The organism is Streptomyces sp. NPDC001351, from assembly GCF_042896045.1.
Lineage (GTDB): Bacteria > Actinomycetota > Actinomycetes > Streptomycetales > Streptomycetaceae > Streptomyces.
The window spans coordinates 736772-792720 of record NZ_JBIAWS010000003.1; the positions used below are offsets into that span (position 1 = coordinate 736772).

Sequence of the window (55949 nt, forward strand, 5' to 3'; positions counted from 1 at the left end):
TCGCCGCGCAGCGAGCCGCGCTGCATGCCATCGAGGCGGGCGACGTGGCCGAGGAGCACTTCGAGACGGTCGGCGACGACTGGGACGTGGAGGAACGCGCGCTCGCCACGCTCGGCGAACTCGGTCTCGGGCACATCGAGTTGGACCGCACCATCGGCGAGGTGTCGGGCGGCGAGTCGGTGCTGCTGCGGCTGGCCGCACTGCTGCTGCGCCGCCCGGACGTCCTGCTCCTGGACGAGCCGACCAACAACCTCGACCTGTACGCGCGCAAGCGGCTGTACGCGGCCGTCGAGTCCTGGCCCGGAGTGATGGTCGTGGTCAGCCACGACCGCGAACTCCTGGAATTGGTCGACCAGATCGCCGATCTGCGCTCCGGGGAGGTCACCTGGTTCGGCGGCAACTACTCCGCGTACGAGGAGGCTCTCGCCGCCGAGCAGGAGGCGGCCGAGCGGATGGTGCGCGTCGCGGAGGCCGACTTCAGGAAGCAGAAGCGCGAACTGGTCGACGCCCAGGTCAAGTTGGCCCGCCGCAAGCGGTACGGGCAGAAGATGTGGGACCAGAAGCGCGAGCCGAAGATCGTCATGGGGGCACGCAAGCGCGCGGCGCAGGAGTCCGCGGGCAAGCACCGCATCATGCACGAGGAGCGGCTCAGTGAGGCGAAGGAGCGGCTCGACGAGGCGGTGGACGCCGTACGGGACGACGACGAGATCCGCGTCGACCTGCCGTACACGGCCGTACCGCCGGGCCGTACCGTCCTGACCCTCATGGACCTGCGGCTCGCCTACGGCGCACGCGTGGCCGGCGGGCTGGATCTGCGCGGCCCGGAGCGGGTGGCGCTGATCGGACGCAACGGCGCGGGCAAGACGACGCTGCTGCGTACGATCGCCGGTGAGCTGGCGCCGGTGGCGGGCGAGGCGCACGCGCACGTGCCGCTGCGTTTCCTGCCGCAGCGTCTCGATGTCCTCGACGACGAGCTGTCGGTCGCCGAGAACGTGGCCCGGTTCGCGCCGGCCGCCACCAACAACCGGGTCCGGGCGCGCCTTGCCCGCTTCCTGTTCCGGGGCGCCCGCGCCGACCAGAAGGCGGCCACCCTGTCCGGCGGCGAACGCTTCCGGGCGGCCCTGGCCGCCTTGATGCTGGCCGAACCCGCGCCGCAGCTGCTGATGCTCGACGAGCCGACGAACAACCTCGACATGGCGAGCGTGCGGCAGCTGACGTCGGCCCTGGAGTCGTACGAAGGGGCGCTGATCGTGGCCAGCCACGACCTGCCGTTCCTGGAGTCGATCGGGATCACCCGGTGGCTCCTGCTGGACGGCGAACTGCAGGAGACCACGCCGGAGGCGATCGGATAGCTCCCGACCCCGCATCTCAGGAGGGGCACAGCCTGGCAACGAGGGTTTTGCCGTCATGGATCGGGGTTGCATGATGGCGGACCGGGTGTCGCGTCTTCGGCGCCCGGTCTGCCGTCCCGCCGATTCGGAGTCCCGTCGTGCCCAGCAAGAAGGCCCTCGTCCGCCGCCCGAGCCCCCGCCTCGCCGAAGGGCTGGTGACGCACATCGAGCGGGAGAAGGTCGACTTCGATCTCGCGGTCGAACAGTGGGAGGCGTACGTCGAGACCCTGCGCGAGCACGGCTGGGAGACGGTCGAGGTGGAACCCGAGGACGACTGCCCGGACTCGGTGTTCGTCGAGGACACGGTCGTCATGTACAAGAACGTCGCGCTGATCACCCGTCCCGGCGCCAGCTCCCGGCGCGAGGAGACGGCCGGTGTCGAGGAGGCCGTCGCCCGTCTCGGCTGCTCGGTGAACTGGATCTGGGAGCCGGGCACCCTGGACGGCGGCGATGTGCTGAAGATCGACGACACGATCTACGTCGGGCGGGGCGGCCGCACCAACGCGGCCGGCGTCCAGCAGCTGCGGGCCGCCTTCGAGCCGCTGGGGGCGCGGGTCGTCGCCGTACCCGTGAGCAAGGTGCTGCATCTGAAGTCGGCGGTCACGGCACTGCCCGACGGGACGGTCATCGGGAACATCCCCAAGGTGGACCGGCCGTCGCTGTTCCCGCGCTTCCTTTCGGTGCCCGAGGAGTCGGGCTCGCACGTGGTGCAGCTCGGCGGCAGCAAGCTGCTGATGGCGGCGAGCGCGCCGAAGTCGGCCGAGCTGCTCGCCGACCTCGGTCACGATCCGGTCGTGGTGGACATCAGCGAGTTCGAGAAGCTCGAGGGCTGTGTGACATGCCTCTCGGTACGACTGCGGGAGCTGTACGCCTGACGGGTGCGGCGGCCACCCCCTCAGCCCTGGGACCTGCGGGTCCTGGGGCTTTTCGGTGTTCCTTGGAAGTCCGGGGAAACGTGCCCTGATCAGGGATCTTTACATCGTGCTTAACCTACGTCTTCGTAACCTACGGTTTCGTAGCCTACGATCCCGTAAGTTCCGGCACCGCTCGCCGGTCTGTCCCTCTTTGCTACGCGTCCCCATGGAGTTCCCGTGACGATCACTTCCCCGCACCTCGGCAGCCCCGCCGTCTGGACCGACGCCAAGCTGCTGTACGCACTGGAGGAAGTGGTCGAGACGGAACTCGACCGGCATCTGAAGGTCGCCAAGGACTGGATGCCGCACGAGTACGTGCCCTGGTCGGACGGCCGTAACTTCCCCGGCCTGTTCGAGGACGGCGAGGCCTGGGACAAGGAGCAGTCCAAGGTCACCGAGATCGGCCGTATCGCGCTGGTCGTGAACCTGCTCACCGAGGACAACCTGCCCAGCTACCACCACGAGATCGCCTCGCTGTTCGGCCGTGACGGCGCCTGGGGCACCTGGGTGCACCGCTGGACCGCCGAGGAGGGCCGGCACGGCATCGTGATGCGCGACTACCTGCTCGCCTCGCGCGCGGTGGACCCGGACAAGCTGGAAGCGTTCCGTATGCAGCACATGTCGGAGGGCTTCGAGTCGGACAACCGTCACTCGATGCTGCACTCGGTCGCCTACGTGGCCTTCCAGGAGCTCGCGACCCGTATCTCGCACCGCAACACCGGCCACCAGTCCGGCGACCCGGTCTGCGACCGCATGCTGGCGCGGATCGCGACCGACGAGAACCTGCACATGGTCTTCTACCGCAATCTCCTGAAGGCCGCCTTCGAGCTGGCTCCCGACCTGACCATGCAGGCGGTCCGGGACGTCGTGGTGAACTTCCGGATGCCCGGCCACGGCATGCCCGGTTTCGAGCGGTTCGCCGCGCAGATGGCGATCGGCGAGGTCTACAACCTGCGCATCCACCACGACGACGTGCTCCAGCCGGTCCTGCGCTTCCTGAAGATCATGGAGATCGACGGCCTCGGCCCCGAGGGTCAGCAGGCCCAGGACGAGCTCGGGCTGTTCCTGGGCGGTCTGGACGCGGAAGCCCTGAAGTTCGACGAGAAGCTGGCGGCACGCAAGGCGCGCATGGCGGCGCGCGCCGCAGGCTGACGCCGCACCTGACAGCAGGCCCGACGGCGGGCCGGGAAGCGGCCGGTACGCACGCGCGTACCGGCCGCTTCAGTGTGTCGTCCGCCTGAGCGCGAGGCGCTCCTTCTCCGACAGGCCGCCCCAGACGCCGAAGCGTTCGTCGTTCTGCAGGGCGTACTCGAGGCAGGCCGGGCGCATCTCGCACATGCCGCAGATGCGCTTCGCCTCACGCACCGAGCTGCCCGGCTCCGGGAAGAAGAAGTCCGCCCCCGTCTGCGCGCACAGCGCCTGAGCCTGGGCCTGCCAGGCGAAGTCGGCCGGGGTGATGGTGTCGATGTGCATGGACGAGATCGTGGCGGGGGCAGAAAAACGTTCGATCAACGCGTCATCAACGCCGCCCGGCGGACCCCCGGCCGCCCTGATGGTGGCGCTCCGACCCACCGCGGCGCACGGCGGCGCGCGGAAGGCGGCGGAAAGTGGGCTCCGGCAGCGATTGTCAGTGGGCGGTGCCAGACTCGGCAGTGCAGAGAACGGGACCCTTCCGAGGAGGGCGAAGATGCTCACCACCCGTTTCGTCAACGGCGCTCCCAACTGGCTCGACGTCGGCACCTCCGACATCGACGGCGCCATCTCCTTCTACGGCGGCCTCTTCGGCTGGCGGTTCCAGTCGGCGGGGCCGGACGCCGGCGGATACGGCTTCTTCCAGCTGGACGGGAGGACCGCGGCGGGCGGTATGCAGACCACGCCCGAGCAGGGCCCGCCGTCCTGGACCGTCTACTTCCAGAGCGGGAACGCCGAGGCCACCGCCAAGGCGGCCGAGCAGGCGCACGGCAGTGTGCTGATGCAGCCCATGGACGTGATGGGCGAGGGACACATGGCGATCCTCGCCGACAAGGCGGGCGTGCCGTTCGGCATCTGGCAGCCCGGCCGGACCAGGGGCGTGGACGTGGCGAACGAGGCGGGTGCACTGTCCTGGGTCGAGCTGTACACCCCGGACATCGCCGCGGCCGCCTGGTTCTACCACGAGACGCTCGGCCTGGAAACGGCGGCGGTGGACTTCCCGGGTGGCACGTACACCACCGTCAACCCCGCCGGGGGCGGCGAGGACTCCATGTTCGGCGGCATCGTCCCGCTCGCCGACGACCCGTCGGAGGACCGCGCCTACTGGCTGCCGTACTTCGAGGTCGCCGACGCGGACGCCACGGTCGCCAGGGCACAGGAACTGGGCGGCGAGATCCGCGTCCCCGCCACCGACATCGAGGGCGTGGGCCGCTTCGCCAAACTCGCCGACCCCTACGGCGCCCGCTTCGCGGTGATCAGGAGCGCACCGCCGCAGACGTGAGGTGACGAGCACGCCCGACGGTCATGCCAGCGGGACGGCCGCGCGCGCCTGGGCGACCGCGGCCGCCAGCTGCTGCTGCACCTCCTCGGCCAGCGGCGTGCCCTGCACGGTGCCGACCAGGTCCTGGGCCAGGACGTGCAGCTTGGTGTTGGTGTTCTGGGAGGCCGTGACGAGCACGGTCCACGCCACCTCGGGGCTCAGGCTGAAGGAGGCCATCAGGATGCCGCGGGCCAGATCTATGGCAGGCCGGGTCTGCATCGCCCGCCGCAGCTCGGCGACCTCCTTGCGCAGCTCCTGGTCGACCTCCTCCGGCGTCTTCAGTCCGTCACCGGCGGCATCCGGCTCGGTGCTCCCGCTGTAGGAGCCGGGGTGCGCGAACAGCTCCCGGGCGCCGGTCAGCTCCAGCAGCCGGTCGACCGAAGGGCCACTGGCGCTGATGGTGACCGTCTTGCCCTCGTCGAGAGCCTTCCGCCGCAGACCGAGCAGAAGGTTGAGGCCGGAGCAGTCGCAGAAACCGATGGCGCTCAGGTCCAGGTCGATACCGCTCGCCGAGCCGTCCAGGGCCTCGGCCAGGCCGCGTTCCAGCTGTCGGCCGCCGTGGTCCAGCTCACCGCACACCCGGACGTTCATGCGATCGCCGTCCGGCACCACGTCGATCGTCACCAGGCATGTCTGCGCGGACTGCGCAGGCTCCGACATGGCCTTCTCTCCCTCGAGCGCTCGCCCATCTCCGCTCCCAAGGTTCCCCTCTTCCCCCGCACACGTCAAGGAATACATGAAATCTAGTGCGTGCTTTTGAATGCGCGAATGGTGAGTCGCTACAGTTGGGTCATGGATGGAGTGCCCGAGCCACACACCGGATGGACGTTCGTCACGAATCACGCGCGCGTACTGGCAGCCATCGCCGACAACCACAGCGCCCGGATCCGCGACATCGCTGCACGCTGCCGCCTCACCGAACGCGCCGTCCAGAAGATCATTTCCGACCTCGAAGAAGCCGGCTATCTCTCCCACACCAGGGAGGGACGGACCAACACCTACCGGATCGATCCCAGCAAGGTCCTGCGCCATCCGGCCGAGGCCGGACTGACGGTGGCAGCCCTGCTCTCCCTGCTCGTGCGAGCCGAGGAAGTCCGCTCCACCGGCTCCGTCGACGGCACACGGCGCCACGCCAGGGCCTGACGGAACCACCGCCCGGCCGAGCGGTCCCGGTGAGCGCGGTTCTGCACCCCGTGAGGGGCGCGGGGCCGTATCGACATGCGGCTCAGGCCGAGGCCCGTCGCACGAGTGTCGTCGGCAGGACCACGCCGGCCGGTGCGCCTGCGACGCCCTCGCCGGTGGAGCGAGGACCGAGGCGGCGCAGCAGGAGCCGGGCCATCAGCCGGCCCATCTCCTCGATGTCCTGACGGACCGTCGTCAGCGGCGGATCGGTCTGCTCGGCGACCGGCAGCATGTCGTCGAAGCCGATCACGGCGACATCGTCGGGGACCCGCCGCCCGCGCTCACGCAGCACGCGCAGCGCACCCGCCGCGGTCAGGTCGTTGGCGGCGAACACCGCGTCCAGATCGGGGCGGCGCTCGAGGAGTTCACGCATCGCCCGCTCACCGCCGGCCGGGGTGAAGTCGCTCTCGACGATGAGCCGGGGGTCCGCGTCGACCATGACATCCCGGAAGCCGTCCAGCCGGTCCGCCGCGGACGTCTGGTCGAGGGGCCCGGTGATGTGCGCGATCCGGGTGCGGCCGAGGCCGGCGAGATGGCGTACGGCCTCACGGGCGCCGCCGCGGTTGTCGCTGTCGACGTACACCGCCCCACTGCGGCCGTCGCTCCAGCCGGGCCGCCCGCCGAACACGGTCGGCACACCCGCGTGCTGGATCAGTCCGGGCAGCGGGTCGTCGAGGTGCAGGGAGAAGACGAGCGCGCCGTCGACATGGCCCCCGGCCAGGTAGCGGCCGACGCGGGCGTGGTCGTCGCGGCCCTCGGTGAGCAGCAGCACGAGCTGGTTGTCGTGAGCCGTCAACTCCTTGCTGATACCCCTCAGTTGCAGCGCGAAGAAGGGGTCGGCGAAGACGCGGGTCTCCGGCTCGGCGATGACCACGGCCACGGCGTCGTGCCGTCGGGTCACCAGGCTGCGGGCGGCCTGGTTGGGCACGTATCCGAGTTCCTCCACCGCCCGCCGTACGCGTGCCACCAGGGGCTCCCTGACCCCGTCGCCGCCGTTCACCACGCGCGAGACGGTCGCCCGGGACACGCCCGCCCGGGCGGCCACGGCCTCCAGCGTGGGGCGCGGCGCTGTGTCGGTCACTTCGGGCTCCTGCTCCTGCTCGGCGGTTGCCGATCAGGATAGCTCCGGGCGGGCAGCGCCGTGAGAGCGCTCTCGGATCATCGGGGCCCGTCGTGGCGTCCAGGTCTTCTCCCGCCACGCACAGCACGACGGATGTCGTTTCCTGCCGGACAGCCGGATCAAGGAGCCGCAGGCGGCTGCTTCTTCGCCCGGCTCGGCTGTACCCGCTTGGGCTCCCCCGGCATCTTGGGGTACTCCGGCGGGTACGGCAGATCGCCCAGCCCGTGGTCGTGCTCGTCGCGGCGGGCGAGTTCGAGCAGGTCCTCCAGCGAGAAGCGTCGGTCGTCCATGTCCGCGTGCACATCGCCGAGTTCGGCGAAGCGCGCGGGCATGGTCGCGATGTCGAAGTCCCGGGGGTGCGCGACGCCCACCTCGTCCCATCTCAGGGGCGCCGAGACGGGGGCGTGCGGGCGGGGTCGTACGGAATAGGCGGAGGCGATGGTGCGGTCGCGGGCGGTCTGGTTGTAGTCGATGAAGATCTTCTCGCCCCGCTCCTCCTTCCACCACTTGATCGTCACGTGGTCCGGCATCCGGCGTTCCATCTCCCGGCCCACGGCGATGGCGGCGCGGCGTACCTGGGTGAAGGTCCAGCGCGGTTCGATCGGCACGAAGACGTGCAGCCCCCGCCCGCCGGAGGTCTTGGGGAAGCCGCGCAGCCCGCCGAACTCGTCGAGGACGGCGCGCAGTTCGTGGGCGGCGCGGACGGCGTCGTCGTAGTCGGTGCCGGGCTGCGGGTCGAGGTCGATGCGGAGTTCGTCGGGGCGGTCGACGTCGTCGCGGCGCACCGGCCAGGGGTGGAAGGTGAGCGTGCCGTACTGGGCGGCCCACAGGACGGCGGCCTCCTCGGTGGGGCACATCTCGTCGGCGCTGCGGCCGCTGGGGAAGGTGATGTGGGCGGTCGGGATCCAGTCGGGCATGTTCTTCGGCGCCCGCTTCTGGAAGAAGTTCTCGCCGGTCACCCCCTCCGGGTAGCGCTCCAGGGTGGTGGGCCGGTCGCGCAGGGCGCGCAGGATGCCGGGGCCGACCGCGATGTAGTACCGGGCGAGGTCCAGCTTGGTGAAACCGCGCTCCGGGAAGAAGATCTTGTCCGGGCTGGACAGGCGGACGGTGCGGCCGCCCGCTTCCAGTTCCACCGCTTCACCCATGCGGCCACGGTAGGCGCACCTCATAGACCTCGCATACCGGGCGACAAGCGGCGCATGCGAGCAGAATCGGAACCATGGATCTGCCGGTGATGCCGCCCGTGAAGCCGATGCTCGCCAAGTCGGTGGCGAGCATTCCGCCGGACATGCACTACGAGGCGAAGTGGGACGGCTTCCGGGCGATCGTGTTCCGCGACGGGGCCGAGGTCGAGCTCGGCAGCCGTACGGGCAAGCCGCTGACCAGGTACTTTCCCGAGCTGGTGGCCGCGGTGAAGGAGCGGGTGCCCGAGCGGTGCGTGCTGGACGGGGAGATCGTCATCGCCCGGGAGGGGCGGCTCGACTTCGACGCGCTGACCGAACGTATCCACCCGGCGGACTCCCGGGTGCGGATGCTCGCGGAGAGGACCCCGGCGTCGTTCGTGGCCTTCGACCTGCTGGCCCTGGCGGACGAGTCGCTGCTGAATGTACCGCTCACCGACCGGCGGGCGCTGCTGGAGCGTGCACTGTCCCAGGTCACCCCACCGGTCCACCTCGCGCCGGCCACCACCGACATCGACGTGGCGCAGAACTGGTTCGAGCAGTACGAGGGCGCGGGCCTGGACGGAGTCATCGCCAAGCCGCTCACCGGGCGCTACCTCCAGGACGAGCGCGCCATGTACAAGATCAAACACGAGCGCACGGCGGACGTCGTCGTCGCCGGCTATCGCTTCCACAAGAGCGGCCCGATCGTGGGCTCACTGCTGCTCGGCCTCTACGACGACCGGGGCGCCCTGCAGCACGTGGGCGTGTCGGCGGCGTTCCCGATGAAACGCCGCGCGGAGCTGGTCGAGGAACTGGAGCCCTTGCGGATGGAGGACGTCGAGGGGCATCCCTGGGCGGCCTGGTCCGACGAGACGGCGCACGAGACGGCCCGGCTGCCCGGCGCCCCGAGCCGCTGGTCGGGCAAGAAGGACCTGTCCTGGGTGCCGCTGAGACCGGAGCGGGTGGCCGAGGTGGCGTACGACCACATGGAGAACGGGGCGCGTTTCAGGCACACGGCCCGCTTCCGCCGCTGGCGCCCGGACCGCACCCCGGAGAGCTGCACCTACGCCCAGCTGGAGGAGCCCGTGCGGTACGACTTGGCGGAAATCCTCGGGGCCGGGGGCGCTTGACCGGCGTGTCCCGGGTTGCGCGCGCCCTATGGCGTCATGAGCACCTTGACCGCGCCGTCCTGCTTGCGCTGGAACATCTCGTAGGCGTGCGGGGCGTCGGTCAGCGGCAGCCGGTGGGTGGCGAAGTCGTCGACGCCGAGGGGGTCCTCGTCCGTCAGATACGGAAGGATCTCGTCGCTCCAGTGGCGCACGTTGGCCTGACCCATGCGGATCTGGATCTGCTTGTCGAACATGGTGAGCAGCGGCATCGGATCGGCCGTGCCGCCGTAGACGCCGACGAGGGAGAGCGTGCCGCCGCGGCGGACCAGTTCGATGGCGGTGTGCAGGGCGGCGAGGCGGTCGATGCTGAAGCGTTCGGCGAGGGGGCCCGCGAGCTTGCGGGGCAGCAGTGCCGAGGCCTGCTGGGCCAGCCGTGCGGCCGCGCTGCCGTGGGCCTCGGTGCCGACCGCGTCGATCACGGCGTCGGGGCCGCGGCCGTCGGTCTCGTCACGGATCGCCTGGACGAGCTCCTTCTCGCTGTCGAAGCTCCGCAGGTCGTAGGTCTCCACACCCCGCGCCTTCGCCCGGCGCAGCCGCTCGCCCACCAGGTCCACCCCGAACACCCGCCCGGCGCCGCGCACTTGGGCGACACGGCAGGCCATGTCTCCGATCGGCCCGAGACCGAGCACGGCGACGCTGCCGCCCTCCGGGATCCCCGCGTACTCGACCGCCTGCCAGGCGGTGGGCAGGACGTCGGAGAGATAGACGAAACGGTCGTCGGGGGGACCTTCCGGAACCTTGATCGGCCCGTACTGCGCCTGCGGCACCCGCAGGTACTCGGCCTGGGCGCCCGGCACGGCACCGTACAGGCGGGTGTAGCCGAAGAGAGCGGCGCCCATGCCCTCGCCGGTCACCTGTGTGGTCTCGCACTGCGTCGGCAGCCCCGTCAGGCACATCCAGCAGTTGCCGCACGCGATCTGGAACGGCACCACCACCCGGTCGCCCACCGCGAGGTCCGGCACCGCGGCACCCACCTCCTCGACGATGCCCATCGGTTCGTGTCCGAGGATGTCGCCCGGTGTCATGAACGGCGTGAGCACCTCGTACAGATGCAGATCGGAGCCGCACAGCCCCGTCGAGGTGATGCGGATGACGGCGTCGGTCGGCTCCTTGATCCCCGGATCGGGCATCTCCTCCACCCGTACGTCCCGCTTCCCCTGCCAGGTCACAGCCTTCATCGCGTGCCGCTCCCTCCATCGCATCGGTGTGTCCGCTCCTGCGGTGCCGCCCGGGTACCCGCCCGGCCGCTCCCCGAAGCGGGATCAGGAGCACGGCCGGAAACAGGGCCCGGAGCGGGTCAGGCCCCATGGGCGTATCGAACGCGCGCGATCAGAACCGCGCGGGTATGGGCATCAATGAACGTATAAGCGCACAATCCTAGACACGGGATGTGGTGGTCAGGGTGAGCACGGGACAGTGGGCGCCTCCGCGACGCGCCTCGATGACAGCGGCGCTGCTGGCCGCCACGGCGACGGCCGCGCTGGCGGCAGGCTGCACACATCAGCACGACCCGGCGCAGGACGGACGCGGCCGAACGCAGGCCCCCCGGCAACCGAAGGAGACCGGCAGCGTCGCCCCCGTACTGGCCGTGAAGATCGACAACGCGCCCGAGGCCCGGCCCCAGACGGGCCTCGACTCGGCGGACGTCGTGTACGCGGAACAGGTCGAGGGCGGGCTGAGCCGTCTGATGGCGGTGTACGCGAGCACGCTGCCGAAGGTCGTCGGGCCGGTGCGCAGCGCCCGCGAGTCGGATCTGGAGCTGCTTCGCCAGTTCCACCGTCCGACGCTCGCCTTCTCCGGGGCGCAGCACAAGCTGCTGCCGCTGATCAACAGCGCGCCCCTGCGGGCGGAGCCGCCCGAGAAGGCGCCCGGCGCCTACTACCGCGGAACCAGCAGACCCGCACCGCACAACCTCTTCCTGCGCCCCGCCCGCCTGATGTCGTCCCCACCGGGCGCGAAGGCGCTGACCACCGGTTTCCACTACGGCGCCGCACCGGCAGGCGGCAGACCGGAGAACACCCGCACCATCCGCTTCCCGGCCGCCGGCTTCACCTTCACCTGGTCCGCGGGCCTGCACCGCTACCTGGTCGCGATGGACGGCAGACCCACCACGACGGCCGACGGAAAGCGGGTGGCGCCGGCGACGGTCGTCGTGCAGTACGTGAAGGTGCGCCAGTCCGCCTTCCACGACTTCCTCGGCAACAACACGCCGTACACCCAGACGGTCGGCTCCGGGAAGGCGCAGGTCCTGCGCGACGGACGGGTCTACGACGTCAACTGGCAGCGCGGGAAGGCCACCGACGGCACACAGTTCACGACGAAGGACGGCAAGCCCGTCGACTTCGCGAAGGGCCAGGTATGGGTGGTACTGACGAAGGCACCGCACTAGGGCCTGTCGTTTGGATCGGGTCGGCTATGGCTAACGGCGCTTCCCGGCTGCCCCGAGCGGGGTCTGGTGCGTGCAGCTGCAAGGCGGAGGAGGGAGTCGACGCGGAGCGTCGGCGAGTGACGACAACGCGGCAGATGTGCGTGCCAGACCCCGCGACGCCGGGCTGGTCCAAACGACAGGCCCTAGGTCCGGCGCGCTCAGCCCGGTGCGACGAGAGGTTCCGCCGGGTTGCGGAGCCCCTCGGCCGCATCGGCGACCCGCCGGATGAGATCGAAGAACACCGACTGCTCCTCGGCGGACAGCGGGGCCAGGAAGACCTGGTTCATCCGGGCCGTGCGCACGGTCAGCTTGCGGTGGGTGCGCACACCGTCCTCGGTCAGGCGCAGCAGGAAACGGCGGCCGTCCTGCGGATCACGCACCTTGTCGAGCAGCCCGCGGCGCCCGAGCCGGCTGATCACCTCGGCGATCGTCGACCGGTCGAGCCCCACCCGCTCCCCGACCGTGCGCTGGTCCAGGCCCGGCTCGGCGACCAGCGCGTTGAGGACCGCGAACTGCGGCGAGGTGATCTCCTCGGAGACCATCGTGTTCCACAGCAGGTAGTGGGCCTGCTGCAGTCGCCGGGCCAGGTGCCCAGGGTGGGTGGTGAGGTCCACCGCGGCCATGTGCGCTCCCGAGGTCGAATTCGTTGGTGCACTGAACGATACCCGTCGGCCAGTCGACTGTCTGTAGAGCTGCAGGCGGCTACTGACCTTGCTGTTCTTGGGGGTCTTGACGTCCGGCGGCTCCGGTGGCAGCGTGAAGGAAACTTCACCGAAATACTCAGTGCCCTGATTAATTCGTGACCGGGCGCTCGGACGGGATGGGGCTTCACGGATGGACAAGGTGGTCGCCACGGCCGCTGAGGCGGTGGCGGATGTGCCGGAGGGCTCATCGCTCGCGGTGGGCGGGTTCGGGCTGAGCGGTGTGCCGAACGTGCTGATCGGGGCGTTGTACGAGCGGGGCGTGTCCGGGCTGAGCGTGGTCTCCAACAACTGCGGGGCGATGGAGACGGGCCTCGCGGTGCTGCTCGCGGCGGGGCGGATCGCGCGGGTGACCGGCTCCTACATCGGGGCGAACAAGGAGTTCGCGCGGCAGTACCTGGCCGGGGAGCTGGAGGTGGAGCTGATCCCGCAGGGCACCCTCGCCGAGCGGCTGCGGGCCGGCGGGGCCGGGATCCCGGCCTTCTACACCCCGGCCGGGGTGGGCACGCAGGTCGCCGACGGCGGGCTGCCCTGGCGCTACGACGGCGAGGGCGGGGTCGCGCTGGCCTCGCCGCCGAAGGAGGTGCGGGAGTTCGACGGCACCGAGTATGTGCTGGAGCGGGGCATCCGCACCGACTTCGCGCTGGTGCGGGCGGCGAGGGGCGACCGGCACGGGAACCTGGTGTTCAACAAGTCCACCCGCAACTTCAACCCCCTCGCCGCGATGGCCGGGCGGGTGACGATCGCCGAGGTGGAGGAGCTGGTGGAGCCCGGCCAGATCGATCCGGACGCGGTGCATCTGCCGGGGATCTTCGTGCAGCGGGTGGTGGCCCTGACGCCGGAGCAGGCCCGGGACAAGAAGATCGAGCAGCGGACGGTGAGCAGCTGATGGCCTGGACACGCGAGCAGATGGCCGCGCGGGCCGCGCGCGAGCTGGAGGACGGGCAGTACGTCAACCTCGGCATCGGGCTGCCGACGCTGATCCCGAACTACCTGCCGCCGGGGGTGGAGGTGGTGCTGGAGTCGGAGAACGGGATCCTGGGCACCGGCCCCTATCCCACCGAGGACGCCGTCGACCCGGATCTGATCAACGCCGGCAAGGAGACCGTGACCGTCCTGCCGGGGGCGTCCTTCTTCGATTCGGCGCTGTCGTTCTCGATGATCCGCGGTGGGCACATCGACGTGGCGGTGCTGGGCGCGATGCAGGTCTCCGCGCGCGGTGACCTGGCGAACTGGGCCATCCCCGGGAAGCTGATCACCGGGATCGGCGGGGCGATGGACCTGGTGCACGGCGCGCGCACGGTGATCGTGGTGATGACGCACACCGCCAAGGACGGCTCGGCGAAGATCCTCGAGGAATGTGAACTGCCGTTGACCGGCAAGGCGTGTGTGAACCGCGTCATCACCGATCTCGGCGTGATCGATGTGACACCGGACGGGCTCGTGTTGACCGAGCTCGCTCCCGGCGTGAGTGTCGACGACGTCATCACCCGGACCGGCGCCAAGCTGACCGCCTCGGAGGACCTGCTGTGAACACGGTTTACATCGTCGACGCGGTGCGCACCCCGATCGGCCGCTACAACGGCGGCCTCGCCTCCGTCCGCCCGGACGACCTGGCCGCCCACGCGATCCGCGAACTCCTCGCCCGGACACCGCAGCTGGAGCCTTCCCGGATCGAGGACGTGTACTTCGGCAACGCGAACGGGGCCGGCGAGGAGAACCGCAACGTCGCCCGCATGGCCGGCCTGCTGGCCGGGCTGCCGACCTCCGTGCCCGGGGTGACCGTCAACCGGCTGTGCGCCTCCGGCCTGGAGGCGGTCATCCAGGCCGCCCGCGCCATCGCGGTCGGCGACGCCCACATCGCCGTGGCCGGCGGCGTGGAGTCGATGACCCGCGCCCCGTACGTACTGCCCAAGAACGCCAATCCTTTCCCCGCCGCCCACACCGAGCTGTACTCCACCACGCTCGGCTGGCGCATGGTCAACCCGCGGATGGATCCGCAGTGGACCATCCCGCTGGGCGAGTCCGCCGAACTGATCGCAGACAAGCACAAGATCAGCCGGGAGCAGCAGGACGAGTTCGCCCTCGCGTCCCACCGCAAGGCGGCCCAGGCTCAGCAACAGGGCCTGTTCGACGCCGAGTTGGCGCCCGTCTCCATCCCGCAGCGCAAGGGCGACCCGGTCGCCCTCGCCGCCGACGAGTGCGTCCGGCCGGACGCCTCCCTCGCCGCGATGGCCAAGCTCAAGCCGTCCTTCCGCAAGGACGGCGGAACGGTCACCGCGGGCAACGCATCGCCGCTGAACGACGGTGCTGCCGCCCTGCTGCTGGTCGACGAGGAGGGCCTGGAAGCGGTCGGCCGCGAGCCGCTGGCCCGCGTCTCGGCGACCGGCGTCCACGCCGTCGACCCGCACTACTTCGGCCTCGCCCCGGTCGAGGCGGTCAACCGGGCGCTGGCCAAGGCGGGCAGGACCTTCGCCGATCTGTCGGTGCTGGAGCTGAACGAGGCGTTCGCCGCCCAGGTGCTGGGCTGCGTCGCCGAATGGCCCGAGTTCGACCCCACGATCCTCAACCCGCAGGGCGGCGCCATCGCCCTCGGCCACCCGCTCGGTGCCTCCGGCGCCCGGCTCGCCGGGACCGTCGCGCACCAGCTCGCCCGCCGCGGCTCCGGCACCGGCGTCGCCACCCTCTGCATCGGCGTCGGCCAGGGCCTCGCCCTCGTCCTCGAACGTTAAGAAAACCCAGGCGTCAAGAACACCCAGGAAGCCCCAGGGGACCCCCATGACTCTCACCCAGCAGGACATCGACCAGGAGATCGCGGCCGAGCACGCCGCGTACGAGAAGCGGATCGCCGACGGGGCGCCCGTGGAGCACCAGCCGCGACGCGACTACGCGCCGTACCGCTCGTCCGTCCTGCGTCACCCCAAGCAGCCGCCGATCACCATCGACGTGACGAAGGACCCGGAGCTGGTGGAGCTCTCCTCCCCCGCCTTCGGGGAGCGCGACATCACCGAGATCGACAACGACCTCACCCGGCAGCACACCGGCGAGCCCATCGGTGAGCGCATCACCGTCTCCGGACGGCTGCTCGACCGCGACGGGCGGCCGATCCGCGGTCAGCTCATCGAGATCTGGCAGGCCAACTCGGCCGGCCGCTACGCCCACCAGCGCGAACAGCACGACGCCCCGCTGGACCCGAACTTCACCGGCGTCGGCCGCACGCTGACCGACGACGGCGGGCACTACCACTTCACCACCGTGCAGCCGGGCCCCTACCCGTGGCGTCAGCACCTCAACGCCTGGCGGCCGGCGCACATCCACTTCTCGCTCTTCGGCACGGCGTTCACGCAGCGGCTCGTGACGCAGATGTACTTCCCGAGTGACCCGCTGTTCCCGTACGACCCGATCATCCAGTCGGTGACCGACGACGCGGCCCGGCAGCGACTGGTCGCCACGTACGACCACAACCTGTCCGTGCCGGAGTTCTCGATGGGCTACCACTGGGACATCGTGCTGGACGGGCCGCACGCCACCTGGATCGAAGAAGGGCGCTGAGCTGCCATGACGAAGATCGACACAAGCCGTCCGGAGACGGTGCTCCCGACCCCGTCGCACACGGTCGGCCCCTTCTACGGCCACGCCCTGCCCTTCCCCGGCGGCGGCGACATCGCCCCGGTCGGCCACCCGGACACGATCACCGTCCAGGGGTACGTCTACGACGGAGAGGGCAACCCGCTGCCGGACGCCTTCGTGGAGCTGTGGGGCCCCGACCCCGACGGCAACATCCCGCAGGTCGACGGTTCGATCCGGCGCGACCCGGCGAGCGGCGGCTATCTGGGCCGCAACGGCGTGGAGTTCACCGGCTGGGGACGCATCCAGACCGACGCCAACGGCCACTGGTACGCGCGGACGCTGCGGCCCGGCGCGCGCGGGCGGAGTGCGCCGTACCTCAGCGTGTGCGTGTTCGCGCGCGGACTGCTGGTGCACCTGTTCACCCGGATCTATCTGCCCGGTGACGAGGCGGCGCTCGCGGCGGACCCGGTGCTGTCCCGGGTACCGGAGGCGCGACGCGGCACGCTGATCGCGACGGACGACGGCAAGGGCACCTACCGTTTCGACATCCGCCTTCAGGGCGAAGGCGAGACGGTCTTCCTGGAGTTCCAGTGACTTCTGCCGGCTTCGACGACACCGGCCTGCTCGCCCCCGGGTGGGCCGGCTCCCCCGCCGCCTCGGCGACCGGGGACACGGCCTTTCTGCAGGCCCTGCTCGACGCCGAGGCCGCCCTGACCCGGGCCCAGTCCGCCCTCGACCTCACGCCCTCCGAGGCGGCGGCCGCGGTGACCGAGGCGGCCGACGCCGCCCGCTTCGACGTACGTTCCCTCGCCGAGCGCGCCCGCGCGGGCGGCAACCCGGTCATCCCCCTGGTCGCCGACCTGACCAAGGCGGTCGGTGAGGAGTACGGGCCCTACGTCCACCGCGGCGCGACCAGCCAGGACATCATGGACACGGCGACGATGCTGGTCGCCGCGCGCACCCTGGACCTGGTCCTCTCCGACCTCGGCCGTACCGAACGGGCGCTGGCGCGGCTGGCCGCCGACCACCGCGACACCGCGATGCCGGGACGGACGCTCACCCAGCACGCCGTACCGACGACGTTCGGGCTGAAGGCGGCCGGCTGGCGGTCGCTCGTCCTCGACACACGCGACCGCGTCAAGGCCGTACGGGACTCGCTGCCCGCCCAACTGGGCGGCGCCGCAGGGACCTTGGCCGCCTTCACCGTGTACGGCGCCCGGGACACGCGGGCCCTGACGGCGGCCTACGCCCACGAACTGGGGCTTCGCGAACCGCTGCTGCCCTGGCACACCCTGCGCACGCCGATCGCCGACCTCGCCGGCTGCCTGGCCTTCGCGGCCGGGGCGCTGGGCAAGGTCGCCGGGGACGTGCTGACACTCGGCCGTACCGAGGTCGCCGAGGTCGCCGAGGGCAGCGGCGGCGGCTCGTCGGCCATGCCGCACAAGGCGAACCCCGTGCGGTCCACGCTGGTCGCGGCCGCGGCCAGGCGGGCTCCGCAGCTCGCGGCCACCCTGTACGGATCACTTGCCGCCGAGGACGAGCGTCCGGCCGGGGCCTGGCACGCCGAGTGGGAGCCGCTGCGGGACCTGCTGCGGCTGGTCGGCGGTGCGGCCCGGGACGCGGCAGAACTGGCCGAGGGGCTGCGCGTGCACGCGGACGTCATGCGGGAACACCTGGACCTGACACACGGGTTGATCGTCTCGGAGCGGCTGTCCGCGGAGCTGGCCCCCGTCCTCGGTCGCACCCGCGCCAAGGCCCTGCTCACGGAGCTGGCGAAGCGCACCTACAGCGAGGGGCGGCCGTTGGCCGAACTGCTCGCCGAAGAGCCGCAGTTGAAGGACATCGACCTCGCCGAGCTCACCGATCCAGCCCGCTACACGGGCTCCGCCGGAGCCCTCACCGACCGTGCCCTGGAGCGACGTTGACCGAGAAACTCCTCAACCACCGTGCCGAGGGGCCCACTTCCGCTCCCCCGCTGCTGCTCGGGCCCTCGCTCGGGACGTCGTACGCCCTGTGGGACAAGGTGGCACCCGAGCTGTCCATCACCCACCGCGTGATCCGCTGGGACCTGCCGGGGCACGGCGGGTCGGTGCCCGGCCTGATCGGTCCCGGCGCGACCGTCGGTGACCTCGCCGATCTGGTGCTCGCGCTCGCCGACTCGCTGGGCATCGAACGGTTCGCGTATGCGGGGGTGTCGCTCGGCGGTGCCGTCGGACTGCATCTCGGCCTGCACCACCCCGAGCGGGTGTCCTCCCTGGCCGTGATCTGCTCCTCGGCCCACTTCAACGGCGCGAAGCCGTGGCAGGAGCGGGCCGAGCTGGTGCGGCGCGAGGGGCTGGGCTCGCTGGTTGCGAGCGCGGACGCGCGGTGGTTCACGCCCGGCTTCACCGTGCCGGAGCTGGTGCGGGACCAGGCGGAGGCCGACCCCGAGGCGTACGCGGCCTGCTGTGACGCGCTGGCCGCCTTCGACCTGCGCGAGAGGCTCCCGGAGATCTCCGTGCGCACACTGCTGATCGCCGGGCGCGAGGACAGGGCGACTCCGCCACCGCATCTGCGGGAGATCGCGGACGCCGTGCCCGGCTCCACGCTGGTCGAGCTTCCGCACGCCGCGCATCTGGCGCCCGCCCAGTGCCCGGAAGCCGTGCTGACCGCCCTGCGGACCCACCTCGGCTCAGGTGCCAGGCGGGGCATGGAGGTACGGCGGGAGGTGCTCGGTGATGCGCACGTGGACCGGGCGCAGGCCCGGCAGACGCCGTTCACCGCCCGCTTCCAGGACTTCATCTCGCGCTACGCCTGGGGTGAGATCTGGACCGACCCGACGCTCAGCCGCCGCGAACGCAGCATGATCACACTGACGGCGCTGGTCGCACACGGGCACTACGACGAGCTGGCCATGCATGTGCGGGCGGCCCGGCGCAACGGGCTCACCCCCGAGGAGATCGGCGCCGTACTGCTGCAGACGGCCGTGTACTGCGGAGTCCCGGCGGCGAACTCGGCGTTCGCGGCGGCCCAGCGGGTGCTCGAGGAGGAGGACGGCCGCTGAGAGAGGCCGGTCTTTCAGGGTGACCCTGCTGGTGGTACCTCCAGCAGCACCTCGCACATGCCTGCACCGTGCGCCTACGGTGGAGGCATGTCCACCATCCTGATCACCGGCGCCACCTCCGGCCTCGGCCGCTACGTCGCCTTCGAGCTGGTCCGCTCCGGGCACGTCGTCCTCGCGCACGGCCGCGATCCGGGCCGCACGGAGCGGCTGGTCGAGGAGCTGCGCACCGAGGGCGACGCGGAAGGCTTCGTCGCCGACCTCGCCTCGCTGACGCAGGTGCGCGAGCTGGGCGCCCACGTCGCCGACGCCCACCCCGACCTCGACGTCCTGATCAACAACGCGGGCGTGGGAGCGGGCGCGCCCGACGCGGGGCGTGAACTGAGCGCCGACGGCCACGAACTGCGCCTCGCCGTGAACTACTTGGCACCGGTCGTACTGACCCGTGCCCTGCTCCCGGTACTGCGCGCGAACACCCCCGCCCGGATCGTCAACGTCGGCTCGGTCGGCCAGGAGCCGCTCGACTTCGACGACATCGAATTCAGGCGCCAGTACGACGGCTTCGCCGCCTACCGCCGCGCCAAGTTCGCCCTCGCGGCGCACACCTTCACCCTGGCCGAGGAGTTGGCGGACACGGGCGTCTCGGTCAACGTCCTCCACCCGGCCACCTTCATGGACACAGCCATGGTCCGCGAGGGCGGAGTCACCCCCTGGAACACGGTCGCGGACGGCGCCCCGGGCGTACTGGCCCTGGCGACCCAGGACCTGGGCACGGGCGGCTACTTCGACGGCACGAGCCGGGCAAGGGCACACGAGGCAACGTACGACCGCGAGGTGCAGAAGCGTCTGTCGACGGTCACGGACCAACTGCTGGCGCTGTAAGGGCTGTTAGGGCTGTTAGGGCCACGGCCACGGCCACGGCCACGGTCTCAGCTCAACGCAGTCCGCTCCCTGTTTCCAGAACCTTCCTAGCCTGCGCCACCAACCCATCCGCCCCGCACGAACGAGCAAGCGCCAGGCCCCTGTTGAGTTCGGCGACGGACCGCGCAGCGATCCCGTACTCGACACGCGCCGCCGCATGCTCGTACTGGCACGGCGACGCCTCCAGGTAGGTGACAGCCTGCGCGGCCAACCGGACAGCCCGCTGCCCGGTCTCCAACGCCGCCGCACACCTCAACGCCTCTCCGATGGCAGTATCCGTACCGAACCGCTCGGCCTGCCGCCGGGCATCGGCGGCGAGTTGACCAGCGCGAGCCGGATCCTCCGACGCGAGGGCCCGCGCAAGGTCCAGCGCCCAGGGCACGACCACCGGATTGTGGTGGTCGCGCGCCGCGGCCGCCTTCTCGGCCTCCTCCAGCTCGTTGATGCCTTCCTTGGTACGGCCGACGGCGAGCAGCAGCCGGCCGCGCACCGAGCGCGGGTCCGGCATCACGATGGGGGACGGATAGGCGGGCGCGAAACCGTTCTGCTCGGCGATCGCCCAGGCCTCGTCGACGTGGCCGCGGGCGAGCAGGACGTCCACGAGGTTGCAGGTTGTGGTCCAGTACAGGGGCAGGCCTCGGCCGACGCGCTCGGCGATGCGCAGCGACTCGCGCAGAGCCGCCTCCGCCTCCCTGAGCCGTCCCCGCCTGCGGTGTGCGAGGCCGATGTGGGCGTGCGCGAGGGAGAGGTGGCCGCCGCTCCAGCCGGCCGACTCGTAGGTGCGGAGGGCCTCGTTGTAGAGGCTCTCGGCGCGGTCGAGGCGGTCGGTGTAGGCGTAGGAGTTGGCGAGCATCAGCGGGAGTTCGATGCCCCACTCGGTGTCGGTCCAGCCGAGTCCGGGTGCGAGGCGGCCGTTGATGAGGGCGCGGTCGCACAGTTCGACCACCTCCTCGGCGTTCTCGCCCTGGAGCAGGGCGTCGAAGCCGCGCAGCATGAGCAGGGCGCGCTCGGAGTTGTTGCGGCCGATGCAGGTGCGGACGAGGTCGGCGAGGCGCGTGGAACGTCCCGGGGACGTCGACTCGCCGGCGTAGATGCCCTCCCACATGTACTGCACGGCCTGCAGCCGCATCTTGGCGGGCCCGTCCTCGTGCCGGGCGGCCTCCGCCTCGACCGTGCGGACGGCCGCCTCCAGCTGGTCGTTGTGGAGGAGGGCCTGGGAGAGGCGGACGACGGCGTCGACGCGCATGTCGCCGTCGAGGCCCGGCATGCCGAGCGCGGACTGCAGGTGGTCGATGGTGGTGGCCGGGGCGGTGAGGAGGGTGGCGCAGCCGAGTTCGTAGAGCACGCGCGCGTGGACCTCGGGAAGGGGCGGTTCCAGCAGGGCGCGCTCCAGACAGCGGCGGGCCGCGTCGGGGGCGCCGACGGCGAGGTGTTCGCGGGCCGCCTCGCGCAGCTGCTCGACGAGTTCCTCGTCGTCGTCCGGGTGCACCTGGAGGAGGTGCCGGGATGCCATGGCGGCGCCGCGTCCGGACTCGGTGACGACCTGGGCGGCGATGCCGTGCATGGCGGTGCGCAGGGCGTCCGGGATGGAGTTGTAGACGGCGGTGGCGATCAGCGGGTGCACGAACTCGAGGTCGCCGTCGTCGGCCTGGGCGCCGGCCGGGTCGAGTTCGGTGAGGATGCGGGCGTCCTGGAGCAGCTCGGCGCAGCGCAGTGCCTCGTCGTGGTCCATGGTGGCGAGCTCGGCGACCAGGCCGACGGAGATGCCGGTGCCGAGGATGGCGGCCGCCCAGGCGAAGCGGGTGGCGTCGATGCCGAGTTCCTCGAGGCGGGCGACGAGGCCGCCGCCGCGGGCCGAGCGGTTGAGGGCGCGCAGCTCGGCGGCCGCGCTCTCGGTCGGCTCCAGCTCGCTGTCCTGGACCTTGGCGAGGAGTTCCACGGTCTCGTACGGATTGCCGCCGGTGACGGCCCAGACCTCGCGGCAGAACGGAGCGTCGGCGTGTGCGCCGAGGGTGGCGCGGGTGAGGCCCGCCGTGGCGTCCGGGGTGAGGGCGTTCAGTTCGGCGTCGGGGTGGCCCGAGGCGGCGGCGATCGCTTCGAGGTGGCGGGCGCTCTCGCCGCTGACCTCGCCCGGCCGGCGGGCCACGACGACGAGGACGGACAGGTCGTCGAGGCGTTCGGCGAACGCGGCGAGCCAGCGCAGTGTCTCCTGGTCGGCCCAGTGCGCGTCGTCGACCAGCAGGACCAGCGGCCAGTCGCGGCGGGCCAGCCGGCGCACCCCGGCGACCAGGCCGTCGCACACGCCCTGCGGGTCGGCCTGGCGTTCGCCCGGTTCCGTGATGCCGAGGGCGGGGCCCGCGATGTCGTACCAGTCGCCGAGGTATTCGCGGGCTTCTTCCGGCATCAGCGACACCAGCGCGGGCTGCAGCAACTGACGTACCACATTGAAGGGTACGGACCTGAGGGTCTCGCCGCCGCGGGCCGACCACACCGTGCAGCCCTGCCGTTCCGCGATGCGGCGGGTCTCGGCCAGCAGGGCGGTCTTGCCGAGGCCCGCCTCGCCCCGGACCATCAGCAGGCTGCCCGAGGACGAGCGGTCGGCGCACAGCGTGTCGATCGCCTGCGCTATGGCGGTGATCTCCTCGTCGCGCTCCCACAGGGAGGCCGAGGCGGCCTCCATGGGCCGGACCTCCGTCATCCCGCTACCTCCCCAAGTCGCCCGAACGACGTACAGACATCGAGCGTAGCCGTCGGATTGCAGAAGTGGAGGGGGGTCCGGGCAGCTGTTGCCGTGATGGGTGACAGCGGGTGCGGGCAGGCGACGCATGAAGCCTGTCATCTGCCTGTCTGAAGGTAACAGACAGTCAAAAGGCGCTGAAGTGACGCTGTTTTCGGACAACGCCGGGACATGCGGGAGTCGTCTGCGGTACGGGCCCTGGCGGCCGGTTCGGTGGGCACCTTCGTCGAGTGGTACGAGTCCGGTGTCTACGGCTGCTTCGCGACCGTGATCGCGGCGCGGTTTCTTCGCCCCGGAGGGCGGCAGCGAGGTCGAGGGACTGGCCAGGACGTATGTGTCGTTCGCGCCGGCGTTCTTCTTCCGGCTTCTTCCGGCCGGTCGGGGCTGCCCTGTTCGGGCTGTGCGCGCCTCCGACGAACTGGGGCTGGCGTCGGACGCCAAGGAGGCGTACACGTTCGCCGTGCTCGGGTTCCTGACCGCGCGCGGGCGCCGAAACGGGTGGTGGTGGCCCGATGCCGGATGCCTCTCATCCGGCTTTCACCGAGGCCTCATACGGTGGGGGCATGACGCAGGTGACTCCTCCCGGGTGGTATCCCGACCCCGGGCAGACAAGTGAGGCTCCCGCCACCGAGCGCTGGTGGGACGGCAAGGCATGGACGGACCGGACCCGCCCCGCGGGGTCGGCCGCCGTATGGGGTCCCCCGGCGCAGTCGCCGACGGCCGGGGCGGATCCGGCGAACACCGTCCCTCCCGAGGTCCCTGCTTATGCGGCATACCCCGGGTATCCGGCCTACCCCGCCCAGCCGCCGGCCGCTCCGCGGCGCGGTCTGCGTACGGGCATCGCCGTCGGGGCGGCCGTGGTCGTCCTCGCCTGCATCGGTGTGGGTGTGTACGCGCTGGCGGGCAACGGCGGTTCGGGCGGCGACGTCAACTCGCAGCAGGGGCCGGGCGGCCAGGGTGGCCCGGGCGGCGGTCAGGGCGGCGGCAACGGCGGGAACGGCGGTTCGGGTGGGAACCAGTCGCCCGGACCCGGCCAGTCCGAGGCTCCGAAGATCAAGAGCGGTTCGGTGTCCGATCCCATCAGCGGGATCAGCCTGCCCATCCCGGCCGACTGGTACGGCCAGCAGATCGCGGTGGGCGCCTCCGTCACCTCCAACGACTCCTACAAGTGCCCCGGCGACACCTCGCAGACCTGCACGAAGGGCGGCGCTTACTCGGCGCCGGCCGCGGTCCTCAAAACCGCCGGCAGCACGGCCGAGGAGGTCGCGAAGGCCGACATCAAGGCCAACGCCGAGGAATCCTACGGCGGCAGGACCTACGGCTCGATCACCTCGCACAAGGTGCTCGACTCCAGGGCGGTCACCGTGGCCGGGCAGAAGGGCTACCTGGTCCGCTGGCAGGCCATCACCAGCAAGGGCTCCGACGGCTACGTCGAGTCGCTGGCCTTCCCCTCCCCCGCGAACCCGTCGCAGATCGTCGTGGTCCGCTTCGGCGTGGACGTCGCCGAGAAGCAGTCGGTCATCGACGACATCACCAAGGGCATCAAGGTCTCGACCGGCGGCGGCAACGGCCAGACGGTCTGAACCGCCCCGGACAGCGATCGGCCGGGTGGGGCACCCCTCCGCTCAAGAGGAGCCCCACCCGGCCGGGGGTGCGCGCCGCCCCCGTCCCCACGGTGCGGCGCGAGCAGGTCGCCGTCCAGTCATCCCACGGACGGCGACCTGATTCTCAGGTCAGCCCCAGTGCCGGCAGCACCGCGGCCTCCACGAAGCGGACCAGGTAGTCGGGGTCGGCGTACTCGCCGTCCACGACGGGGCGGGCGCGTACGACGCCGAACATCTGCGCAGGGATGTACTCCAGCGCCGGATGGCCGGCGGTGATCTCGCCACGCTCGACCCCGCGATGGAGCATCTCCTTCAGCGCCGCGATCTCCGGCTCCACGAGCGCCTCACGCAGCGCCTTGGCGAGCTCGGCGTCCTGGGTGACGGCGTGCCCGAGGGCCTGCAGCAGCTTGGTGTCGTTCTGCGACCAGCGGCCCACGGCCCGCGCCGCCTCGCGCAGGTCGTCCGCGAGCGATCCGGTGTCGATGCCCTCGAAGCGGGCCTTGCGGCGGGAGCGCAGGGCGGCCACCACGAACTGGGGCTTGGTCTTCCACTGCCGGTACAGCGTGGACTTGCTGCAACGTGTGCTGGCGGCGACCCCCTCCATGGTGACGGCTTCATATCCGCATTCGCGGATCTGCTCGAGGACGGCGTCGAAGAACTCCTGCTCACGCTCGCGCGTGATCTTGGAGCGGCGCGAGGCGGCGACCGTCTGCGGTCCGTCCGCGGCCTGCGACGTCATCTGCTCGTCTCCCTCACTCCGAGTGCCGGCTTTATGCGTGCTTTATTCCCGGCTTCCAGTGTGTCGTACCTCAATCGATACGCCAGTGTACCGGAACGCTCGCGTATCGGTACACTGCCGTATCGGAACGCTTTCGTTTCGGCACGCGAGCGTACCGATGAGTTCGGGCTCCGGCCCGGGTCTCACCACGCACCAGCACACGCACCACCGTCAGCGAAGGGGCCGGGGGATGAATGCCCGCACCGAGCCTGCAGAAGGAGAGACCGAAGAGACCGGCGCGATGGCGCGGCCTCCGGTCGTCCGTGAGTTCCTGCTCGTCGCGGGGCTCTTCCTCGTCTACAAGTTCGGCCGCCAGCTGGCGACCGGCCACACCGGCGAAGCCCTGCGCAACGCGCACCGCGTGTGGGACCTGGAACGGACGCTCCATCTGCCCGGCGAGGGTTCGGTGCAGTCCGGACTGCTGCACAGCGACACCCTGGTGCACCTCGCGAACACCTACTACGCGACCGTCCACTTCCCGGCCACCGCGGCCTTCCTGATCTGGCTCTACCTGCGGCGCCCGGCGCACTACGTGTGGGCCCGCCGGGTCCTGGCCATCCTCACCTCCGCGGCCCTGGTGCTGCCCTTCGTGTTCCCGCTCGCGCCGCCGCGGATGCTGGCCGCCACGGGGCTCGTCGACACGGCGCGCGTGTACGGGCCGTCGGTCTACGGCCCGCCGTCCTCGGACCACCTCTCGAACCAGTTCGCGGCGATGCCGTCCCTGCACTTCGGCTGGGCCCTGATGGTCGCGGTCGGCCTGATCGCGGCGACCCGGTCCCGCTATCGCTGGCTGTGGCTGCTGCATCCGCTGGTGACGCTGCTGGTCATCGTGGGCACGGCGAACCACTACTGGCTCGACGCGATCGTCGCGACCGCCATGCTCGGCGCCACGCTGGCGCTGACACACCGGCCGCACCGCACGGTGACCACGGCCGGCCGCGGCAGCGCGAAGCTCGCCGCTCCTGTCTCCGACGACCACGTCCTCGTAGGAGCGGGCCGATGACCGCCACACTCGTCGCCGTCGCCCTGTCGCTGGTCTCCGCCGTCGCGTACGCGGCCGCCGCCGTGGCCCAGGAGCGGCTCGCCTCCCGCAGCTCCGGCACCGGCATGCTGCGGCTGCTGGGCACGGGCGCCTGGTGGGCGTCGGTCGGGCTCAACGCCGGCGCGGCCCTACTGCACGTCGTGGCCCTCAAGTACGGTCCGCTCACCGTCGTCCAGCCGCTCGGCGCGCTCACGCTGGTCGCCGCGGTGCCGATGGGGGCGCGCGCGGCCGGGCGGCGGGTCAGCGCGACCGAGTGGCGGGGCACCGCGCTGACGCTGGCCGGTCTGGCCGCACTGCTGGTCACCGCGTCCGGTTCGGCGCCCGAGCAGGTGCTGAGCCTGACCGAGGCACTGGCGGTCGCGGGGGCCACGGCCGCCCTGATCGGGCTGCTGTCGAGGCCGGGAGCCCGGCCGGGTCTGCGGCACGCCACGGCGTCCGGATTCGCCTCGGGCGTCGCGTCGGCACTCACGCAGACCGTGACGGTCGCCGCGACCGGCCGGTCGGGCTCCGCACCGAGCCTCCAGGTCGTCCTGGTGGCGGTACTGGTGGCCGCCTTCGCGGTCGGCGGACTGCTGCTCTCCCAGACGGCCTACCGGGGCGGACTCGGCGCCCCCCTCGCCATGGTGACGCTCTCCAACCCGGTGGCAGCCTCGCTGATCGGCCTCACCCTGCTCGGCCAGGGCCTCCGCGGCGGCCCGGAGGGCATCCTCCTGGCCCTCGCAGGCGCGGCCCTGGCGTCCTGGGGCGTCGTACTCCTGACCCGGGTGACGCCTTCTCCGGTCACATCGGTCGACGAGGACCATCCGGTGGCCGCGGTCCTGGCCCTGAAGCCGGAAACCGCAACGCCCGAACCGGCGTTGGTGCCCCGGCAGTCCGCGGAGCCAGGACACCTGACCCCGCTCTGAGCGCCCCGTCCCGCGTGGGCTACCCCAACCCGCGAGAGTCCTGCTTGAGCGCCGTGTCCACCGTCAACGCCGTCGCCACCACAAGACTCAACAACGGCTCAGGCAGCTGGTAGTGAATCTGCAGCACATAGTTGTCCGCAGTCGTGAACATCGTCTTGGCAAGGCCTTCCCAGGTCTTGGTGATCCGGGCAACCTCGTTGTCCGCATGGTCGACGATCGCGAAGTTCCACGCCCGCCAGTTCTCCGCCTTGATCGCCCCCACCTGCTGACCGTTCGCGTTCATCGCGAAATTGATCTTCCCGATCATGTTCTGCTGAACGATCTCACCGACGGGCGAACCGTCCGGACGCGACACGAGCACACGGGACTTGAACACCTTGGCGGGCCGCGTCAGCACCAGCTGCGGCCGGCCGTGGGCGTCCCGGATCTCCAGCCGGTGGGTCATGAACTGGTCGAGGCTGGAGACGAAGCGCGCCACCTTCTTCAGCGTGCTCTGCCCGACCTCCGTCACCGAGCCGATCTGGTTGCCGTTCTGATCCATGACCTTGTACTCGTTGGTCAGCTCGATCAGCTTGGCCTTCTGGTTGACCACCAGGACCGGCTCGGTGAACAGGCTGCCGCCGCCGGGGCCGCCGGCGGCGACCCCGGCCTGCTGCTGCACCTGACGCTGCACACGCGGGTCCGGCCCGGCGGCCTGCCGCGGCACCTGCTGGGCAGCCTGGTTCTGTTGGCCTCCCTGATCCGGGCTGGTGTGCTGGGTCCACTGGGCGCCGTCCCAGTAGCGGAGAGTCTGGGGCGCTCCGTGCGGATCCGGGTACCAGCCTGCAGGAGTGTTCGAATGCGTGGTCACCGGGGCACACTATCCCGGGCCCACCGGCTCCTGGCCAGTCCCCGCGATCCGCAATTCAGCAGCCTTTGTCCGACAGTTCACCCGGTGAGTTCACCCGGTGATGATCGCCGGATCGCTCACCCCCGGCCGCCCGTTCTCCACGTGTCCCGCGAACTGCCGCAGGAACTTCGCGTCGGCCTCGGACGTGACGGTGAGGTCGTACCAGCGCCGGCTCGCGGCGAGGTCGACGGTGTGCTTCACCGTGGCTCCGGGCCGCACCGTGAAGGTGCGGGGCTTGCAGCCGTATCCACCCGTCAGCTTCAGACGGACCGTGCCGGAGCCCTTGTTGGTGAAGGTCAGCTCGATGTCGTCGCCACTGTGGCGGGCGGTTACCTCGGGCCCTGCCACCTTGTTCGGTCCCTTGAAGACACGCAGGAAGCCGTTCGGGCCGTGCACGGCCAGGTCGTACGAGCCGTTCGAGTACGCCGAGTTCCAGGCGTCCGAGACGGTCTTGCCGGCCTCGGTGGTGTAGCTCCAGGGCCCGTCCGTGCGGTTGCCGGAGGTCACCAGGAAGGCGGCGCCCGCCTTCGCTCCGGAGGCGAAGGTCAGCGTGAACTTCCCGGCGGCCGTGTCCGCCGAACCGTCCACGTACGGGGCGTACTTGAGGGGACGCGCCGGACGCAGGCCGCGCTCCTGCTTGGGCAGGACAGGGTTGGCGGGCGGGGTCGGCACATAGTCCGGGTGGCGGTTGTGGTCCGGCGGCTGGTAGCCGTCGGTGCCCGGCAGGGCGACCGGCTTGGTGTCGGTGCGGGAGAAGTCGAACGCGGAGGTCAGGTCGCCGCAGATGGCCCGGCGCCAGGGCGAGACGTTCGGCTCGTGCACGCCGAAGCGACGCTCCATGAACCGGATGATCGAGGTGTGGTCCATCGTCTCGGAGCAGACGTAACCGCCCTTGCTCCAGGGCGAGACGACGATCATCGGCACCCGCTGGCCGAGCCCGTAGGGGCCGGCGGGGTGGCTGCTGCTGCCGTTGAACAGGTCCGGGCCTACGTCGACCGTCGACTTGCCCTGCGCCGCGGAGCCCGGGGCGAACGGCGGGACGAGGTGGTCGAAGAAGCCGTCGTTCTCGTCGTACGTGATGAACAGGGCCGTCTTCGCCCACACCTTCGGGTCGGAGGTGAGCGCGTCGAGGACCTGGGCGACGTACCAGGCGCCGTAGTTGGCGGGCCAGTTGGGGTGCTCGGTGAAGGCCTCGGGGGCGACGATCCAGGAGATCTGCGGCAGCTTGCCGCCCTTCACATCGGCCTTCAGCTGGTCGAAGAAGCCCTCGCCCTTGCGGGCGTCGGTGCCGGTGCGGGCCTTGTCGTAGAGGGGGCTGCCGGGCTGGGCGTTCTGGTACTGCTTGAAGTAGAGCAGCGAGTTGTCGCCGTAGTTGCCGCGGTAGGCGTCCTGGATCCAGCCCCAGCCGCCGTTCGCGTCGAGGCCGTCGCCGACGTCCTGGTAGATCTTCCAGGAGACGCCTGCCTTCTCCAGGCGCTCGGGGTAGGTGGTCCAGCTGTAGCCGGCCTCGTCATTGCCGAGGACCGGGCCACCGCCCTGGCCGTCGTTGCCCGTGTAACCGGTCCACATGTAGTAGCGGTTCGGGTCGGTCGAGCCGATGAACGAGCAGTGGTACGCGTCGCAGATGGTGAAGGAGTCGGCGAGCGCGTAGTGGAACGGGATGTCGTCGCGGGTCAGGTACGCCATCGTCGTGGAGCCCTTCGACGGGACCCACTTGTCGTACTTGCCCCCGTTGAAGGCGGCATGTCCGTCGTTCCAGCCGTGTGGGAGGTCCTGGATGAAGGCCAGGCCCAGGTCGTCGGCGTCGGGGTGGAAGGGCAGGATGTCCTTGCCGCTCGCGTCCGCCTGGTACCAGACCGGCTTCCCGTCCTGCCGGGTGACCACCGGGCGCGGGTCGCCGTAGCCGCGCACACCTCTGAGCGTGCCGAAGTAGTGGTCGAAGGAACGGTTCTCCTGCATCAGGACGACGATGTGCTCGACGTCCTCGATGGATCCCGTGCGGTGGTTCGCCGGCAGCGCGGCGGCGCGCTGGATGCTGTTCGACAGGGCGGTGAAGGCGGTGGTCGCGCCCGCGAGTTGCAGGAATCGGCGCCGATTGACTTCGGGCATGGGTGAGGGCCTCTCGCCTCGGGGATGTTCGACCGGTCGGATCTGACGGATTGCGCGCGGAGCGAGTGTTCCAAGAGCACCAAACGTCAGGGAAGGGTCTGGTGGCGTCTGTGTGAAAGTCGTCGGTACGTGAGGTGTGCCGCGGCGGTTGCACCGTCCCGCAGAGTGCGGACGACTCCCTGGCGGGCCGCGAACGCGCCGAGCAGCTGGGCCCGGACGCGGCCCGTGCGCTCAGTGCAGCGCATCCGACAGCCGTACGAATGAATGGCCGGCGGCCAGCAGTCGGGGCACGGCGGCGGTGATACCCGCGGCCGTACCGCCCTCCGGGTGGTTCATGTGGCAGATGACGACGGAGCCTGCGGGCGCGGACCCCACCGTCGTACGGACCTGCTCGGGGCTGAAGGTGGCGCCCGCGTCGCCGTTGACCGAGAAGCCGGCGAACCGCTCTCCCATCGCGGTGACGATCCTGGCCGCGACGTCGTCGCAGTACGCCGTACCGGATCGGAAGAAACGCGGCGGGCGGCCCAGCAGACGGGTGAGCTTCGCCCGGTTGCCGGCGATCTCCTCGTAGACCTCGGCGGCGTCGCGGGTGCCGGGGATGCCGTAGGCGGAGCGGCCGGTCACCGAGAGGGGGAGATGGCGGGTGCCGTGGTTGGCGATCTCGAAGAGCGGCTCGGCGGCCAGTCGGCGGAAGACGGCCGGATTGGCCTCGATCCAGCGGGAGTTGATGAACAGAGTCGCCGGAATCTCCCGCCTGCGCAGGAAGTCGATCAGGGCTCGGTCGTAGCCGCTGCCGCCCCGGCCGCCGCAGGCGTCGAAGGTCAGCGCGATGCCCCGCTGACCGGCGGGGAGCCGGTGCACCACACCGGGCCCGTCGAAACCCCAGGTGTGCGGCACGGCGTGACCGTAGCGGGCGACGATCTCGGCGCGGGTCGCGGCAGACGGACGGTCCGGCCTGGCTCTGGCCGAGGGCGAGGGACCGGCGGAGGAGGGAGCGGAGGAAGGGGCAGCGACAGGCGGTTCCGCCTTGGACGGCCCCTTCTGCGCCGTGCAGCCCGCCAGAGCTCCCCCGGCCAAGGCCGCCAGCACCATACGTCGACTCGTACTCATCCACTCCCACCCGCCCGGACTCACGGCGGCAACGCTAGGCAGCGCACACTCGCCGCCCGCCCCTGAACCGGACAAGCCTTGCCCAAAGATCCTTTGCTGATGATTTGCCCTGTTCCACCGAACCGAGGGCGGCTCCGGAGAGCGAGTCCATGGAGGCTGGTGCGGCGGCCCGAGACATCGTAGACGGCCGGATGCGCCCCGGCCCTCCGGTGATCGGCCATGTGGCGCGGGACAGCCGGCGGCCGTCCACCAACGGTGCACTCGGCTCCCGGTCACCCGCGCGCTGCGCACCTGCGTGTGCCGCCGTATCCGGCCTCCCGGCACGCCGAACGGGGAGCCGGACCGCCGCCGTCCGACCACTGCGGGAACCGCCGGCAGCTGACTGCCGGCAAGCGAGTCGCCGACCGCATCCGGCGCCTGGCTCCGGCCTCGGCCACCGGGCGATGAGCGGTCGGCTGCGCCCACTCTCGGTCGCCCCCGATCAGCCCGCATCCGGCCGATCTGCCCGTGCCGGAGCGGCTGCCGGCCGCGCTCTGCGGACGTCCCGGACCGTCTACTGGTGCGGAACGCCAGATGGTCCCCTCCTGCCGGCCGCCCGGGCGCGGTACCGGCCCGCTGACGGGCGTCGGTGGTGCGTTTCAGGCCGCGTAGCCGGGCACGGACGGCCAGCGGACCGTCAGCACCACCGATTCCTCCTCCGCGAACCAGGAGTGCTCGACTCCGCGCCCCCACACCACATAGTCACCCTGCCGTGCCAGGAGGACGCTGCGGCCGGGGAGTTCGACGCGGAAGCGGCCGCTGACGAGGACCAGGAGAGCGGTCCGCTCCTCGCCCTTCACCCACTCCGCCCGCTCGTCGCCGGGCGGATGGACACCCCATTTGATCTCCACGTCCGTACTGTGGCGAGGGTCGCCGACGTCCTTGAAGTGCCCGAGCAGCCAGCCCCGGTCGAGTGCCGCGTCCTCGCCGGCGTTCCCCACGTACACGTTGTCGCTCACGCACCCGGACGCTAGCAGTAGGAGGTGGGCGTGGTCGGTGCGGCGGCCGGTCCCGGTGATCTCCTCGGCGCCGGGCGGGCCGCGGAACGGCACGGTAGGCGTGCCGGGGCTCTGACCAGCGATTCCACGGAACCCCTTCCGCCTGGCAGAAGCCACCTTGCGCGCCCACCGCAGCCGTCAGGACGCTGAGTCCAACCACGGCACGCGGGGCGACGGCGCCCCGCTCTCAGGGACGGGAACGCCATGCCGCACATCACCGCATTTGCCAGGAACCAGTGGTACGTCGCCGCCTACAGCCACGAGGTCGGGCGCGAGGAGCTGCTCGGCCGGACCATCCTCGGTGAACCGCTCGTGTTCTACCGGACGGAGGAGGACGGCACGCCGGTCGCGCTCGCCGACCGCTGTGTGCACCGCCGCTTCCCGCTGCACGAGAAGCCCAGCCGGCTGGACGGCGACAAGCTGGTGTGCGGCTACCACGGGTTCACGTACGACACGACGGGGACCTGCGTGTACGTGCCCGGCCAGAAGCGCGTCCCGCGCACCGCCCGGGTCGCCTCCTACCCGGTGGTCGAGGTGGACTCCCTGGTGTGGGTGTGGATCGGCGACCCGGCCCTCGCCGATGCGCAGACCATCCCCCGGGCCCGGCACCTCGACGCGCCCGGCTGGGTCACCGTCCGCGGTATGGAGCCCATCGACGCCGACTACGGGCTGCTGGTCGACAACCTCCTGGACCTCTCCCACGAGACGTATCTGCACGGCGGTTACATCGGCAGCCCCGAGGTCGCCGAGACGCCGATCACCACCGAGGTCGACGAGGGCGCGGGCATCGTGCGGGTGAGCCGGCACATGGACGACGCCGAGTGCCCGCCGTTCTACGCCAACTCCACCGGCATCCAGGGCCGGATCACCCGCTGGCAGGACATCGAGTACCACGCGCCCTGTCTGTATCTGCTGCACAGCCGGATCGCGCCGGTGGGCGTGGAGCCGGAGGCCGACGGCAGCGACCCGAACGGCTTCCACACCGAGATCACCTACGCGATCACGCCGTCGACGGACGGCAAGGTGTACGACTTCTGGGCCGTCTCGCGCGACTGGGCGACGGACGACAGCGAGGTCACCGAGTTCCTGCGGAGCAACAACCACACCGTGGTCATGCAGGACGTGGACGCGCTCAACCTGCTGTACAAGACGCTCGGCACGGAGCGGACGGGGTATCAGGAACTCAGCATCAACATCGACACCGGCGGTCTGGCCGCCCGCCGTATCCTCGCCCGCCTGGTCGAGGAGGGCGACAAGCCCGTGGAGAAGGTCCTGTGAGCAGCCCCACCGGAGAGATCTACCGCATCGACTGGCTGCCGGGCACCGACATCCTGCACGGCACCTGCCACTGCGGTGCCGAGCACAGCGCCCAGGACCCGGTCGAGATGTGGGAGTGGATGCTCGGCCACCCCGAAGGACACGAGCCCGCCGCGCCACGAGGAAACAGCTCATGACCGTGTACGAAGCCGAACTCGTCGTCGAGCGCCGGGAGTTCGCGGCAGACGGCGTACTCGCCCTCACCCTGCGCCATCCGCTCGGCGAGGACCTGCCGGCCTGGGAGCCGGGCGCGCATGTCGACGTCGTGCTCGGGCCGGAGCTGGAGCGGCAGTACTCGCTGTGCGGGGATCCCGCGGACCGTTCGGTGTGGCGGATCGCGGTGCTGCGGGAGCCTGACGGGCGCGGCGGTTCCGCCCATGTGCACGAGCAGGTGGGGCAGGGCGACAAGGTGCGGGTGCGCGGGCCGCGCAATCACTTCCGGCTGGAGAGCGCGCCGCGTTACCGGTTCGTCGCGGGCGGGATCGGCATCACCCCGATCCTCCCGATGCTGGCCGCCGCGGAGGCCGCGGGCGCCGAGTGGACGCTGCTGTACGGCGGCCGCACCCGCAACTCCATTGCTTTCACTGAGGAGTTGGAGCGGTACGGGGATCGGGTGAGCGTCTGCCCGCAGGACGAGACCGGGCTCCTCGACCTCGGTTCCGTGCTGGACGACCTGCCCGAGGGCACGCTCGTGTACTGCTGTGGTCCCGGGCCGCTGCTGGACGCGGTCGAGGAGCGGTGCCCGGCCGAGCGGCTGCGGGTCGAGCGGTTCTCTCCGAAGGCCCAGGGGGCCGGCGAGAACAGCGAGTTCGAGGTGGAGCTGGCGCAGAGCGGCCGTACCGTCACGGTCGCGCCGGACGTCTCCGTGCTGGATGCCGTCCGCGCGGCCGGCGTGGAGGTGCTGTTCTCCTGCACGGAGGGCACCTGCGGCACCTGCGAGACCGACGTCCTCGACGGCACCCCGGACCACCGGGACTCGGTGCTCACCGCCGAGGAGCAGCAGAGCGGGGAGACGATGATGATCTGTGTGTCCCGCTGCCGTGGAAAGAAGCTCGTGCTGGACCTGTGACGGTGAGGCCGGCCCGCTCCTGGCCCGACGATGGCGCCCCCTGACGCAGTAGCCGTCAGGGGGCGCAGCCGCGGGACCGGTGGCACACCCGGTGGCCCCGCAGCGCGGTCACGACGTCGAATACGCCTCCACCTCGCTGAACTGGCCGGCGGGCCAGCCGGTGTTGGCGCTGACGGTCAGCCGCAGGTGACGCAGGCTGGTACCGGCCGGCAGGGCGACGGTCGCCGTGTTGCCGGTCGCCGGGTCGAAGCGGTAACCGGTGGCGCCGACGACGGTCGAGTAGGTCGAGCCGTCGGTGCTGCCCAGCACGGTGATGGTCTGGGTGCGGGCGCCCCAGGCGGAGGACGGCGGCAGCTTCAGCACCAGCCGGCGCACCGCCTGCGTCGAGCCGAGGTCGACCGTCCAGGACTGCGGGAAGGCGTTGTTGGTGGACTCCCAGTAGCTGTTCGCGTCGCCGTCGACCGCCTTGCCCGGCGTGTAGACGTCCTGGGAGCCCGTGGCGGTGGCCGGGCGGCCCTTGGCGAGGTTGCGGGTCGGGTCGGGGTCGGGGTTGCCCTGGCCGGGCTGCGGCCAGGTCGAGCAGTCGGCCCAGGTGCTGCTCCAGCCGGAGTTGCCGCCGCCGTCGGTGAGGGTGAAGGTGCCGGAGCCGGCCGGGTAGGGGCAGTTGTAGACGCCTGCCGCCCCCACCCCGGTGGCCTGGACGTTGCTGAACTTCGCCGAGCCCTGCGTCTCCGCCTGGACGACGACCGTGCCGGTGTTCTGCACGGTCGCACCGCTGACGGTGATGTTGCCGGCCGGGTAGCCGTGCCCGCCCCCGGACACGAACTCGAAGGCGCTGTACGGGCTGTCGGTGACGGTCGTGTCGGTGATGTTCACGGTGGCGTTGACGGCACTGTCGTACGAGTCGACGCGCAGCGCGCCCATCGGATGGTTCCAGTTGGGGTTCATCGCGCCGGTGCGCACGAGCGTGTTGCCGGCGACCGTGATGGTGCCGGCCAGCGGGGAGAACGGGTCGAGGAACTTCTGGTTGGAGATGGCGATGCCGCTGCCGAGGGCGTTGGTGTCGGCGACCAGGTTGTTCTTCACGGTGATGTCGGTGCCGCCGTAGATCGCGATGCCGTTGGCGAGGTTCGGCTGCGAGACGGTGTTGTTCTCGAAGCTGGAGTCGGTGTCGGCGGAGTACAGCGACCACATGGCGAGCGAGTCGTCACCCTGGTTGCGCAGGAAGTTGCCCCGGACGCGGACCCCGCGCGCGTTGCCGTTGAGGTTGAGGCCGTCGGCGGTGGTGTCGAGGATGCGGTTGTTCTCGACGACCAGGTTGTCGTTGTCCCCCATCAGCCAGAGGCCGACCTTCACGTGCTGGATCCACATGCCGGAGACCGAACTGTTCGGTCCCAGCGAGCCGTTGACGAAGTTGTCCGGGTTGGAGTCGACGCGCTCGGTGACCTCGCCGATCACCGCGAAGTCCTTGATGTGCACACCGCCCGACGAACTCGACTGGTCGATGAATCGCGAGGTGTGCACGACGGAGTACCAGCTGCCGGCGCCCTGCAGCGTGACGTTCTGGACTCCGCTGAGCGAGGACGTCAGCCTGTAGTCGCCCGGCGGGATCCAGACCACTCCGCCCTGCGCGGCCGAGATCGCGTCCCGGAAGGCCTGTGTGGAGTCGCCGTTGCCACTCGGATCGGCACCCTTGGAGGTGACCGAGACCGAGCCCGCGGGCTGACCGGCGGCGGCGTCGACCTGCTCGAAGTCGGCCACGTCGACGGTGACCTGGGTCCCGGTCGACTGGAAGGCGATCTTGTCACCGGCCTGGACGTTCTGGCCGAGCAGCAGTCGGGCGTCGTCGAAGAAGTGGTGGGTCTTTGCGCCCGGGATCCAACCGGTGTCGATGTACGAGTACTTGGAGGTGACCGCGAGCGTCTTGGCGATCTTCTGGCCGTTGACGTACACGTCGAGCGTGCCGGACTGGCCGTCGGGGACGCTGTAGGAGACGTTCACGGCGTTCGCCGCGCGCGGCACGGTGAACTCGACGCGCTGGCCCGAGGTGAGACGTACGGCCTGGCGTCCGGAGGCCTCGGAGGCGAGGGTGCCCTGCGTGTAGTCCGGGCCGATCCTGGTGCCGGTGGTCGTCGCCGACTCGGCCTCGACCGAGGTGAAGGGCACAGTGGCGCCGGAGGCCGCGTGCGCGGCGGGGGCCGTGGCGGTGAGCAGACCGGCGGAGAGGGCGACGACCGTCAATACTGGCATGCCCCTGACAGTTCTGTGCATGTGCTGATCCCTTCGGGGTGGGGGTGCGGGGATGGCGGGAGGGTGCGGTGCGGGCTCAGGTGCGCAGCCACACCGCGGTGTCCTTCGGCAGGCGCCCCTCGGCATCCAAGGGGCCGCTGGCGAGGAGGAGTTCGGTGGGGGCGGGAAGGTCGACGGGGGTGTCGGCGAGGTTCACCAGGCACCGGGCGTCGGCCCGGGTGAAGGCGAGCGCGCCCTCGGGTGCGGGCAGCCAGGTGAGCGGCCCGTCGCCGAACACGGGGCGCAGCCCGATGGCCGCGCGGTAGAGGGCCAGCATCGAGCCGGTGTCCGCGTCCTGGCGGTCGACGGCGTACGAGGTCCAGCCGTCCGGCTGCGGCAGCCAGGGCTCCTCGCGGCTGCCGAATCCCGCGTACGGCGCCCCGGCCGCCCAGGGCAGGGGCACCCGGCAGCCGTCGCGTCCGGGGTCGGTGCCGTTCGACCGGTAGTGCATCGGATCCTGGATGCGGTCCAGGGGGATGTCGGCCTCGGGCAGGCCCAGCTCCTCGCCCTGGTAGAGGTAGACCGTGCCGGGCAGGGCGAGTGAGAGCAGGGCGGCCGCGCGGGCCCGCCGGGTGCCGAGGGCGAGGTCGGACGGGGTGCCGAAGGCCTTGGTGGCGAAGTCGAAGCCGGTGTCCGTGCGGCCGTAGCGGGTGACCGTGCGGGTGACGTCGTGGTTGCACAGCACCCAGGTGGCGGGGGCGCCCACGGGTGCGTGCTCGGCGAGGGTCTCGTCGATGGACGTACGCAGTCTGCGCGCGTCCCAGGGGCAGGTCATGAAGGCGAAGTTGAAGGCCGTGTGGAGTTCGTCGGGGCGCAGATAGCGGGCGAAGCGTTCGGTGTCGGGGAGCCAGACCTCGCCGACGAAGATGCCGTCGTACTCGTCGGCGACGGCGCGCCAGGAGCGGTAGATGTCGTGGAGTTCGTCGCGGTCGACGTACGGGTGCGGGTCGCGGCCCTCGGTGAAGTCCGGCAGGGCGGGGTCCTTGGCGAGGAGTGCGGCCGAGTCGATGCGGACTCCGGCGACGCCCCGCTCGAACCAGAACCGCAGGATGTCCTCGTGCTCCTGGCGGACGGCCGGGTGCGCCCAGTTGAGGTCGGGCTGTTCGGGGGCGAAGAGGTGCAGGTACCAGTCGCCGTCGGGCAGCCGGGTCCAGGCGGGGCCGCCGAACTGGGACGTCCAGTCGTTGGGCGGGAGTTCGCCGCGTCTGCCGCGGCCGGGGCGGAAGTGGAACAGCTCGCGTTCGGGGCCGCCGAGGAGCGCGGCGCGGAACCAGGGGTGCTGGTCGGAGACGTGGTTCGGCACGATGTCGACGATCGTGCGGATGCCCAGTTCGCGGGCCTCGGCGATCAGCTTCTCCGCCTCGGCGAGGGTGCCGAAGGCCGGGTCGATGGCGCGGTGGTCGGCGACGTCGTAGCCGCCGTCCTTCATCGGTGACAGATACCAGGGGCTGAACCACAGGGCGTCCACGCCGAGTTCGGCGAGGTAGGGCAGTCGGGCGCGGACGCCGGCGAGATCGCCGGTGCCGTCGCCGTCGCCGTCGGCGAAGCTGCGGACGTAGACCTGGTAGATGACGGCGGAGCGCCACCACTGCGTGGGGGCATGGCGGGGCTGTCCCACTGTGCCTGCCTTTCGGTCGGAGGGAGGGCGTCAGCCCTTGGTGCTGCCCGCGCCGATCCCGGCGATGATGTGCTGCTGGAAGAGCAGGAACAGGGCGACCATCGGGATGCTGGCGATCACCATCGCGGCGATGAGCACGGTCAGCTGGATGTTCTGCGACAGCTGCACGAGTGCGACGCTGATCGGCTGTTTGCCGGTGTCGGAGAAGACCATCAGCGGCCAGAGGAAGTCCTGCCACACGGCGACCAGCGCGAAGATCGACACGACCCCGAGCACTGGACGCGACATGGGCAGCACGATCGACCACAGGGTGCGCAGCTTCCCCGCGCCGTCGATCTCGGCCGCCTCCAGGACGTCTCGCGGGAGCCGGTCGAAGAACCGTTTGAGCAGGTAGAGGTTGAAGGCGTTGGCGACGGCCGGCAGCCAGATGGCCAGGGGGTCGTTGAGCAGGCTGGTGTGGATCAGGGGAAGGTCGGCGACGGTCAGGTACTTCGGTACGACCAGGGCCTGGGCCGGGACCATCAGGGTGGCGAGGACGCCGCCGAGGATCAGCTTGCCGAAGGCGGGCCTGAGCCGGGACAGGGCGTAGGCGGCGGCCGTGCAGAGAACCAGCTGGAACAGCCAGGCGCCGGCCGCCTGGACCACCGTGTTCCACAGGTGCTGCGGCAGCTGCATGAGGTCCCAGGCGTCGGTGTAGCCGCCGAGGCGCCAGTGCTCGGGGACGAGCGTGGGCGGGGTCCGCGCCACCTCGTCCGGTGACTTCATCGCGCCGGTCACCATCCAGTAGACGGGGAACAGGAAGGCGAGCGCGAACAGGACGAGGACGACGGTGAACACCGTCCAGTACACGGCCCTCCCGCGCGGGCGGGCCAGCGTCGCCGGTGAGACGAGGGTGCGGGTGGCGCTCATGCGTCCTCCTCTCCGGAGCGGGTCAGACGCAGGTATACGGCGGAGAAGGCGCCGAGCAGCACGAGGAGCATGACGCTGAGCGCGCAGGCGCCGCCGAAGTCGTTGTAGAGGAAGGCGTATTTGTAGATCAGGTAGAGGACGGTGACCGTGGCGTTCTCCGGGCCGCCGCCCGTGATCACGAACGGTTCGGTGAAGACCTGCATGGTCGCGATGATCTGCAGGAGCATCAGCATGAGGATGACGAAACGCGTCTGCGGGACCGTCACGTGCCGGATGCGCTGGAGCAGGTTCGCCCCGTCCAGTTCGGCGGCCTCGTAGAGCTCGCCGGGGATGGACTGGAGTGCGGCCAGGTAGATCAGGACGGTGCCGCCCATGTTGGCCCAAGTGGCTACGACGACAAGGGAGATGAGGGCGGTGTCGGTGCCGTTGGACCAGTTCGAGGTGGGCAGGTGCAGAAAGCGCAGTGTCTCGTTGGCGAGGCCGGCTCCGGGGTCGTAGAACCACTTCCACAGCAGCGCGCTGACCACCGGCGGGATCATCACCGGCAGATACACCACGACCCTGAAGAACGCCTTCCAGTGGCGCAGTTCGTTGAGGACGAGGGCCAGCACGAAGGGGATGGCGAAACCGAGCAGCAGGGCGAGCAGCGTGAAGGTGAGCGTGTTGCGCCACGCGGCCGTGAACTCGGGGTCGTGCCAGACGCGGGTGAAGTTGGCGGTGCCGACCCACTCGGGCGGTGAGCCAGGCGTGTACTTCTGGAAGGCGATCACGATCGCGCGGATCGCCGGGTACCAGGAGAACAGGGCGAAGCAGACGAGGCCGCCGAGGAGGAAGGCGTAGGCGCGGGCCTGGTCGGCGAGGCGGCGCCGCCTCCGGTCCCCTGCCGGGGGCGGCGCCGGGATCGAGGGGACGGCGGCCGCCCGGGCCGTCTGCTGCTCGGCCGTCTTCGTCATGGCGGTCAGCCCCGGGCCAGGATGCCGTCGATCTTGCCGGAGGCGTCCTTCAGCAGCTGGTCGATGTCGGCGTCCTTCTTGGTGAGGACGGCGGAGACGGCGGAGTCGAGGACGGAGTAGATCTGCTGGGCGTCGGGCGGCTCGATCTTCAGCTGGAGGCTGTGGTTGCCGTCGAGGAAGGCCTGGTAGTTCTCCACCGGGACATTGGCGCTGGCCTTCTTGGCCTGCTGGTCCCTGGCGTCGGCGGCGCCGGTGAACAGGCGCGGCTCGGGCAGTCCGACCGGGGCGCCCGCCTTCTTGGCGCGGGCGTAGTCGCCGAGGAAGCCCGTGCCGGGGGTGAGGAACATGTGGTCGAGCCACTTCAGGCCGGCGCGGATCTGGGCGGGGGTGTCGTGCTTGTTGAACATGTAGCCGTCGCCGCCGATGAGCGTGCCCTTGCCGCCGGGCATCGGGCCGAGGGCGAGGTCCTTGTAGTTGCCGCCCTTCTCCTTGACGAGGATCGGGATGTTGTCCGGGGCGGAGAGATACATGCCGAGCTTGCCCGAACCCATCATCTGCTGCACGTCGTTGATGACCAGGAGCTGCTTGCTGCCCATCGAGTCGTCGGCCCACCGCATGTCGTGCAGGTTCCGCAGCACCGCATGACCCTCGGGAGTGTCGATGGTGGCCTGCTTGCCGTCGGCGCTGACGACGTCGCCGCCCTGGGAGTACAGCTCGGCGGTGAAGTGCCAACCGCCCTGGTTCTGGGCGCTGTAGTCGGCGTATCCGATGGTGCCGTTGCCGAGGGCCGCGATCTTCTTGGCGTCGGCGCGGACCTCGTCCCAGGTGGTGGGGGGCTTGTCGGGGTCGAGGCCGGCCTTCTGGAAGAGCCGCCGGTTGTAGATCAGGCCCATCGAGTAGCCGGTGCGCGGGATGCCGTAGATCCTCCCGTCGACGGTGTAGATGTCCCGCAGCTGCTTCTGGAGGGTGTCGTAGCTCTTCAACTCCTTGATGTACGGCGTGAGATCGGCCGCCTGGTGGATGTCGACGACGTGCCTGGCGTCGGTGAAGTACGTGTAGAAGACGTCCTCCATCTGCCCGCCGGCGAGCTTGGCGTCGAAGGTCTTCGGGTCCTGGCAGGGGAACGCGTCGTGCGCGACGACGTCGATGTCCGGGTGCTGCCTCTCGAAGGCGGCGATGTCCTGCTCGAAGAACCCGCGGTCGACCTTGGCGCTCTTGGGTGGCTCGCAGTTGACGGTGATACGGGTCTTTCCGCTCGCCGATCCGTCGTCGCCCGACCCGCAGGCGGAGGCGGTGAGTGCGAGAGAACAGACGCTGAGCGCGAGGAACGTTCGGCGGAACCCGGTGCTTCTCATCGGTGGACCCCTCGTGGCAGGAGCGGTGGGCGCCGCACACTCAAGCACCGCCGACATCCGTCCGCAAGATGTCGCGCAGAATCTGTAAATTTTCGACAGCAGGATGGATCTCAGTGACGAGGGGCTTGAGCGGTCGACCCCCGGACCACCAGCTCGGGCTCGAACAGCAGCTCTTCGGGTGCTACGGAACTGCCGTTGATCTGCGTGTTCAGCAGTTCGACGGCAGCCCTTCCCATGGCCTCGATGGGCTGGCGGACGGTGGTCAGCGGGGGCTCGGTGCAGTTCATGAACGCGGAGTCGTCGTAGCCGACGACCGAGACCTGTGCCGGGACCTCCAGCCCCTTGCGGCGCGCGGCCCTGATCGCCCCGAGCGCCAGGGGGTCGCTCGCGCAGATGATGCCGGTGACGCCCCGGTCGATGAGCCGGGAGGCGGCCGCGTGACCGCCCTCGATCGAGAACATGGCCCGGGCGACATGCTCGTCGGGAAGCTCCCCCACGCTCTGCGCCGCCGCCAGTTTGCGCGCCGAGGGCACATGGTCGGACGGTCCCAGCACCAGACCGATCCGCTCGTGCCCGAGGGACGCCAGATGCCGCCACGCCTGCTCCACCGCCACCGCGTCGTCGCAGGACACGCCAGGGAAGCCGAGGTCGTCGATGGACGCGTTGACCAGCACCACCGGGATGTTGCGCTCGGCGAGCCGGCGGTAGTGGTCGTGCGGGGCGTCGGCCTGTGCATACAGGCCGCCGGCGAAGACGACGCCGGATACCTGCTGTTGCAGCAGCAGCTCCACGTAGTCGGCCTCGGAGACGCCGCCCTTGGTCTGCGTGCACAGCACCGGGGTCAGGCCGAGCTGGGCGAGGGCTCCGCCGATCACCTCGGCGAACGCCGGGAAGATGGGGTTCTGCAGCTCGGGCAGGACGAGACCGACGAGCCGGGCGCGCTCCCCGCGCAGCTGCGTGGGCCGCTCGTAGCCGAGGACGTCCAGGGCACTGAGGACCGCCTGGCGGGTGGACTCCGAGACCCCGGGCTTGCCGTTCAGCACCCGGCTGACCGTGGCCTCGCTGACCCCGACCTTCTTCGCCACCTCAGCAAGTCGTCGCGTCATGTGCGCAAGAATAGCGCAAGAAATGCAAACAGCTTGCGTAATCCCGAAAACGGTCTCTCAGTGGGCGGCCCAGAGGCCCCGGACGTGCCCGAGGTGCCGGGTCATCACCTCGCGCACGGCCTCGCTGTCGCGTGCGAGCAGCGCATCGAGGAGTTCGAGGTGCTCCTCGGCCGAGGCCTTCAGCCGCCCTGTCTCGACCAGGGCTGTCAGTCCGTAAAGCCGTGAACGCTGCCGCAGGTCCCGTACGACTTCCACGAGATGGTCGTTGCCGGCCAGGGCGAGCAGAGCGAGGTGGAAGTGCAGGTCGGCCTCGACGTAGTCGGTGAGGTCGCCTCGCGTGGCCGAGGTGACGATCTCCATGGCGAGCGGGCGCAGCGCCTTCAGGTCGTCGAGGTGGGCGGTGGTCGCGAGGCCGACGGTCGTCGGGATCTCGATCAGGGACCGGATGTGGGTGTACTCGTCGAGCTGTTTCTCGGAGACCTCGGTGACCCGGAACCCCTTGTTCGGGACGATCTCGACCATGCCCTCCTTCACCAGCTCGAGCATCGCCTCGCGCACCGGGGTGGCGGAGACGCCCAGGCGGGGTGCGAGGGCCGGCGCCGAGTACACCTGGCCGGGGCGCAGTTCACCGGAGATCAGCGCGGCCCGCAGCACGTCCACGACCTTCTCCCGGAAGTTGGGCTTCCTGCCGCCGAGCGAGGGAAGGGCGGGGCGGTGCTGCTGGGCCATGGTGATCGTCCTCCTTGGGTTACCGGACATTATCGAGCCGCCTACAGCACGAACCCCGCGGGGAACGGGTCCTCCGGGTCGAGCAGGTACTGGGCGGTTCCGGTGATCCAGGCACGCCCGGTGAAGCTGGGCAGGACGGCGGGGCGGCCCGCCACCTCGGTGGTGCCGAGGAGGCGGCCGGTGAAGCGGGTGCCGATGAAGGACTCGTTGACGAACTCGGTGTGCAGCGGGAGGTCCCCGCGTGCGTGCAGCTGCGCCATGCGCGCGCTGGTGCCGGTGCCGCAGGGTGAGCGGTCGAACCAGCCGGGGTGGATCGCCATCGCGTGCCGGGAGTGGCGGGCGTCGGAGCCGGGGGCCAGCAGATGGACATGGTGGCAGCCGCGGATGGACGGGTCCTCGGGGTGGACGGGCTCGTCCTCGACGTTGATGGCGTCCATCAACGCAAGCCCGGCCGCGAGGATGTCGTCCTTGCGGGAGCGGTCGAAGGGGAGCCCGAACTGGTCCAGGGGGAGGATGGCGTAGAAGTTTCCGCCGTAGGCCAGGTCATAGGTCACCGACCGCCCGTCAGCCAGGGTCGCCTTGCGGTCGAGCCCGACCGCGAACGACGGCACGTTCCTCAGCGTCACCGACCTGGCCGCGCCGCCCTCCACCGCCACCTCCGCGACGACGACTCCGGCCGGGGTGTCGAGGCGGATGGTGGTGACCGGTTCGACGACCTCGACCATGCCGGTCTCGACGAGCACGGTCGCGACGCCGATCGTGCCGTGCCCGCACATCGGCAGATAGCCGGACACCTCGATGTAGACGACACCCCAGTCGCAGTCGGCCCGGGCCGGCGGCTGGAGGATCGCGCCGCTCATCGCGGAGTGCCCGCGCGGCTCGTTCATCAGCAACTGCTTGATGTCGTCGCGGTGTTCGCGGAAGTACAGCCGCCGCTCGTTCATCGTCGCGCCGGGGATGGTCCCGATCCCGCCGGTGATCACGCGGGTGGGCATGCCCTCGGTGTGCGAGTCGACGGCGTGCAGGACGAGTCTGCTGCGCATGGCCTGCCTCCTTGTGGGTTACGCGAGTCCGGCGGCGACGGCCTTCTCGGTGGCGGCGCGGACGGTCGCCTCCTGTTCGGGTAGCAGCGGCATACGGGGCGGCCGCACCGGCCCGCCGTGCCGCCCGACGATGTCCATGGACAGCTTGATCGCCTGCACGAACTCCACCTGGGAGTCCCACCGCAGCAGTGGATGCAGCTGCCGGTAGAGGTGGTTCGCGGTGGTCAGGTCGCCGTCGACGGCCGCGTGGTAGAGCTCCACGCTCGCGGCCGGCAAGGCGTTCGGATAGCCGGCCACCCAGCCCTTCGCACCCGCGATCGCCAGCTCCAGCAGGACGTCGTCGGCGCCGATCAACAGATCGAGTTCCGGGGCGAGTTCGGCGATGCGGTAGGCGCGGCGGACGTCCCCGGAGAACTCCTTGACGGCGTGGATGTACCCCTCTCCGTGCAGCTTCGCGAGGAGTTCCGGCACGAGGTCGACCTTGGTGTCGATCGGGTTGTTGTACGCCACCACCGGCACACCCGCCTTCGCGACCTCCGCGTAGTGGGCGAGCACCGAACGCTCGTCGGCGCGGTAGGCGTTGGGCGGCAGCAGCATCACCGCGTGGCAGCCCGCGTCCCGGGCCTGCTCGGCCCAGCGGCGGGACTCCGCGGACCCGTACGCGGCCACCCCGGGCATGACCCGCTGCCCGCCGATCGCGGCGACGGCCGTCTCGACGACCTTGGCGCGCTCCTCGGGGGTGAGCACCTGGTACTCCCCCAGCGAGCCGTTGGGGACGACTCCGTCGCAGCCGTTCTCGACGAGCCAGGCGCAGTGCTCGGCGTACTTGTCGTGGTTCACCGTGAGGTCGTCGTTCAGCGGCAGCGCGGTGGCGACGAGGACTCCGCGCCAGGGACGGTGGTCGGTCATGAGGATCCTCTCTCGGTCGGGTGCGTGTCCTCGCGGGCGAGGACACCGAGCGGTACGGGACGTGCGAACGGACGTCTGGACGGGTCGAGTCGACACCCGGCGAGCCCGGCGACCGCGGGTGCGCACATCCGGCCCTGGCACCAGCCCATGCCGGCCCGGGTCAGGAGTTTCACGGTGCGGACGTCGCCGGCGCCGAGTTCCGTGACGGCCTCGCGGATCGCGGAGCCGGTGACCTCCTCGCAGCGGCACACGACGGTGTCGCCGGTGATCAGCTCGCTCCAGTGGGCGGGCGGCGCGTACACCGCGTCGAGGGCCGCGGCGAACTCCCGTAGCCGGGTACGGGCCTTGGTGGCCGCGGCCCACTCGCGCGGGTCCGGTGCGCGGCCCGCGAGGCGGGCTGCGGCCGAGCGTCCGGCGATGTGCCCCTCGGCCAGGGCGAGGGCCGCGCCGCCGATGCCGGTGGTCTCGCCCGCGGCCCAGACGCCGGGGACGTCGGTGCGCTGCTCGTCGTCGACCCGCACGTTCATGCCGTCGAGGCGGCAGCCGAGGGTCTCGGCGAGGTCGGTGTGCGGGAGCATGCCATGGCCGACGGCGAGGGTGTCGCAGGGGATGCGGCGCCCGGTGCCGGGCCGGACCCGCCCCTCGCCGTCGAGCGCGGCGACGGTCACCCCCTCCAGCCGCTCGGTGCCGTGCGCCTCGACGACGGTGTGCCGGGTGAGGGTGCGCACGCGGTGCCGGAGCAACCGGGCCGCGTATCCGGCCCCTTCGGCGAGCTTGCCGGGTTGCGCCGCGAGCGCCCGGGACCGTCGTACGAACGCCTTCGGGCCGGCGGATTCGACGAGCGCGGCGATGTCCACGCCGGCTGCGGCGAGCCCGGTCGCGACCGGCAGCAGCAGCGGCCCGGTGCCGGCGACCACGGCGGTGCGTCCGGACACCGCGAGGGTTCCCTTGAGCATGGCCTGGGCGCCGCCCGCGGTGAGGACGCCGGGGAGGGTCCAGCCGGGGAAGGGCAGCACCTTCTCGTAGCCGCCGGTGGCGAGCAGTACGGCGTCGGCGTGCACGGCGGCCGGGTCCTCCTGCTCGGGGCCGAGCAGGGCGTGCACGGTGAACCGGTCCGCATGCCGTTCGACGAACCAGACGTGATGATCCGTCAAGTGCGTTACGGCACCTGCCGTTACGTATGTGTCGAGCCCGTCCCGCAGTCGTTCCCAGGTCCGCCAGTCGTGGTGCAGCGCCTGGGGACGGTGCGCGCGCAGTTCGGCGGCAGGCTGACGGTAGAACTGGCCGCCCGGTTGTGCGGCCGCGTCCAGGAGCGTGACCCGCACGCCGTGCGCGGCGGCGGCCACGGCCGCGGCCAGGCCCGCCGGGCCCGCGCCGATGACGGCGAGGTGAGGCCGGTCAGCCGTCATGGCCGGTCCCCTCCTGGGTGCGGATCGCGTCGCCCGGCTGCAGGGAGACCAGGCAAGCCCGTTGATTGGGACGGCCGTTGACGGTCACCAGGCAGTCGAAGCAGACGCCGATCCCGCAGAAGATTCCGCGCGGGCGGCCTCCGTCCCGGGTGGTGCGCCAGGAGGTGACGCCCGCCGCCCAGAGCGCGGCGGCGGCCGTCTGGCCGGGCAGCGCCTCGATCTCGCGGCCGTCCAGCGTGACCGTGACGGCAGGGCGCGGGTGGGCCTGTGCCAGGTCCAGTGGGGAGCTCACGGCGTCTCCTCGGGGAAGCGGTCGGGGCGGAACGGGGCGAGGTCAAGGTCGGGTGTCTTCGCGGTCAGGGTCTGGGCGATCAGGTGTCCGGTGCCGGTCGCGAGTCCGATGCCCGCGCCCTCGTGACCGCAGGCGTGGAAGAGACCGGGGACGCGGGGGTCGGGGCCGATGGCGGGCAGATGGTCGGGCATGTACGGGCGGAAGCCGGCGTACGAGCGGATGGCGCGGACGTCGGACAGGAACGGGAACAGCCGGGTCGCGCCCGCCGCGAGGGCGCGCAGGGCCGGCAGCGAGAACGACCGGTCGAAGCCGACCCGTTCCCGGCTCGCGCCGATCAGGATCGGTCCCGCGGCCGTGCCCTCCACGACCGGCGAGGTCTGCAGCGCGGCCGAGTCGCTGGCCACGTCGGCCACGTAGTCGGCGGCGTACACCTTGTGGTGGACCATGCGGGGCAGCGGTTCGGTGACGAGGACGAAGCCGCGCCGTGGGAGAACGGGCAGGGAGGTGCCCGCGAGGGCGGCGAGTTCGCCGCCCCAGGTGCCGGCCGCGTTGACCACGGCCGGGGTGTGGATGTCGCCGTTGTCCGTGCGAACTGCCCGTACGCTCCCGTCAGTCGTGCGCAGAACGCCCGTCACCGTCCGGCCGGTGAGCAGGCGCGCACCGGAGGCCCTGACGAGGTGGGCGGCGGCCAGGGCGGGCATGACCTGGGCGTCCTGCGGGTAGTGGACGGCGCCGGGCAGGCCGGGGGCGAGATGGGGTTCGCGCGCGTACAGTTCGGTGCCCGCGACGGTCGTGGCGGTCACTCCGGCGGCTCGCTGCCCGGCGGCGAAGTCCTCCAGCGCGAGGAGACCGCCGGGAGAGGTGGCCACCACCACGCCGCCCTTGGCCTCGTACTCGATGGCCTCCCCGAACTCCTGCGCCAGTTCGGCCCACAAGCGGTGGGAGAGAAGCGCGAGGTCGAGTTCCGGGCCGGGCTCCTTGTCGGAGACGAGGAGGTTGCCCTCCCCCGCTCCGGTGGTGCCGCCGGCCACGGGACCGCGGTCCACGACGATGGCGTCCAGGCCGGCTCGGGAGGCGTAGAGAGCGCAGGCGGCGCCTGTCATGCCGGCTCCGACGATCACGACGTCGCAGGTCAGTGGCTGACTCACAGCAGTACTATGTCACATACCACTGATTCTGAACACGGTGCGCACACACCACCGTGCCGCGGGCACGCTCCGCGTTCGCCGGCAGCGAGATCGACCGATGGGTGCCGTCAGACCCGGCTCCCGGTCGCCGTGTCCGCCGACAGCCGCTGCGCGACGTAGATCGGAACGACCGAGAGCAGGACGAGTACGGCCGCCACCACGTTCACCACCGGTGCCTGCTGCGGGCGGGTCATGTTGTTGAAGATCCAGATGGGGAGCGTCTCGATACCGGGCCCGGCGGTGAAGGTCGTCACCACGATCTCGTCGAAGGAGAGCGCGAAGGCGAGCAGTCCGCCCGCGAACAGCGCCGAGCGCACCAGCGGGAAGGTGACGTCGGCGAAGGCGCGGAAGGTGTGCGCACCGAGGTCCATGGCCGCCTCCTCGTACGAGCCGGCGGTGCGCCGCAGCCTCGCCACGACGTTGTTGAAGACGACGACGATGCAGAAGGTGGCGTGTCCGACGACCACCGTGAACAGGCCGAGACCGACGCCGAGCGGCGCGAGTACCGTGCCGAAGGCCGAGTTGAGCGCGATGCCCGTGACGATGCCGGGCAGGGCGATCGGCAGCACGACCACGAAGGAGACGGCGTCGCGGCCGAAGAACCGGTGCCGGGCCACGGCGAAGGCGATCAGAGTGCCGAGGACCAGGGCGATCGCGGTCGCGCCGAGGCCCGCCTTGACGGACACCCAAAGTGCCGCCCGCGCACCGGAGTTCTGCCAGGCGACGGACCACCAGTGCAGGGTGAGGCCGGGCGGTGGCCAGCTCGCGCTGCGGTCGGGGCTCAGGGAGTTGACGAGGACGAGCAGCAGCGGGACGTAGATGACCGCGAAGCCGAGGCCGGCGGCGATGAGCAGTGCGATACGCGCGGAGCGGGACAGTTGCACGGCAGGCTCCTCTACAGGGCGCTCAGCGCACCCGTGCGCCGCATCGCCAGCAGATACACCACGATGACGACGACCGGCACAGTGCCCAGCGCGGCAGCCATCGGCAGGTTGAGTTCGATGTTGGAGTAGACGACGTTGCCGATCAGCTGGGTCTTGCCGCCGACGATCTGCACCGTGATGTAGTCGCCGAGGCTGAGCGAGAAGGTGAAGACCGACCCGGCGGCGACGGACGGCAGCACCATCGGCAGCACCACCGACCGGAAGGTCCGCCAGCCCCGGGCGCCCAGGTCGGCGGACGCGTCGAGCAGGTTGGCGGGCAGCTGCTCCAGCGCCGTGTGGATCGGCAGGATCATGTAGGGCAACCACAGGTACGTCAGGGTCAGCACCGTGGCCGGCAACCCGAACCCCGGACCGCTCAGCCCGAACGGCTTCAGCATCCAGTCGGCGAGCCCGCCCTCGGACAGGATCAGCCGCCACGCGTACACCTTCACCAGATAACTCGCCCACAGCGGTGTGAGGATGGCGACGACGAGGAGCGGACGCCACCGGGGCCTGGCCACCCGGGCCGTGTAGAAGGCCACCGGGAAGGCGATCACCACGCACAGGGCGGTGACCGCGAGGGCCACGCCGATGCTGCGGAAGACGACCTGGCGGTACACGGGCGTGGTGAACAGCTCGTGGAAGTTGTCGGTCGACCAGACCTTCACCACCTCGGAGGTGAAGGAGTTCGTCGTCCAGAAGGCGGAGGCGAACAGCACGCCCAGCGAGCCGAGATAGAGCACCGCCAGCCACAGCAGCGGCGCCGCCAGCAGCAGGGTCAGCCGGAGGCGGGGGCGGCGGTGCAGCGCCCCCGCGGTCCGGGCCAGTACGGCCATGTACTCAGCCCCTGATCTCGGTCCAGGCCTGGACCCACTTGGCGTAGGGCACGCACTTGACGTCGGTCCGGCCATCGAGGCACTGCTCGATGGGCGTGTTCCAGAAGGCGATGTTCTTCCAGTAGTTCTCGTCGGCGGCGTGGAACGTCGTGCAGAAGTTCTTGTCGCTGGTCAGGTCGCAGGCCTTGGAGTTGGCGGGAGCCTCGCCGAAGTACTCGGCGACCTGGGCGTTGACCTTCGGGGAGACGATCCAGTTGAGCCATTTGTAGGCGCAGTTGGGGTGCTTGGCCTTGGCCGAGACCATCCAGGTGTCGGACCAGCCGGTCGACCCCTCCTTGGGTACGAAGGCCTTGACCTTGGCGCCTTCGCCGGCGGCGAGGTTGGCGATGACCTGCCAGGTGGTGCCGACGACGGAGTCGCCGCTCTTGAAGGCGGAGATCTCCTTCAGATAGTCGCTCCAGTACTCGCCGATGCTCGCGTTCTGTTTCTTCAGCAGGGCGACGGCGGCGTCGAACTGCTTCTGGTCGAGCGCGTACGGGTCCTTGATCTTCAACTCGGGCTTGGTGGCCTTGAGATACAGGGCGGCGTCGGCGATGTAGATCGGCGAGTCGTACGCGGTGACGTGGCCCTTGTACTTCGAAGCGTCGTCGAACACGGCGGCCCACGAGGTCGGAGCCGGGGTGACCTTCTGCGTGTTGTACATCAGCAGGTTGGCGCCGCGGCCGTGCGGGATGCCGTACATCTGGCCCTTGACCGAGTTCCAGCTGCCGTTCTTCAGGCCGCTGAAGATGTCCTTGTAGTTCGGTACGAGCTTGGTGTTGACGGGTGCCGCGTCGCCGGAGGCGATCAGGCGCAGGGAGGCGTCGCCGGAGGCGGAGACGGCGTCGTACTCGCCGGTCTTCATCAGTTTGACCATCTCGTCGGAGCTGGCCGCGACCTTGGAGTCGACCTGACAGCCCGTCTGTTTCTCGAAGGGGGTCACCCAGTCGGCCTTGGGGTCGTTGGAGCCGTCCTCGACATAGCCGGCCCAGGCGATCAGGTTGACCTTGCCCTCGGACCTGCCGAGCTTGGTGGGTGCCTTGAGGTCCGGGGGGTTGAGGCCGGTGGCCGAGGCGCCGCCGCCGTTGCCGGAGGAGCCGCAGGCGGTGGCGGCGAGGAGCAGTGCGGCGGCGCAGGCCGCGACCTGGAGGGTTCGGGTGGGGCGCACGACGTTCTCCCTACGGGACAAGGGGCTTCAGCGGGCGTCGGGGACCTGGACGGTGTGGCGGCGGTGCCATTGCAGGCGCACCCGGGTGCCGCGGTAGGCGGCGACGTCCTCGGCGGAGGTCTCCAGGTTCTGCTGGAGTGCGGTGAGCCGGCCGCCGGCGTCGAGGTCGACGAGGAATCGGGTGGCATCGCCGAGGTAGACGACCTCGGCGACGGTGCCGGTGGCGGTGGCGTGGTCCGGCTGGTCGGCCTCGGCGGACTCCTTGAGGACGCGGATCTTCTCGGGGCGGATGCTGTACAGGCCGGGGGTGCCGACGACGCGTTGCGCGGACTCGCCGTCGAGGAGGTTGGAGGCGCCGACGAAGGAGGCGACGAAGGGCGTCGCGGGGCGTTCGTAGATCTCGGCGGGGGTGCCGACCTGCTGGATGCGGCCCTGGTCGAAGACGGCGATGCGGTCGCTCATCGTCAGGGCTTCCTGCTGGTCGTGGGTGACGAAGACGAAGGTGATGCCGACCTCGCGCTGGAGTTGCTTGAGCTCGACCTGCATCTGTTCGCGCAGTTTGAGGTCGAGGGCGCCGAGGGGTTCGTCGAGGAGCAGCACGCGGGGGCGGCCGACGAGGGCGCGGGCGAGGGCGACGCGCTGGCGCTGGCCGCCGGAGAGCTGGGCGGGGCGCCGCTTGCCGAAGCCTTCGAGGCGGACCTCGGCGAGGGCCTTGCGGGCGCGGACGAGGCGTTCGGGCTTGGGCACCTTGCGGATCTTGAGGGCGTAGGCGACGTTCTGCTCGACGGTCATGTGCGGGAACAGGGCGTAGTCCTGGAAGACGGTGTGCACGTCCCGCTCGAAGGGGGCGAGGCCGGTGACCTCCTGGCCGGCGAGTTCGATGCGGCCGGCGGTGGGGATCTCGAATCCGGCGATCATGCGCAGGACGGTGGTCTTGCCGGAGCCCGAGGGGCCGAGCATGGAGAAGAACTCGCCGTCCCGGATCTCCAGGTCGATCCCGGCCACGGCGGTCGTCTCCCCGAACGACTTCCGCAGATCCTGCAGCCGGATCGCAATTCCCTCCATGGACGGGAACCTTTCTGGCGTTCTCGTACGTTGTTACGTTGCACGAAAAGATATGAAGTCATAGTTCAAAGCTCAAGAGGCCCTTGGGGTAAAGCTTGAGTCAATGCACCAGGTGGTGGCCGTGAACCAGCAGCAGATGAACGGCGGCGCCCGCCGAGCCGTCTTCAGCCCGGTGGACAACCGGGCGCGGGTCGACGCGGTCGTCCGGCGGATCGGCGACGCCATCGAGCTCGGCCTGCTCGCCGACGGTGAGCAGCTGCCCGGCGAGAGCGAGCTGGCCGGGCAGCTCGGCGTGTCCACGGTCACCCTGCGCGAGGCGCTGATGGCCCTTCGCCAGCAGGGCCTTGTCACCACCCGCCGGGGCCGCGGCGGCGGCTCCTTCGTCTCGCTGCCCGAGGTCCCCGGCGAGGAGCGCCTCAAGGTGCGGCTGCGCGGCTGGAGCACCGAGGAGCTGCGCGACCTCGGCGATCACTGGGCGGCCCTGTCGGGTACGGCGGCCCGGCTCGCGGCCGAGCGCACGGAGCCGGACGACCTCGTCCAGCTGAGGCGTACGGTCGAGGAGTTGACCCAGGCGACGGATGCGGCCGCCCGCGGTCGCGTCTACGGCCGCTTCCATGTGGAGCTGGCCGCCGCGGCGCAGTCCGCCCGCCTCACCCGGGAACAGATCGCGCTGCAGACCGAGATCGGGGCGCTGCTCTGTCTTGTGCTCGGGGACGACGAATATCGTGAAGAGGTGGCGGACCGTCACCGCTCCGTGATCTCGGCCGTGCAGGATGGGGCCCACGAAACGGCCAGGGAACTGGCCGAGCGGTGCGTCCAGGACTCCACGGCGCGGCTCGTCGCCCTGCGCCTGACCCTGTAGGCGTCGCGAACGGTCCCCGTCCGCTGGAGGGCGCCCATGAGCCTCGCGACGGCAGCAGCCGGTACGGCACCCGAGGTCGCGGCAGCGGTCCGCTCCGCCCTGGAGAGCGTTTTCGACGCCGTGGCCGCCACCCGCACCGACACCGCTGAGCTGCTGGCCCGGGCGGCCGCCGAGGGCCGCCGCCCCGCGACCGTCGACCTCGCCGCACTGCGCCCCGGCCTTCATCTGCGCCTGGCATGCAACGAGTTGGTGTCCGGCGTCGGCTTCGTCGCCGCGCCGGGGCTGCTCACCGACGTACCGGCCTGGCTGGAGTGGTGGCAGAGCGGCTCCGACGGCGACGTCCGGCCGCTGCTGCTGGACCTCGATCCCGAGCAGTCGGCGTACGCGGACTACACGCACTGGGACTGGTTCGCCCTGCCGCGCGACACCGGGGAGCGTGCGGTGGCCGGGCCGTATGTCGACTATCTCTGCTCCGACGAGTACAGCCTCACGCTGTCCGCGCCGGTGGAGATGGAGGGGCGGTTCGCCGGAGTGGCCGCGGCGGACGTGTATCTGCGGCACTTCGAGGCGGCCGTGCTGCCGATGCTGCGCCGGCTGCCCGGGCCGGCCCATCTGGTGAACGCCCGCGGGCGGGTGACCGCCTCCGCCGACCCCGCCCATCTCGCGGGATCCCTCACGAAGGGGCCGGATTTCGCCGCCGTGCTGCAGCGGGCGCGGCCCGCACTGTTTCGCGGACTGCGGCTGGTCCCCTGCCGGGACATCCCCCTCGTGCTTGTCGTCTCCGCGCCCTGATCCCGGTGGCGGTCAGGCGTCGGGAGCCGGGACCACCCTCAGGTGCGCCGCCGCATGCCGGGGCTTGCGGGCCCGGGGGCGGGCGGGGCGGGTCTCCCTCAGTACCAGCGTCATGCGCGTGTAGCCCATGTCCTGCAGCGTCCTCGGGGTCTCGTCCACCACACGGCAGTCGGTGGCGCCCCAGCGCGGATCGGGGTGCGTCAGGGGGCGTACGGCCCCGTCGTGCGCCACGGCCTGTTCGCCGACCGCCCGGATCCAGTGCGGCAGGCCCTGCCGGTAGGCGGCCTCCATGATCGGGTCCTGGGCGATGTCACGGCGGATCGACTGCAGTCCGTGGTCGTGGCCGTAGCGCTCGACGGCGGCCGCGAAGTGCGCCAGCATCGGCAGGCACCAGCTGGACTCGTGCTCGCCGAGGACGGTGCCCGCGTCCGGGTGGAACAGCACGAATCTGAGGAAGTTGTCGCCGGGCATCGCCGTCGGATGCGGGCTCACCTCACGGAAAAGTGACGCGAAAGCGTTGTTGGAGAGAACGACGTCCCAGCGGTGGTCGAGGACGACGGACGGAAAGGGAACGGACTCCAGGAGGGCGGCGTAGTCCTGTAGATACGCCTGGGCCTCGAGACTCTCGGGGACGGGCCGCGGTGCCGGACGCTGCCCTCCTGCCTGATACGCCATCGGGAGGTCACCCCTCTTGCCTCTGCGGCCTTCACGCGGCGCCTTGATCCTGCGGCCCCGGATCGAGCCGTGTCAACTATCGTGGCATTTCATGCTTGTTGACGGCTGAAATTGGCCACAGTTGTGGCGACACCTGGATGTGAGTTCGAACTTCCCGGTAATCTCCGTCGGGTTCACGGCAACCGCTTGTGAGAAGCCTGTGAGAAACGTAGGAGATCTGTCGGTGACGGATGACTTCGAGAGTCCGGGCACCACGGCTACGACCGCTGCGCTGCCGGCCGTCGTCGCCCGCGTCACCGCGCTCGCCGACCGGCTCGGCGTGCCGCACGCGGAGGTCTTCGACACCGGCCGCCTGTCCGCCGCCTCGGGCGTTCCCGAGCCCGTGGTCAGGGCCCTGCTGAGCGGGCGTCCCGCGGGCGAGCCCGATGTGCAGGAGCGGTTTCTGCAGCGGCTCGACCTGCTGCGGCGCACCCGACTCAAGCCCAACGGGCGCAAGTACACCCAGCAGGAGATCGCCGACGGCGCGGGCATGTCGCGCCAGCAGGCGGGCGCGCTGATCAACGGCGACAGACGCCCCACCATGGAGCACTGCGACGCCATCCAGCGCTTCTTCCGGGTGCACGCCGGATTCCTCACGGCCGAGGACCCCGAGGCCCTGAAGGGCGCCCTGCAGAGCACGGAGCAGGAACTCCTGCACAAGCTCGCCGAGCGGGAGGCGGCCGCGGCCGCCGACGACCCGCTGGAGCGGCTGCTGCAGGACCACGGCGTCCGCGGCATCGCCTGGCGGGCCGCGCAACTGCCCACCGACCAGCACCGCGACAAGGTCGCGGAGTGGCTGGACATGCTCCTGGAGAGCGTCAAGCGGCCCGAGTCGTGAGCCTGGGGAGAGCTGTGGGCATCGGAAGGGACATGCGCCGCCTGTGCGGCGAGCTGGTCGCGGAGCTCGCCCTGCCCGCACCGGCACCGCCCGAGGACCTGTACGGCGCGCTGTGCGAGGCGATGAGCAGACGACGCGGCCGGCCCGTGCACTTCCGCATGGCCGCCTTCCCGACCGGTACGGCGAGCGGGCTGTGGCTCGACAT

The 55949-nt window shown here is 70.8% G+C and carries 54 protein-coding genes (2 of these 54 running past the window's edge); 25 read left to right on the top strand and 29 right to left on the bottom strand.

Annotation, left to right across the window (positions count from 1 at the left end; all coding sequences use genetic code 11):
• From ACFY1U_RS13600 to ACFY1U_RS13610, 3 genes are all read left to right on the top strand, one after another.
• Positions 1 to 1352, top strand: the 3' portion of a protein-coding gene (locus ACFY1U_RS13600; protein WP_390694285.1) for an ABC-F family ATP-binding cassette domain-containing protein. Its footprint begins 262 nt before the window's first position; only the last 1352 of its 1614 coding nucleotides appear in the window; the start codon falls outside the window, past its left edge; it ends in the stop codon at positions 1350 to 1352.
• Between the two features lie 137 nt (positions 1353 to 1489).
• Positions 1490 to 2266, top strand: a complete 777-nt coding sequence (ddaH, locus tag ACFY1U_RS13605; RefSeq protein ID WP_390694286.1) for a dimethylargininase — start codon at positions 1490 to 1492, stop codon at positions 2264 to 2266.
• A gap of 216 nt (positions 2267 to 2482) precedes the next feature.
• Positions 2483 to 3457 carry an acyl-ACP desaturase gene (locus tag ACFY1U_RS13610; protein ID WP_390694287.1) on the top strand — a complete coding sequence of 325 codons (975 nt, stop codon included), beginning with the start codon at positions 2483 to 2485 and terminating at the stop codon, positions 3455 to 3457.
• A gap of 69 nt (positions 3458 to 3526) precedes the next feature.
• Here ACFY1U_RS13610 and ACFY1U_RS13615 read toward each other — a convergent pair whose 3' ends face one another.
• Complete coding sequence (locus tag ACFY1U_RS13615; RefSeq protein WP_390694288.1) at positions 3527 to 3778, bottom strand: WhiB family transcriptional regulator; 252 nt, start codon at positions 3776 to 3778, stop codon at positions 3527 to 3529.
• 214 nt (positions 3779 to 3992) lie between these two features.
• On the opposite strand from ACFY1U_RS13615, the gene ACFY1U_RS13620 reads away from it, so the two are divergent.
• Positions 3993 to 4778, top strand: coding sequence for a VOC family protein (locus tag ACFY1U_RS13620; protein ID WP_390694289.1), 786 nt, complete (start codon positions 3993 to 3995; stop codon positions 4776 to 4778).
• 21 nt (positions 4779 to 4799) lie between these two features.
• Here ACFY1U_RS13620 and ACFY1U_RS13625 read toward each other — a convergent pair whose 3' ends face one another.
• Positions 4800 to 5477 (bottom strand): ANTAR domain-containing protein, encoded by a 678-nt coding sequence (locus ACFY1U_RS13625; protein ID WP_390694290.1) that lies wholly within the window; start codon positions 5475 to 5477, stop codon positions 4800 to 4802.
• Positions 5478 to 5609: 132 nt separating this feature from the next.
• On the opposite strand from ACFY1U_RS13625, the gene ACFY1U_RS13630 reads away from it, so the two are divergent.
• A complete protein-coding gene (locus tag ACFY1U_RS13630) occupies positions 5610 to 5960 on the top strand; it encodes a helix-turn-helix transcriptional regulator (protein WP_390694291.1) in 351 nt (116 codons plus the stop codon).
• Positions 5961 to 6042: 82 nt separating this feature from the next.
• On the opposite strand, the gene ACFY1U_RS13635 is transcribed toward ACFY1U_RS13630, so the two are convergent.
• On the bottom strand, positions 6043 to 7080 hold the full coding sequence (locus ACFY1U_RS13635) for a LacI family DNA-binding transcriptional regulator (RefSeq protein ID WP_390694292.1): 1038 nt from the start codon (positions 7078 to 7080) through the stop codon (positions 6043 to 6045).
• Positions 7081 to 7238: 158 nt separating this feature from the next.
• A complete protein-coding gene (gene ligD, locus ACFY1U_RS13640; RefSeq protein WP_390694293.1) occupies positions 7239 to 8264 on the bottom strand; it encodes a non-homologous end-joining DNA ligase in 1026 nt (341 codons plus the stop codon).
• A 74-nt stretch (positions 8265 to 8338) separates the two neighbouring features.
• Between ligD and ACFY1U_RS13645 the strand changes: the two genes are divergently transcribed.
• Positions 8339 to 9412 carry an ATP-dependent DNA ligase gene (locus tag ACFY1U_RS13645; RefSeq protein ID WP_390694294.1) on the top strand — a complete coding sequence of 358 codons (1074 nt, stop codon included), beginning with the start codon at positions 8339 to 8341 and terminating at the stop codon, positions 9410 to 9412.
• A gap of 26 nt (positions 9413 to 9438) precedes the next feature.
• On the opposite strand, the gene ACFY1U_RS13650 is transcribed toward ACFY1U_RS13645, so the two are convergent.
• Positions 9439 to 10629: a zinc-dependent alcohol dehydrogenase gene (locus ACFY1U_RS13650; RefSeq protein ID WP_390694295.1), complete on the bottom strand. Its 1191-nt coding sequence runs from the start codon at positions 10627 to 10629 to the stop codon at positions 9439 to 9441.
• A gap of 263 nt (positions 10630 to 10892) precedes the next feature.
• Between ACFY1U_RS13650 and ACFY1U_RS13655 the strand changes: the two genes are divergently transcribed.
• Positions 10893 to 11840, top strand: a complete 948-nt coding sequence (locus ACFY1U_RS13655; protein ID WP_390694524.1) for a DUF3048 domain-containing protein — start codon at positions 10893 to 10895, stop codon at positions 11838 to 11840.
• A 197-nt stretch (positions 11841 to 12037) separates the two neighbouring features.
• Here ACFY1U_RS13655 and ACFY1U_RS13660 read toward each other — a convergent pair whose 3' ends face one another.
• A complete protein-coding gene (locus ACFY1U_RS13660; protein WP_390694296.1) occupies positions 12038 to 12502 on the bottom strand; it encodes a MarR family winged helix-turn-helix transcriptional regulator in 465 nt (154 codons plus the stop codon).
• A gap of 211 nt (positions 12503 to 12713) precedes the next feature.
• Between ACFY1U_RS13660 and ACFY1U_RS13665 the strand changes: the two genes are divergently transcribed.
• The 8 genes from ACFY1U_RS13665 (at position 12714) to ACFY1U_RS13700 (ending at position 20072) form a co-directional block, all read left to right on the top strand.
• Positions 12714 to 13469 carry a CoA transferase subunit A gene (locus ACFY1U_RS13665; protein ID WP_390694297.1) on the top strand — a complete coding sequence of 252 codons (756 nt, stop codon included), beginning with the start codon at positions 12714 to 12716 and terminating at the stop codon, positions 13467 to 13469.
• Positions 13469 to 14113: a CoA transferase subunit B gene (locus ACFY1U_RS13670; protein ID WP_390694298.1), complete on the top strand. Its 645-nt coding sequence runs from the start codon at positions 13469 to 13471 to the stop codon at positions 14111 to 14113. The genes ACFY1U_RS13665 and ACFY1U_RS13670 overlap by 1 nt, the downstream gene beginning before the upstream one ends.
• Positions 14110 to 15312 (top strand): thiolase family protein, encoded by a 1203-nt coding sequence (locus tag ACFY1U_RS13675; RefSeq protein ID WP_390694299.1) that lies wholly within the window; start codon positions 14110 to 14112, stop codon positions 15310 to 15312. The genes ACFY1U_RS13670 and ACFY1U_RS13675 overlap by 4 nt, the downstream gene beginning before the upstream one ends.
• Positions 15313 to 15358: 46 nt before the next feature.
• The gene (pcaH, locus tag ACFY1U_RS13680) at positions 15359 to 16132 is read left to right on the top strand and encodes a protocatechuate 3,4-dioxygenase subunit beta (protein ID WP_390694300.1); all 774 of its coding nucleotides are present in this window, start codon (positions 15359 to 15361) and stop codon (positions 16130 to 16132) included.
• A 6-nt stretch (positions 16133 to 16138) separates the two neighbouring features.
• Positions 16139 to 16744: a protocatechuate 3,4-dioxygenase subunit alpha gene (gene pcaG / locus ACFY1U_RS13685; RefSeq protein ID WP_390694301.1), complete on the top strand. Its 606-nt coding sequence runs from the start codon at positions 16139 to 16141 to the stop codon at positions 16742 to 16744.
• On the top strand, positions 16741 to 18075 hold the full coding sequence (pcaB, locus tag ACFY1U_RS13690; RefSeq protein WP_390694302.1) for a 3-carboxy-cis,cis-muconate cycloisomerase: 1335 nt from the start codon (positions 16741 to 16743) through the stop codon (positions 18073 to 18075). Before pcaG ends, pcaB begins: the two co-directional genes overlap by 4 nt.
• Positions 18072 to 19193: a 3-oxoadipate enol-lactonase gene (gene pcaD, locus ACFY1U_RS13695; RefSeq protein ID WP_390694303.1), complete on the top strand. Its 1122-nt coding sequence runs from the start codon at positions 18072 to 18074 to the stop codon at positions 19191 to 19193. Before pcaB ends, pcaD begins: the two co-directional genes overlap by 4 nt.
• 87 nt (positions 19194 to 19280) lie before the next feature.
• Positions 19281 to 20072, top strand: coding sequence for an SDR family NAD(P)-dependent oxidoreductase (locus ACFY1U_RS13700; RefSeq protein WP_390694304.1), 792 nt, complete (start codon positions 19281 to 19283; stop codon positions 20070 to 20072).
• A gap of 52 nt (positions 20073 to 20124) precedes the next feature.
• Here ACFY1U_RS13700 and ACFY1U_RS13705 read toward each other — a convergent pair whose 3' ends face one another.
• The gene (locus tag ACFY1U_RS13705; protein ID WP_390694305.1) at positions 20125 to 22809 is read right to left on the bottom strand and encodes an ATP-binding protein; all 2685 of its coding nucleotides are present in this window, start codon (positions 22807 to 22809) and stop codon (positions 20125 to 20127) included.
• Positions 22810 to 23411: 602 nt separating this feature from the next.
• On the opposite strand from ACFY1U_RS13705, the gene ACFY1U_RS13710 reads away from it, so the two are divergent.
• A complete protein-coding gene (locus tag ACFY1U_RS13710; protein ID WP_390694306.1) occupies positions 23412 to 24431 on the top strand; it encodes a DUF2510 domain-containing protein in 1020 nt (339 codons plus the stop codon).
• Positions 24432 to 24576: 145 nt separating this feature from the next.
• On the opposite strand, the gene ACFY1U_RS13715 is transcribed toward ACFY1U_RS13710, so the two are convergent.
• Positions 24577 to 25191, bottom strand: coding sequence for a TetR/AcrR family transcriptional regulator C-terminal ligand-binding domain-containing protein (locus ACFY1U_RS13715; protein ID WP_390694307.1), 615 nt, complete (start codon positions 25189 to 25191; stop codon positions 24577 to 24579).
• 229 nt (positions 25192 to 25420) lie between these two features.
• Here ACFY1U_RS13715 and ACFY1U_RS13720 point away from each other — a divergent pair, with 229 nt between their 5' ends.
• Together ACFY1U_RS13720 and ACFY1U_RS13725 are read left to right on the top strand one after the other, a co-directional pair.
• Positions 25421 to 26233 (top strand): phosphatase PAP2 family protein, encoded by an 813-nt coding sequence (locus ACFY1U_RS13720; RefSeq protein WP_390694308.1) that lies wholly within the window; start codon positions 25421 to 25423, stop codon positions 26231 to 26233.
• Positions 26230 to 27177, top strand: coding sequence for a hypothetical protein (locus ACFY1U_RS13725; RefSeq protein WP_390694309.1), 948 nt, complete (start codon positions 26230 to 26232; stop codon positions 27175 to 27177). The genes ACFY1U_RS13720 and ACFY1U_RS13725 overlap by 4 nt, the downstream gene beginning before the upstream one ends.
• A 19-nt stretch (positions 27178 to 27196) precedes the next feature.
• Here ACFY1U_RS13725 and ACFY1U_RS13730 read toward each other — a convergent pair whose 3' ends face one another.
• The 4 genes from ACFY1U_RS13730 to ACFY1U_RS13745 all read right to left on the bottom strand — a co-directional run bounded on the left by ACFY1U_RS13730 (position 27197) and on the right by ACFY1U_RS13745 (position 32283).
• Complete coding sequence (locus ACFY1U_RS13730; RefSeq protein WP_390694310.1) at positions 27197 to 28027, bottom strand: phospholipid scramblase-related protein; 831 nt, start codon at positions 28025 to 28027, stop codon at positions 27197 to 27199.
• Between the two features lie 90 nt (positions 28028 to 28117).
• Entirely contained in the window at positions 28118 to 30175 is a 2058-nt protein-coding gene (locus ACFY1U_RS13735; RefSeq protein WP_390694311.1) for a phosphocholine-specific phospholipase C, read from the bottom strand.
• Between the two features lie 231 nt (positions 30176 to 30406).
• Positions 30407 to 31072, bottom strand: a complete 666-nt coding sequence (locus tag ACFY1U_RS13740) for a polysaccharide deacetylase family protein (RefSeq protein ID WP_390694312.1) — start codon at positions 31070 to 31072, stop codon at positions 30407 to 30409.
• A gap of 851 nt (positions 31073 to 31923) precedes the next feature.
• Positions 31924 to 32283 (bottom strand): signal peptidase I, encoded by a 360-nt coding sequence (locus tag ACFY1U_RS13745; RefSeq protein ID WP_390694313.1) that lies wholly within the window; start codon positions 32281 to 32283, stop codon positions 31924 to 31926.
• 243 nt (positions 32284 to 32526) lie between these two features.
• Here ACFY1U_RS13745 and ACFY1U_RS13750 point away from each other — a divergent pair, with 243 nt between their 5' ends.
• The 3 genes from ACFY1U_RS13750 to ACFY1U_RS13760 are packed head-to-tail and all read left to right on the top strand — an operon-like array spanning position 32527 to position 34708.
• Complete coding sequence (locus ACFY1U_RS13750) at positions 32527 to 33600, top strand: Rieske 2Fe-2S domain-containing protein (protein WP_390694314.1); 1074 nt, start codon at positions 32527 to 32529, stop codon at positions 33598 to 33600.
• On the top strand, positions 33597 to 33776 hold the full coding sequence (locus ACFY1U_RS13755; RefSeq protein WP_390694315.1) for a hypothetical protein: 180 nt from the start codon (positions 33597 to 33599) through the stop codon (positions 33774 to 33776). The genes ACFY1U_RS13750 and ACFY1U_RS13755 overlap by 4 nt, the downstream gene beginning before the upstream one ends.
• Positions 33773 to 34708: a PDR/VanB family oxidoreductase gene (locus ACFY1U_RS13760; RefSeq protein ID WP_390694316.1), complete on the top strand. Its 936-nt coding sequence runs from the start codon at positions 33773 to 33775 to the stop codon at positions 34706 to 34708. The genes ACFY1U_RS13755 and ACFY1U_RS13760 overlap by 4 nt, the downstream gene beginning before the upstream one ends.
• Before the next feature lie 108 nt (positions 34709 to 34816).
• Here ACFY1U_RS13760 and ACFY1U_RS13765 read toward each other — a convergent pair whose 3' ends face one another.
• The 16 genes from ACFY1U_RS13765 to ACFY1U_RS13840 all read right to left on the bottom strand — a co-directional run bounded on the left by ACFY1U_RS13765 (position 34817) and on the right by ACFY1U_RS13840 (position 52538).
• Positions 34817 to 36958, bottom strand: coding sequence for a discoidin domain-containing protein (locus tag ACFY1U_RS13765; protein WP_390694317.1), 2142 nt, complete (start codon positions 36956 to 36958; stop codon positions 34817 to 34819).
• 76 nt (positions 36959 to 37034) lie between these two features.
• The gene (locus ACFY1U_RS13770) at positions 37035 to 38615 is read right to left on the bottom strand and encodes an alpha-amylase family glycosyl hydrolase (RefSeq protein WP_390694318.1); all 1581 of its coding nucleotides are present in this window, start codon (positions 38613 to 38615) and stop codon (positions 37035 to 37037) included.
• 30 nt (positions 38616 to 38645) lie between these two features.
• The gene (locus tag ACFY1U_RS13775) at positions 38646 to 39524 is read right to left on the bottom strand and encodes a carbohydrate ABC transporter permease (RefSeq protein ID WP_390694319.1); all 879 of its coding nucleotides are present in this window, start codon (positions 39522 to 39524) and stop codon (positions 38646 to 38648) included.
• Entirely contained in the window at positions 39521 to 40477 is a 957-nt protein-coding gene (locus ACFY1U_RS13780; RefSeq protein ID WP_390694320.1) for a carbohydrate ABC transporter permease, read from the bottom strand. The genes ACFY1U_RS13775 and ACFY1U_RS13780 overlap by 4 nt, the downstream gene beginning before the upstream one ends.
• A gap of 5 nt (positions 40478 to 40482) precedes the next feature.
• Entirely contained in the window at positions 40483 to 41832 is a 1350-nt protein-coding gene (locus ACFY1U_RS13785; RefSeq protein ID WP_390694321.1) for an ABC transporter substrate-binding protein, read from the bottom strand.
• 110 nt (positions 41833 to 41942) lie between these two features.
• The gene (locus ACFY1U_RS13790; protein WP_390694322.1) at positions 41943 to 42938 is read right to left on the bottom strand and encodes a LacI family DNA-binding transcriptional regulator; all 996 of its coding nucleotides are present in this window, start codon (positions 42936 to 42938) and stop codon (positions 41943 to 41945) included.
• 57 nt (positions 42939 to 42995) lie between these two features.
• Positions 42996 to 43667 (bottom strand): GntR family transcriptional regulator, encoded by a 672-nt coding sequence (locus ACFY1U_RS13795; RefSeq protein ID WP_390694323.1) that lies wholly within the window; start codon positions 43665 to 43667, stop codon positions 42996 to 42998.
• Between the two features lie 41 nt (positions 43668 to 43708).
• A complete protein-coding gene (locus ACFY1U_RS13800; RefSeq protein WP_390694324.1) occupies positions 43709 to 44710 on the bottom strand; it encodes a proline racemase family protein in 1002 nt (333 codons plus the stop codon).
• An 18-nt stretch (positions 44711 to 44728) separates the two neighbouring features.
• On the bottom strand, positions 44729 to 45619 hold the full coding sequence (locus ACFY1U_RS13805; RefSeq protein ID WP_390694325.1) for a dihydrodipicolinate synthase family protein: 891 nt from the start codon (positions 45617 to 45619) through the stop codon (positions 44729 to 44731).
• Positions 45616 to 47028 (bottom strand): FAD-dependent oxidoreductase, encoded by a 1413-nt coding sequence (locus tag ACFY1U_RS13810; protein ID WP_390694326.1) that lies wholly within the window; start codon positions 47026 to 47028, stop codon positions 45616 to 45618. Before ACFY1U_RS13810 ends, ACFY1U_RS13805 begins: the two co-directional genes overlap by 4 nt.
• Positions 47018 to 47320: a (2Fe-2S)-binding protein gene (locus ACFY1U_RS13815; protein WP_390694327.1), complete on the bottom strand. Its 303-nt coding sequence runs from the start codon at positions 47318 to 47320 to the stop codon at positions 47018 to 47020. Before ACFY1U_RS13815 ends, ACFY1U_RS13810 begins: the two co-directional genes overlap by 11 nt.
• A complete protein-coding gene (locus ACFY1U_RS13820) occupies positions 47317 to 48468 on the bottom strand; it encodes an NAD(P)/FAD-dependent oxidoreductase (RefSeq protein ID WP_390694328.1) in 1152 nt (383 codons plus the stop codon). The genes ACFY1U_RS13815 and ACFY1U_RS13820 overlap by 4 nt, the downstream gene beginning before the upstream one ends.
• A 107-nt stretch (positions 48469 to 48575) precedes the next feature.
• The gene (locus tag ACFY1U_RS13825; RefSeq protein WP_390694329.1) at positions 48576 to 49391 is read right to left on the bottom strand and encodes an ABC transporter permease; all 816 of its coding nucleotides are present in this window, start codon (positions 49389 to 49391) and stop codon (positions 48576 to 48578) included.
• An 11-nt stretch (positions 49392 to 49402) separates the two neighbouring features.
• Complete coding sequence (locus ACFY1U_RS13830; RefSeq protein ID WP_390694330.1) at positions 49403 to 50266, bottom strand: ABC transporter permease; 864 nt, start codon at positions 50264 to 50266, stop codon at positions 49403 to 49405.
• 4 nt (positions 50267 to 50270) lie between these two features.
• On the bottom strand, positions 50271 to 51473 hold the full coding sequence (locus tag ACFY1U_RS13835) for an ABC transporter substrate-binding protein (RefSeq protein WP_390694331.1): 1203 nt from the start codon (positions 51471 to 51473) through the stop codon (positions 50271 to 50273).
• A gap of 27 nt (positions 51474 to 51500) precedes the next feature.
• The gene (locus tag ACFY1U_RS13840; RefSeq protein ID WP_390694332.1) at positions 51501 to 52538 is read right to left on the bottom strand and encodes an ABC transporter ATP-binding protein; all 1038 of its coding nucleotides are present in this window, start codon (positions 52536 to 52538) and stop codon (positions 51501 to 51503) included.
• A gap of 103 nt (positions 52539 to 52641) precedes the next feature.
• Between ACFY1U_RS13840 and ACFY1U_RS13845 the strand changes: the two genes are divergently transcribed.
• Positions 52642 to 53400, top strand: a complete 759-nt coding sequence (locus ACFY1U_RS13845) for a FadR/GntR family transcriptional regulator (RefSeq protein ID WP_390694333.1) — start codon at positions 52642 to 52644, stop codon at positions 53398 to 53400.
• A gap of 36 nt (positions 53401 to 53436) precedes the next feature.
• Complete coding sequence (locus ACFY1U_RS13850; protein ID WP_390694334.1) at positions 53437 to 54192, top strand: cache domain-containing protein; 756 nt, start codon at positions 53437 to 53439, stop codon at positions 54190 to 54192.
• Between the two features lie 12 nt (positions 54193 to 54204).
• Here ACFY1U_RS13850 and ACFY1U_RS13855 read toward each other — a convergent pair whose 3' ends face one another.
• Positions 54205 to 54867: a hypothetical protein gene (locus ACFY1U_RS13855; RefSeq protein WP_390694335.1), complete on the bottom strand. Its 663-nt coding sequence runs from the start codon at positions 54865 to 54867 to the stop codon at positions 54205 to 54207.
• A 223-nt stretch (positions 54868 to 55090) separates the two neighbouring features.
• Here ACFY1U_RS13855 and ACFY1U_RS13860 point away from each other — a divergent pair, with 223 nt between their 5' ends.
• Entirely contained in the window at positions 55091 to 55744 is a 654-nt protein-coding gene (locus ACFY1U_RS13860) for a helix-turn-helix domain-containing protein (RefSeq protein WP_390694336.1), read from the top strand.
• A 14-nt stretch (positions 55745 to 55758) separates the two neighbouring features.
• A protein-coding gene (locus ACFY1U_RS13865; RefSeq protein WP_390694337.1) for a toxin-antitoxin system, toxin component crosses the window boundary here: on the top strand, positions 55759 to 55949 show its 5' portion. The gene runs 358 nt beyond the window's last position; 191 of the gene's 549 nt are visible here — the first part of the coding sequence; its start codon is at positions 55759 to 55761; the stop codon falls past the right edge of the window.

Bases quoted from the DNA above. Each gene is read 5' to 3' on its own strand.
- ACFY1U_RS13760 (WP_390694316.1), top strand. From the start codon at position 33,773: ATGACCGTGTACGAAGCCGAACTCGTCGTCGAGCGCCGGGAGTTCGCG.
- ACFY1U_RS13790 (WP_390694322.1), bottom strand. From the start codon at position 42,938: ATGACGCGACGACTTGCTGAGGTGGCGAAGAAGGTCGGGGTCAGCGAG.
- ACFY1U_RS13780 (WP_390694320.1), bottom strand. From the start codon at position 40,477: ATGACGAAGACGGCCGAGCAGCAGACGGCCCGGGCGGCCGCCGTCCCC.
- ACFY1U_RS13850 (WP_390694334.1), top strand. From the start codon at position 53,437: ATGAGCCTCGCGACGGCAGCAGCCGGTACGGCACCCGAGGTCGCGGCA.
- ACFY1U_RS13720 (WP_390694308.1), top strand. From the start codon at position 25,421: ATGAATGCCCGCACCGAGCCTGCAGAAGGAGAGACCGAAGAGACCGGC.
- ACFY1U_RS13800 (WP_390694324.1), bottom strand. From the start codon at position 44,710: ATGCGCAGCAGACTCGTCCTGCACGCCGTCGACTCGCACACCGAGGGC.
- ACFY1U_RS13775 (WP_390694319.1), bottom strand. From the start codon at position 39,524: ATGAGCGCCACCCGCACCCTCGTCTCACCGGCGACGCTGGCCCGCCCG.
- pcaH (WP_390694300.1), top strand. From the start codon at position 15,359: ATGACTCTCACCCAGCAGGACATCGACCAGGAGATCGCGGCCGAGCAC.
- ACFY1U_RS13630 (WP_390694291.1), top strand. From the start codon at position 5,610: ATGGATGGAGTGCCCGAGCCACACACCGGATGGACGTTCGTCACGAAT.
- ACFY1U_RS13710 (WP_390694306.1), top strand. From the start codon at position 23,412: ATGACGCAGGTGACTCCTCCCGGGTGGTATCCCGACCCCGGGCAGACA.
- ACFY1U_RS13750 (WP_390694314.1), top strand. From the start codon at position 32,527: ATGCCGCACATCACCGCATTTGCCAGGAACCAGTGGTACGTCGCCGCC.
- ligD (WP_390694293.1), bottom strand. From the start codon at position 8,264: ATGGGTGAAGCGGTGGAACTGGAAGCGGGCGGCCGCACCGTCCGCCTG.
- ACFY1U_RS13645 (WP_390694294.1), top strand. From the start codon at position 8,339: ATGGATCTGCCGGTGATGCCGCCCGTGAAGCCGATGCTCGCCAAGTCG.
- ACFY1U_RS13810 (WP_390694326.1), bottom strand. From the start codon at position 47,028: ATGACGGCTGACCGGCCTCACCTCGCCGTCATCGGCGCGGGCCCGGCG.
- ACFY1U_RS13830 (WP_390694330.1), bottom strand. From the start codon at position 50,266: ATGGCCGTACTGGCCCGGACCGCGGGGGCGCTGCACCGCCGCCCCCGC.
- ACFY1U_RS13705 (WP_390694305.1), bottom strand. From the start codon at position 22,809: ATGACGGAGGTCCGGCCCATGGAGGCCGCCTCGGCCTCCCTGTGGGAG.
- ACFY1U_RS13725 (WP_390694309.1), top strand. From the start codon at position 26,230: ATGACCGCCACACTCGTCGCCGTCGCCCTGTCGCTGGTCTCCGCCGTC.
- ACFY1U_RS13655 (WP_390694524.1), top strand. From the start codon at position 10,893: ATGACAGCGGCGCTGCTGGCCGCCACGGCGACGGCCGCGCTGGCGGCA.
- ACFY1U_RS13620 (WP_390694289.1), top strand. From the start codon at position 3,993: ATGCTCACCACCCGTTTCGTCAACGGCGCTCCCAACTGGCTCGACGTC.
- ACFY1U_RS13700 (WP_390694304.1), top strand. From the start codon at position 19,281: ATGTCCACCATCCTGATCACCGGCGCCACCTCCGGCCTCGGCCGCTAC.
- ACFY1U_RS13615 (WP_390694288.1), bottom strand. From the start codon at position 3,778: ATGCACATCGACACCATCACCCCGGCCGACTTCGCCTGGCAGGCCCAG.
- ACFY1U_RS13715 (WP_390694307.1), bottom strand. From the start codon at position 25,191: ATGACGTCGCAGGCCGCGGACGGACCGCAGACGGTCGCCGCCTCGCGC.
- ACFY1U_RS13855 (WP_390694335.1), bottom strand. From the start codon at position 54,867: ATGGCGTATCAGGCAGGAGGGCAGCGTCCGGCACCGCGGCCCGTCCCC.
- ACFY1U_RS13735 (WP_390694311.1), bottom strand. From the start codon at position 30,175: ATGCCCGAAGTCAATCGGCGCCGATTCCTGCAACTCGCGGGCGCGACC.
- ACFY1U_RS13650 (WP_390694295.1), bottom strand. From the start codon at position 10,629: ATGAAGGCTGTGACCTGGCAGGGGAAGCGGGACGTACGGGTGGAGGAG.
- ACFY1U_RS13665 (WP_390694297.1), top strand. From the start codon at position 12,714: ATGGACAAGGTGGTCGCCACGGCCGCTGAGGCGGTGGCGGATGTGCCG.
- ACFY1U_RS13625 (WP_390694290.1), bottom strand. From the start codon at position 5,477: ATGTCGGAGCCTGCGCAGTCCGCGCAGACATGCCTGGTGACGATCGAC.
- ACFY1U_RS13845 (WP_390694333.1), top strand. From the start codon at position 52,642: ATGCACCAGGTGGTGGCCGTGAACCAGCAGCAGATGAACGGCGGCGCC.
- ACFY1U_RS13805 (WP_390694325.1), bottom strand. From the start codon at position 45,619: ATGACCGACCACCGTCCCTGGCGCGGAGTCCTCGTCGCCACCGCGCTG.
- ACFY1U_RS13670 (WP_390694298.1), top strand. From the start codon at position 13,469: ATGGCCTGGACACGCGAGCAGATGGCCGCGCGGGCCGCGCGCGAGCTG.
- ACFY1U_RS13785 (WP_390694321.1), bottom strand. From the start codon at position 41,832: ATGAGAAGCACCGGGTTCCGCCGAACGTTCCTCGCGCTCAGCGTCTGT.
- ACFY1U_RS13840 (WP_390694332.1), bottom strand. From the start codon at position 52,538: ATGGAGGGAATTGCGATCCGGCTGCAGGATCTGCGGAAGTCGTTCGGG.
- pcaG (WP_390694301.1), top strand. From the start codon at position 16,139: ATGACGAAGATCGACACAAGCCGTCCGGAGACGGTGCTCCCGACCCCG.
- ACFY1U_RS13795 (WP_390694323.1), bottom strand. From the start codon at position 43,667: ATGGCCCAGCAGCACCGCCCCGCCCTTCCCTCGCTCGGCGGCAGGAAG.
- ACFY1U_RS13765 (WP_390694317.1), bottom strand. From the start codon at position 36,958: ATGCCAGTATTGACGGTCGTCGCCCTCTCCGCCGGTCTGCTCACCGCC.
- ACFY1U_RS13660 (WP_390694296.1), bottom strand. From the start codon at position 12,502: ATGGCCGCGGTGGACCTCACCACCCACCCTGGGCACCTGGCCCGGCGA.